This is a genomic window from Nocardiopsis ansamitocini (assembly GCF_030268225.1).
In the GTDB taxonomy this organism is placed as follows: Bacteria; Actinomycetota; Actinomycetes; order Streptosporangiales; family Streptosporangiaceae; genus Nocardiopsis_D; species Nocardiopsis_D ansamitocini.
The window spans coordinates 56,970-113,798 of record NZ_BSQG01000009.1 but is presented as its reverse complement, the minus strand read 5'-3'; the positions used below and the strand labels follow the sequence as shown (position 1 = coordinate 113,798).

General features: G+C 68.9%; 49 protein-coding genes, 1 tRNA gene and 1 pseudogene (2 of these 51 running past the window's edge). 29 read left to right on the top strand and 22 right to left on the bottom strand.

The window, feature by feature from the left end; genetic code table 11:
- Positions 1-77, bottom strand: partial view of an acetaldehyde dehydrogenase ExaC gene (exaC, locus tag QSJ59_RS20605; protein ID WP_285761367.1) — the 5' end (the start) only. 1,447 nt of this gene lie to the left of the window's left edge; only the first 77 of its 1,524 coding nucleotides appear in the window; its start codon is at positions 75-77; its stop codon lies off the left edge, out of view.
- A 223-nt stretch (positions 78-300) separates the two neighbouring features.
- On the opposite strand from exaC, the gene QSJ59_RS20600 reads away from it, so the two are divergent.
- A complete protein-coding gene (locus QSJ59_RS20600) occupies positions 301-1,848 on the top strand; it encodes a helix-turn-helix domain-containing protein (protein WP_285761366.1) in 1,548 nt (515 codons plus the stop codon).
- Positions 1,849-1,885: 37 nt separating this feature from the next.
- Here QSJ59_RS20600 and QSJ59_RS20595 read toward each other — a convergent pair whose 3' ends face one another.
- Positions 1,886-2,701, bottom strand: a complete 816-nt coding sequence (locus QSJ59_RS20595) for a DUF2786 domain-containing protein (protein ID WP_285761428.1) — start codon at positions 2,699-2,701, stop codon at positions 1,886-1,888.
- Between the two features lie 204 nt (positions 2,702-2,905).
- Entirely contained in the window at positions 2,906-3,340 is a 435-nt protein-coding gene (locus tag QSJ59_RS20590) for a hypothetical protein (protein WP_285761365.1), read from the bottom strand.
- A 287-nt stretch (positions 3,341-3,627) separates the two neighbouring features.
- Here QSJ59_RS20590 and QSJ59_RS20585 point away from each other — a divergent pair, with 287 nt between their 5' ends.
- The gene (locus QSJ59_RS20585) at positions 3,628-4,449 is read left to right on the top strand and encodes a PhzF family phenazine biosynthesis protein (protein WP_285761364.1); all 822 of its coding nucleotides are present in this window, start codon (positions 3,628-3,630) and stop codon (positions 4,447-4,449) included.
- Between the two features lie 24 nt (positions 4,450-4,473).
- On the opposite strand, the gene QSJ59_RS20580 is transcribed toward QSJ59_RS20585, so the two are convergent.
- Complete coding sequence (locus QSJ59_RS20580; RefSeq protein WP_285761363.1) at positions 4,474-5,340, bottom strand: NUDIX hydrolase; 867 nt, start codon at positions 5,338-5,340, stop codon at positions 4,474-4,476.
- A 467-nt stretch (positions 5,341-5,807) separates the two neighbouring features.
- Here QSJ59_RS20580 and QSJ59_RS20575 point away from each other — a divergent pair, with 467 nt between their 5' ends.
- The 4 genes from QSJ59_RS20575 to QSJ59_RS20560 all read left to right on the top strand — a co-directional run bounded on the left by QSJ59_RS20575 (position 5,808) and on the right by QSJ59_RS20560 (position 12,214).
- Entirely contained in the window at positions 5,808-6,011 is a 204-nt protein-coding gene (locus tag QSJ59_RS20575) for a hypothetical protein (protein ID WP_285761362.1), read from the top strand.
- A gap of 108 nt (positions 6,012-6,119) precedes the next feature.
- Positions 6,120-9,170: an AfsR/SARP family transcriptional regulator gene (locus tag QSJ59_RS20570; RefSeq protein WP_285761361.1), complete on the top strand. Its 3,051-nt coding sequence runs from the start codon at positions 6,120-6,122 to the stop codon at positions 9,168-9,170.
- 97 nt (positions 9,171-9,267) lie between these two features.
- On the top strand, positions 9,268-11,661 hold the full coding sequence (locus tag QSJ59_RS20565) for a Tex family protein (RefSeq protein WP_285761360.1): 2,394 nt from the start codon (positions 9,268-9,270) through the stop codon (positions 11,659-11,661).
- A gap of 103 nt (positions 11,662-11,764) precedes the next feature.
- Positions 11,765-12,214: a DUF3592 domain-containing protein gene (locus tag QSJ59_RS20560; protein WP_285761359.1), complete on the top strand. Its 450-nt coding sequence runs from the start codon at positions 11,765-11,767 to the stop codon at positions 12,212-12,214.
- A gap of 10 nt (positions 12,215-12,224) precedes the next feature.
- On the opposite strand, the gene QSJ59_RS20555 is transcribed toward QSJ59_RS20560, so the two are convergent.
- Complete coding sequence (locus tag QSJ59_RS20555; protein WP_285761358.1) at positions 12,225-13,718, bottom strand: PucR family transcriptional regulator; 1,494 nt, start codon at positions 13,716-13,718, stop codon at positions 12,225-12,227.
- Between the two features lie 223 nt (positions 13,719-13,941).
- Between QSJ59_RS20555 and speB the strand changes: the two genes are divergently transcribed.
- Positions 13,942-14,889, top strand: a complete 948-nt coding sequence (gene speB, locus QSJ59_RS20550) for an agmatinase (protein ID WP_285761357.1) — start codon at positions 13,942-13,944, stop codon at positions 14,887-14,889.
- A gap of 127 nt (positions 14,890-15,016) precedes the next feature.
- Positions 15,017-15,898 (top strand): phosphorothioated DNA-binding restriction endonuclease, encoded by an 882-nt coding sequence (locus tag QSJ59_RS20545; RefSeq protein WP_285761427.1) that lies wholly within the window; start codon positions 15,017-15,019, stop codon positions 15,896-15,898.
- Between the two features lie 57 nt (positions 15,899-15,955).
- Here QSJ59_RS20545 and QSJ59_RS20540 read toward each other — a convergent pair whose 3' ends face one another.
- A complete protein-coding gene (locus QSJ59_RS20540; protein ID WP_285761356.1) occupies positions 15,956-16,609 on the bottom strand; it encodes a peptidylprolyl isomerase in 654 nt (217 codons plus the stop codon).
- A 129-nt stretch (positions 16,610-16,738) separates the two neighbouring features.
- Complete coding sequence (locus QSJ59_RS20535) at positions 16,739-17,383, bottom strand: DUF4232 domain-containing protein (RefSeq protein WP_285761355.1); 645 nt, start codon at positions 17,381-17,383, stop codon at positions 16,739-16,741.
- A 146-nt stretch (positions 17,384-17,529) separates the two neighbouring features.
- On the opposite strand from QSJ59_RS20535, the gene QSJ59_RS20530 reads away from it, so the two are divergent.
- On the top strand, positions 17,530-18,288 hold the full coding sequence (locus QSJ59_RS20530; protein WP_285761354.1) for a helix-turn-helix domain-containing protein: 759 nt from the start codon (positions 17,530-17,532) through the stop codon (positions 18,286-18,288).
- On the opposite strand, the gene QSJ59_RS20525 is transcribed toward QSJ59_RS20530, so the two are convergent.
- A complete protein-coding gene (locus tag QSJ59_RS20525; protein ID WP_285761353.1) occupies positions 18,225-18,620 on the bottom strand; it encodes a VOC family protein in 396 nt (131 codons plus the stop codon). The two genes, QSJ59_RS20530 and QSJ59_RS20525, sit on opposite strands and share 64 nt — an antisense overlap.
- 146 nt (positions 18,621-18,766) lie before the next feature.
- Between QSJ59_RS20525 and QSJ59_RS20520 the strand changes: the two genes are divergently transcribed.
- Together QSJ59_RS20520 and QSJ59_RS20515 are read left to right on the top strand one after the other, a co-directional pair.
- On the top strand, positions 18,767-20,248 hold the full coding sequence (locus QSJ59_RS20520; RefSeq protein ID WP_285761352.1) for an MFS transporter: 1,482 nt from the start codon (positions 18,767-18,769) through the stop codon (positions 20,246-20,248).
- Positions 20,249-20,569: 321 nt separating this feature from the next.
- Positions 20,570-22,384: a phosphoenolpyruvate carboxykinase (GTP) gene (locus QSJ59_RS20515; protein ID WP_285761351.1), complete on the top strand. Its 1,815-nt coding sequence runs from the start codon at positions 20,570-20,572 to the stop codon at positions 22,382-22,384.
- A gap of 206 nt (positions 22,385-22,590) precedes the next feature.
- On the opposite strand, the gene QSJ59_RS20510 is transcribed toward QSJ59_RS20515, so the two are convergent.
- Positions 22,591-23,370: an AraC family transcriptional regulator gene (locus QSJ59_RS20510; RefSeq protein ID WP_285761350.1), complete on the bottom strand. Its 780-nt coding sequence runs from the start codon at positions 23,368-23,370 to the stop codon at positions 22,591-22,593.
- 89 nt (positions 23,371-23,459) lie between these two features.
- Here QSJ59_RS20510 and QSJ59_RS20505 point away from each other — a divergent pair, with 89 nt between their 5' ends.
- The 10 genes from QSJ59_RS20505 (at position 23,460) to QSJ59_RS20460 (ending at position 35,680) form a co-directional block, all read left to right on the top strand.
- Complete coding sequence (locus tag QSJ59_RS20505; RefSeq protein WP_285761349.1) at positions 23,460-24,269, top strand: sulfite exporter TauE/SafE family protein; 810 nt, start codon at positions 23,460-23,462, stop codon at positions 24,267-24,269.
- Positions 24,270-25,347: 1,078 nt separating this feature from the next.
- Complete coding sequence (locus tag QSJ59_RS20500; protein ID WP_285761348.1) at positions 25,348-26,097, top strand: SDR family oxidoreductase; 750 nt, start codon at positions 25,348-25,350, stop codon at positions 26,095-26,097.
- Between the two features lie 81 nt (positions 26,098-26,178).
- Positions 26,179-27,210: an SGNH/GDSL hydrolase family protein gene (locus QSJ59_RS20495; RefSeq protein WP_285761347.1), complete on the top strand. Its 1,032-nt coding sequence runs from the start codon at positions 26,179-26,181 to the stop codon at positions 27,208-27,210.
- A gap of 228 nt (positions 27,211-27,438) precedes the next feature.
- A complete protein-coding gene (locus tag QSJ59_RS20490) occupies positions 27,439-29,628 on the top strand; it encodes an iron-containing redox enzyme family protein (RefSeq protein ID WP_285761346.1) in 2,190 nt (729 codons plus the stop codon).
- Positions 29,629-29,739: 111 nt separating this feature from the next.
- Complete coding sequence (locus QSJ59_RS20485) at positions 29,740-31,578, top strand: carbamoyltransferase family protein (protein WP_285761345.1); 1,839 nt, start codon at positions 29,740-29,742, stop codon at positions 31,576-31,578.
- A 33-nt stretch (positions 31,579-31,611) separates the two neighbouring features.
- Positions 31,612-31,752 carry a hypothetical protein gene (locus tag QSJ59_RS20480; RefSeq protein ID WP_285761344.1) on the top strand — a complete coding sequence of 47 codons (141 nt, stop codon included), beginning with the start codon at positions 31,612-31,614 and terminating at the stop codon, positions 31,750-31,752.
- Positions 31,753-31,789: 37 nt separating this feature from the next.
- Positions 31,790-32,746 carry a TauD/TfdA family dioxygenase gene (locus tag QSJ59_RS20475; protein WP_285761343.1) on the top strand — a complete coding sequence of 319 codons (957 nt, stop codon included), beginning with the start codon at positions 31,790-31,792 and terminating at the stop codon, positions 32,744-32,746.
- A gap of 62 nt (positions 32,747-32,808) precedes the next feature.
- Positions 32,809-34,065 carry an ATP-grasp domain-containing protein gene (locus tag QSJ59_RS20470; protein WP_285761342.1) on the top strand — a complete coding sequence of 419 codons (1,257 nt, stop codon included), beginning with the start codon at positions 32,809-32,811 and terminating at the stop codon, positions 34,063-34,065.
- 77 nt (positions 34,066-34,142) lie between these two features.
- Positions 34,143-34,424 carry a hypothetical protein gene (locus QSJ59_RS20465; protein WP_285761341.1) on the top strand — a complete coding sequence of 94 codons (282 nt, stop codon included), beginning with the start codon at positions 34,143-34,145 and terminating at the stop codon, positions 34,422-34,424.
- The gene (locus QSJ59_RS20460; protein WP_285761340.1) at positions 34,421-35,680 is read left to right on the top strand and encodes an ATP-grasp domain-containing protein; all 1,260 of its coding nucleotides are present in this window, start codon (positions 34,421-34,423) and stop codon (positions 35,678-35,680) included. The genes QSJ59_RS20465 and QSJ59_RS20460 overlap by 4 nt, the downstream gene beginning before the upstream one ends.
- 96 nt (positions 35,681-35,776) lie before the next feature.
- Here QSJ59_RS20460 and QSJ59_RS20455 read toward each other — a convergent pair whose 3' ends face one another.
- Positions 35,777-37,114 carry an aminotransferase-like domain-containing protein gene (locus tag QSJ59_RS20455; RefSeq protein WP_285761339.1) on the bottom strand — a complete coding sequence of 446 codons (1,338 nt, stop codon included), beginning with the start codon at positions 37,112-37,114 and terminating at the stop codon, positions 35,777-35,779.
- 233 nt (positions 37,115-37,347) lie between these two features.
- Here QSJ59_RS20455 and QSJ59_RS20450 point away from each other — a divergent pair, with 233 nt between their 5' ends.
- The 3 genes and pseudogenes from QSJ59_RS20450 (at position 37,348) to QSJ59_RS20440 (ending at position 39,266) form a co-directional block, all read left to right on the top strand.
- Positions 37,348-37,989, top strand: a complete 642-nt coding sequence (locus QSJ59_RS20450; RefSeq protein ID WP_285761338.1) for a LysE family translocator — start codon at positions 37,348-37,350, stop codon at positions 37,987-37,989.
- A 111-nt stretch (positions 37,990-38,100) separates the two neighbouring features.
- Positions 38,101-38,286 (top strand): annotated as a pseudogene (locus tag QSJ59_RS20445) (response regulator transcription factor); the annotation flags it as partial.
- 128 nt (positions 38,287-38,414) lie between these two features.
- A complete protein-coding gene (locus QSJ59_RS20440; protein ID WP_285761337.1) occupies positions 38,415-39,266 on the top strand; it encodes a CPBP family intramembrane glutamic endopeptidase in 852 nt (283 codons plus the stop codon).
- 57 nt (positions 39,267-39,323) lie between these two features.
- On the opposite strand, the gene QSJ59_RS20435 is transcribed toward QSJ59_RS20440, so the two are convergent.
- From QSJ59_RS20435 to QSJ59_RS20425, 3 genes are all read right to left on the bottom strand, one after another.
- On the bottom strand, positions 39,324-39,983 hold the full coding sequence (locus QSJ59_RS20435) for a response regulator (RefSeq protein ID WP_285761336.1): 660 nt from the start codon (positions 39,981-39,983) through the stop codon (positions 39,324-39,326).
- Positions 39,980-41,437, bottom strand: a complete 1,458-nt coding sequence (locus tag QSJ59_RS20430; protein ID WP_285761335.1) for a sensor histidine kinase — start codon at positions 41,435-41,437, stop codon at positions 39,980-39,982. Before QSJ59_RS20430 ends, QSJ59_RS20435 begins: the two co-directional genes overlap by 4 nt.
- A 101-nt stretch (positions 41,438-41,538) precedes the next feature.
- A complete protein-coding gene (locus QSJ59_RS20425; RefSeq protein WP_285761334.1) occupies positions 41,539-43,566 on the bottom strand; it encodes a serine hydrolase in 2,028 nt (675 codons plus the stop codon).
- 198 nt (positions 43,567-43,764) lie between these two features.
- Here QSJ59_RS20425 and QSJ59_RS20420 point away from each other — a divergent pair, with 198 nt between their 5' ends.
- A complete protein-coding gene (locus QSJ59_RS20420; RefSeq protein ID WP_285761333.1) occupies positions 43,765-43,965 on the top strand; it encodes a DUF1932 domain-containing protein in 201 nt (66 codons plus the stop codon).
- 90 nt (positions 43,966-44,055) lie between these two features.
- On the opposite strand, the gene QSJ59_RS20415 is transcribed toward QSJ59_RS20420, so the two are convergent.
- The 4 genes from QSJ59_RS20415 to QSJ59_RS20400 all read right to left on the bottom strand — a co-directional run bounded on the left by QSJ59_RS20415 (position 44,056) and on the right by QSJ59_RS20400 (position 46,091).
- Positions 44,056-44,469: a nuclear transport factor 2 family protein gene (locus tag QSJ59_RS20415; protein ID WP_285761332.1), complete on the bottom strand. Its 414-nt coding sequence runs from the start codon at positions 44,467-44,469 to the stop codon at positions 44,056-44,058.
- A gap of 135 nt (positions 44,470-44,604) precedes the next feature.
- Positions 44,605-44,886 (bottom strand): (4Fe-4S)-binding protein, encoded by a 282-nt coding sequence (locus QSJ59_RS20410; protein WP_285761331.1) that lies wholly within the window; start codon positions 44,884-44,886, stop codon positions 44,605-44,607.
- Between the two features lie 24 nt (positions 44,887-44,910).
- Positions 44,911-45,219, bottom strand: coding sequence for a GNAT family N-acetyltransferase (locus QSJ59_RS20405; protein ID WP_285761330.1), 309 nt, complete (start codon positions 45,217-45,219; stop codon positions 44,911-44,913).
- Between the two features lie 215 nt (positions 45,220-45,434).
- Positions 45,435-46,091, bottom strand: a complete 657-nt coding sequence (locus QSJ59_RS20400) for a hydrolase (protein WP_285761329.1) — start codon at positions 46,089-46,091, stop codon at positions 45,435-45,437.
- Between the two features lie 414 nt (positions 46,092-46,505).
- Between QSJ59_RS20400 and QSJ59_RS20395 the strand changes: the two genes are divergently transcribed.
- A complete protein-coding gene (locus QSJ59_RS20395; protein ID WP_285761328.1) occupies positions 46,506-46,973 on the top strand; it encodes a MarR family winged helix-turn-helix transcriptional regulator in 468 nt (155 codons plus the stop codon).
- Between the two features lie 202 nt (positions 46,974-47,175).
- Here QSJ59_RS20395 and QSJ59_RS20390 read toward each other — a convergent pair.
- A tRNA-Ser gene (locus QSJ59_RS20390) sits at positions 47,176-47,264 on the bottom strand.
- A gap of 62 nt (positions 47,265-47,326) precedes the next feature.
- Positions 47,327-47,845 carry a SigE family RNA polymerase sigma factor gene (locus QSJ59_RS20385; protein ID WP_285761327.1) on the bottom strand — a complete coding sequence of 173 codons (519 nt, stop codon included), beginning with the start codon at positions 47,843-47,845 and terminating at the stop codon, positions 47,327-47,329.
- A 423-nt stretch (positions 47,846-48,268) separates the two neighbouring features.
- Here QSJ59_RS20385 and QSJ59_RS20380 point away from each other — a divergent pair, with 423 nt between their 5' ends.
- Both QSJ59_RS20380 and QSJ59_RS20375 read left to right on the top strand, forming a co-directional pair.
- A complete protein-coding gene (locus tag QSJ59_RS20380) occupies positions 48,269-49,222 on the top strand; it encodes a hypothetical protein (protein ID WP_285761326.1) in 954 nt (317 codons plus the stop codon).
- A gap of 4 nt (positions 49,223-49,226) precedes the next feature.
- Positions 49,227-50,078: a MauE/DoxX family redox-associated membrane protein gene (locus QSJ59_RS20375; protein WP_285761325.1), complete on the top strand. Its 852-nt coding sequence runs from the start codon at positions 49,227-49,229 to the stop codon at positions 50,076-50,078.
- Positions 50,079-50,133: 55 nt separating this feature from the next.
- Here the strand turns inward: QSJ59_RS20375 and QSJ59_RS20370 are convergent, their stop codons facing one another.
- The 3 genes from QSJ59_RS20370 to QSJ59_RS20360 form a co-directional block, all read right to left on the bottom strand.
- Positions 50,134-51,333: an ATP-binding protein gene (locus QSJ59_RS20370; RefSeq protein WP_285761324.1), complete on the bottom strand. Its 1,200-nt coding sequence runs from the start codon at positions 51,331-51,333 to the stop codon at positions 50,134-50,136.
- A 320-nt stretch (positions 51,334-51,653) separates the two neighbouring features.
- The gene (locus QSJ59_RS20365; protein WP_285761323.1) at positions 51,654-53,243 is read right to left on the bottom strand and encodes a serine hydrolase domain-containing protein; all 1,590 of its coding nucleotides are present in this window, start codon (positions 53,241-53,243) and stop codon (positions 51,654-51,656) included.
- A 90-nt stretch (positions 53,244-53,333) separates the two neighbouring features.
- On the bottom strand, positions 53,334-56,234 hold the full coding sequence (locus QSJ59_RS20360) for an FAD-binding and (Fe-S)-binding domain-containing protein (protein ID WP_285761322.1): 2,901 nt from the start codon (positions 56,232-56,234) through the stop codon (positions 53,334-53,336).
- A gap of 46 nt (positions 56,235-56,280) precedes the next feature.
- On the opposite strand from QSJ59_RS20360, the gene QSJ59_RS20355 reads away from it, so the two are divergent.
- Positions 56,281-56,829, top strand: partial view of a GntR family transcriptional regulator gene (locus QSJ59_RS20355; protein ID WP_285761321.1) — the 5' portion only. 177 nt of this gene lie beyond the right edge of the window; only the first 549 of its 726 coding nucleotides appear in the window; the start codon lies at positions 56,281-56,283; the stop codon falls past the right edge of the window.

Below are 56,829 nucleotides of genomic sequence, written 5' to 3'. Positions count from 1 at the left end.
CCGCCGATGAAGTTGTCGTAGCGGGATTTGTATTCGACGATGCTGCCGGCTGTGCCCGGCGCCGCGTAGACGGTCACTTCGGCGACCTCCTGAAAGCGAGACTGGATGTGTGGTGCGCCACATTAGAAGTCCGGCCGTTGCAATCACGTTGCATGCGGGTGAGGGTGCCCCGATTGGCGTCCCGAGCAGGGGGTAGGCATGTGAACAGCAACGGGGCGCCTCGGCAGTGTCGGGGCTGATGCCTTCCGCAACAGCCGGGCGCGTATGCGACGACCACAGTGTTCGCCGGACGGTGATGAAGTGTCCGCTTCCCCAGAGTCCACATCGTGGCACGGGCGCATGGCGGGGCCCGAGCGCTCCGGCCGCGCACTGCGTCACGATTACGAGGCGGCCTTCGGCGAGGCACGCGTGCAGCCGGGGACCCGGTCCCTGGTCTCGGCCTCCTGGCGGCGCTCGCTGCAGGCCCGTGTCGATCCGGAGACCGCTGACCCGCCGCTGGTCTACGACCGCGACGAACTGTGCGACGTGCGCTCGAACCACCCCCTGGCCGCCGTCATGGCGACCTTGCGCCGGACTCTGGCCAACGTGGTGGACGATTCCGCCCAACTACTGATCGTCACCGATGCCGACAGTCGCATCCTCTGGTGCGAGGGGTCCAGCCAGGTGCGCAGCGAGGCCGACGACGTGCTGCTCACCGAGGGGGCGCAGTGGAGCGAGGACGTGATCGGCACCAATGCCATGGGTACCGCGTTGTTCATGCGCAGCCCCGTCCAGATCTACTCCGCCGAGCACCTGGTGCGCACCTACCATGACTGGACGTGCGCGGCCAGCCCGATCACCGATCCCGACAGCGGCCACGTCCTGGGCACGATCGACGTCAGCGGCCGGCACAGCGGTGTCCACCCGGCAATGGTCCGATTGGTGTCGGCCGCTGCCGAACTCGCCGAGCACGAGCTGCGGTTGCGGGTACGTGCGGACGACGATCGGTTGCGCGAGCAATGCCTGGAGGATCTGCATCGTCTCGGCGCTCAGCCCGGCGCACTCCTCAGCCGGAGCGGCCGGATCGTCGCCGGCCATCGCCGTGCCGACTATCCCGGGGCGCTCCCGGAGCGAGTGGACACCACCGCCGGCAGCGGGCACGTCGATCTCGGGAACGGGCTTCGGGGCACGCTCGAACCGCTGGCCCGCGGTTGGCTGCTCCGATTACCGGCCCGGCACACGCGTCCGGTCCCCGCTCCGCGTACTGGGCGTACGTCACCGGGGCCGAAGCTCTCCCTGCGTTTCCTGGGCCCCGGAACCCCTGATGTGCGGCTCGGGGGGCGTCTGCTCCGGGTCTCTCCGCGGCACGCCGAGATCCTGGCGCTGCTGGCAATGGCCCCGGCAGGCCGTACCGCCGAGCAGCTGGCCCTGGGCCTCTACGGGGAGGACGGCAACCCCACTACGGTTCGGGTCGAGGTGCACCGCCTGCGTTCCCAACTCGCAACGGATGTCCTGTTGACCCGTCCCTACCGGTTGGCCGAGCGGCCCGACTCCGACTTCCTCCAGGTGCGCCAGGCCCTGAACAGGGGTGACGTGCACGCCGCGCTTGCGAAATACCGGGGTGAGTTCCTGGGACGCTCGGAGGCTCCCGAGGTTCGGGTGTTTCGCGATGAACTCGCCGCGACCCTGCGCACCGGTGTTCTGGAACTCGGGGACGCCGAAGCCCTGTGGCACCTCGCCCAGACCGACCTAGGACGAGACGACACCGAAGTCCTGGAAACCCTGGTGGCGGTGCTGCCGCGGACCTCGCCCCGCAGGGTCGGCGCGGCCGGACGGCTCGACGCGCTCCGTGCTTTTGACCGAAGGTAGACCCCGCCCGGTGTCGGCCGTCGGCCCCACGGGGCCTTCAGTCTCCGTCGACCAGGGAATTGGACGTCCCCCGGCTCACCGCTGTTTCCATACCGAGTTCGGCGCGGCGACCGCGGATATAGCCCGCCCGGTAGCCGGCGCGGTGGTGGGTTCGCTCGGGGCGGGTCGGACGCAACTGAGGGAAACGGCGCTCGAAGTCCTCCTGGACACGGTCGACGTCCTCGCGCAGCACGAGTTCGGCGCCGCTCTTGGCGCCGGTGGTGCTGGTGGGATCAGCGGTCGTGTCGGTCCCGGACTGTTCGGGTTCGTCCGCCGCCAGGCGCGCCCGGAACTCGCGGATGCGTTCGGCCACCGCGGAACCGTAGGCGCGGATGAAGGACCGGTAGAAGCGGCTGCGCTCGGAGGCCAGTGTCGAACGCTCGTAGTTGCGCAGCTCACGCAGCCCGGTGACGTGCTCACGGGCGGTGAAGCGGGCGGACGCCTCCATCTGCATGGTGATGGAGGGCAGCAACACGCGCAGCGAGTCCAGTGCGGTGACCGTGCCCACGATGATGAGCATCCGGTCGGTGTTGGCCGAGGAGTTGCCGCGAACCGCCGACTGGCAGCCGTAGGCCGAAGCGATCGCGGCCAGGGCCTTGACGCGTGCCTTGCCGTGGCCGCCCACCCCCGATACCGGGAAATCCAGCCGGGTGACGTCCTCGGCGGCTTCGCCGCGTTGCGCACGGGCCTCGGCCTCGACGATGGCGTGGCGGGTCATCAGTTCCGCGGCCTTGGCGGTGAACGCTTGGCTCTCCGCATCGGTGACCGAGGGATCCTCGGCCATCCGAAGAAGGCCGCGGACCCGTTCGATCATTTTCTGCCGGGCGTCGTCGCCGGAGGGGGTGGAGGGGTCAACTGTCACGGGGCACGCTCCGCTTACACCGTTCAATGGAGGCAATGAAGCCGTTCCGGCGCACAGGGGCGTCCGGAACGGGGTGGCGTGTCGTGTCCGTTATCGATGTCTCGCTATGCAGGGCGCAGTCATCCCCTGTTCACTCAGGCCAGATCTCGCGGCACGTCAGTTCTTGTTCCCGGCGACCATACCGATGATGCCCAGGATCACCCAGATTACGGCGGCCGTGCCGATCCCCGCGGCAAGAGCGCCGAACAGTCCACCGATCAACGACCCGCCGAGGACCGACATGATGAAGGACACGAGTGCGGTACCCGCTCCGCCCAGCATCGCCGGGGCCGCAGCGAAACGCCACGGGTACTGACCAGCGTACCGTCGTGCCCGACGGTCACCCTTGCTGCCCATCAGCGCAACGCCGCCGCCCACCAGCGAGAAGAAGAAAATCGCGGTCGTGAGCGCGCCGCCGATCGGGAAGGCGCCGAGGTTCAACAGGAAGTAGGCGGCACCTGTCACGGTGCCGGCGACCATGGCCGTGCCCCACGGCCAGATCATCGTCGCCGAGGCGACGGGAGTGAATGCGTTGCCGCGCTCCAGCGTCATGTCTGCTCCAAGTCGGTTGTGAGCGACCCGGACCTGGTTGGTCCGGTGATCCCCATCCAGCATGCCCGGGGGACCGTGCCCAGCACATCAGGGCTCTTACCCTGGCTTACCCCTGACTCGCGCTTCCGGCACATCGTTAAGGCCGAAATGCGGCTGTCCGCACGGTGACGGGCCCGCTCTGCACCCGACAACGAACCACGACCGTGCGGAGTGCCCGGGAACGGATAGGGGCCAGTACCGTCGATTGGACCTACCCGCAGGCTCGACGGTTTTCCTAGGCTCGGGGTATGCCTCGCTTCCGCGTCGTCGACGCTTTTGCCGAACGCCCCTTCGAGGGCAACCCCGCTGCCGTCCTGTTGCTCGCCGATCGCTACGACGACGGCTGGGCCCAACGGGTCGCTGCCGAGTTCAACCTCTCCGAGACCGCGTTCGCGCGCCCTGTCGCGTCTCCCGAAGCGGATTACGAACTGCGCTGGTTCACGCCCAAGGTCGAGGTGGATCTTTGCGGGCACGCCACCTTGGCTACCGCGCACGCCCTCGTCGAGGACGGCAGTGCCACCCCGATCCGCTTCAGTACCAGGAGCGGTGTGCTCACCGTGACCCTGCGTGAGGGTCTGCTCTGGCTGGACTTCCCGGCCAACCCGCCCCGCGAGGTCGAGCCGCCCGCCGGTCTGGCCCGGGCATTGGGCGGGAAAGCCGAATGGGTCGGTTACAGCCAGGTGGGCGACTACGTCGTGGTCTACTCCGAGGAAGCGGTGGTCCGCGACCTCGCTCCGGACCTGGCAGCCCTTACCGCCCTGCCCGAGGCACGCGGGGTGATCGTGACGGCGCCCGCTGCCCCCGGCCAGCCCTACGACTTCGTCTCCCGACTGTTCGCGCCGAACGTCGGAGTGCCCGAGGACCCGGTGACCGGGAGCGCGCACACTGCGCTTGCCCCCTATTGGGCGGCACGGCTCGGCCGGGGATCCCTCACCGGGTTCCAATGCTCGACCCGTGGCGGCCGCCTCTCCCTGGAGCTCTCCGCCGATGCTCCGGGGCGGGTGCTCATCGGAGGCACGGCCGTCACGGTCAGCGAGGGAGAACTGCGCGTCCGACCCCCGAAGCCGTGACGGTCGCGGGAGACGATCCGCCGGTCAACGGCCGCCGTCCGATCGGGACGCGCGGTGCAGCCACGACAGGGGAACCGGATGCGTGCCCGCAGCGACGCAGTGAAGACGCAGCGCAGAGTCGTCGGTCACGACCACCGTGCAGGCCGCGTCCGCATGGGAGCGGGCCACTTCCAGGACGGTTGTGCCGGCGGGGCCCGCGGTGCGGACGACCTGTGTGCCGGGGGCCGGTTCCAGGGCGGGCGCGGAGGCGTCGACCACGAACAGCGCGGTGGGGAAGCGCCGGTGCAGTGGGGCCAGGCCGAGATCGGGCGGGAGCACGTCGTCCGGCACGCCTACCCGGACGAGTTCGGCCACCTCGTCGTGGAGCGTGCCGATGGCGTCCCGGGGCGGCGAGGCGTTGGTTGCGTCCACCACGAGGACGAACGGCTGCGACAGTGCATGGTACAGGTCGGGCCACGTCACCCCGAGTGCCGGGAGCAGCGGCAGGTCCGCGACCTCGGCCACCGGTACCCAACGCATGATCGTGCTCTCGTGGTTGCCCGGGAAGAAGGGGCGACGCTCCCTGGTGCTGGCAAGCACCGTGTCGAAGACCCACACGCCCAGGTCCTGGCGGTGGACGCCTTCGAGGTCGACCGGTCCCAGGTCGCCTGCCACCTCCTCGCCGAACTCGCGCAGCGCAGCGGTGATCGAGGTCTCCCCACTGTTTCTGGCACCTCCGGGCAGGCCCCAGGTGTTGCCCTGGTGGGTCCACCCCGACCGGTACTGCATGAGGACATGACCGGGATCCGTTGTGCCTACGGCGTGCAGAAGCAGTCCCGCCGCGCCGTACCGGCCCCACCTGCGTGAGCCGTCGGCGAGAACGACCCAGCCGTCGCCGTCCCCCTTGAGCATGGCGTCCTCCGTCTCACATGCCCCGTGTTCCGGGGCCGATGGTCCCCTGACCAGCATGACCAGTTCGGTGGTTCCCGACCACGTCGCCCCCTGCTTCCTGGTCCCGACCCCTGAAAACGATCGCTTCCCGTCTGTCGGGGGCCGGGAACGTCCGGTTCCAGGACACCCGACAAGGGGTGAAACCGGCCTTCCGGGGCAGGTGGGAAGCAGCGCGCAGTCGGCGCACCCTCCTTGTACGGCCGCGGGCGCGACTGTAAGCGGATTGAAAGCTGTCCGCAAGGCGCGCCGCTTACGGTGGAACCACTCTGCGAGAGCGGTTCCCGTGGGAGGACGGCCCGCGGTTGTCGGTCTGGCGGTGACGGGTGCTTCGCCGCCCGCGACCGGACCCTGTTGCGGCGGGCCCGGTTGCGGTGCGGTGAGTCGCTCCTGCCGCGATCTCGCGTCACATCGTCACGAGGGGAAAGTGCATGCTCCAGGCACCCGCTTTGGATCCGGCTACGGTTGAGGTCCGATTTCGGGGAATCATCGAGGGGTGGGAATCCCCCGCAGCGAAAATGCGGCCCACCAAGCACGAACCCGACCCCGAGCTTCCCGAGCCCGGCACGGTCGAGCCCGACGAGCCGGTCCGGACCCCCGATGAAGAGGACGGCGCTGAGAAGCAGGCGGGCTGACCTTGAGTAAATACCATCGCACCCGCACTTGCCTGGGAGGGGAGTGCGGGTGCGACGGCTCACATGTTTATCCAATAAGCCGTAAATGGCCTTGCTAGAGTTCCAATTGTGGAATTTGGCGTCCTGGGTCCGATTTCGGCCTGGCATAACGGGGAGCCGGTCTCTGTCGGCGGGCCCAGACAGCGTTGTGTCCTCGGCGCTCTCCTGATTGACCTCGGAAAAGAGGTCACCGTTGATCGGCTGATCGGTTTTCTGTGGGAAACGGAGCCGCCGCGTACCGCCCGATCCGTTATTCAGGTCCAGGTCTCCCACCTGCGTAGGGCCTTTCCCGGCCTTATTCGGACCACCGCCGGCGGCTATCTCGCCGAGACCGATCCCGACCGCGTCGACCTGCACCGTTTCAGAGCGCTCACGGCCCGTGCCCGTGAAGCCGGTTCGAGCACCGATGCCGCCTCCTTGTGGGACCGTGCTCTCCAGTGCTGGCGCGGCGACCCCTTCTCCGGGACCGGGTCGGCCCGGCTCTGGTACACCGTGGGGCAGCCCCTGCTGGAAGAGCGCTGGGCGGCCGTCACCGCCTGGGCGGAGACCAGTCTCGCCCTGGGGGACCATCTCGCGATCGTCAACCGGCTCGCCCCGATGGTTCGAGAGGAACCGCTGCGCGAGCGCCTGCACCATCTGCTGATCCTCGCGCTGCACCGCAGCGGCCAGCGTGCTGCCGCGCTTGCCGCCTACAACGAGACGCGCCGCTACCTGGCCGAGGAGTTCGGGATCGAACCCGGGCAGGAGACCGCGCAGCTCTACCAGCAGATCCTTTCGGAGGAGGCCGACGAGGCCGCCGCCCGGGGCGCGGACGAATCCCGAACCGGCTCCCTGACAGGTCCGGGAACGCAGGTCGTGCCCACCGACGCCCTGCCCCCGTTCCTCGCCCGCAACGACCTCCCTCGTGACATCCCCGACTTCACCGGCCGCTCCGCCGACCTCCAACGCGTTCTCGACGTGGGGACCGGCGGCCGTTCCCGAGCCGAGGTCTGTGTCATCACCGGTCCCGGAGGGGCGGGCAAAACCACCCTGTCCATCCACGCCGCGCACCGTATCGCCGACCACTACCCCGACGGTCAACTCTTCGTCGACCTCTACGGACATACCGTCGACCAGGAGCCGGCCGATCCGGCCCTCGCGCTGGGCAGCCTGTTGCGCGCGGTAGGGGTGGAGCCCGACGCCGTCCCCGACTCCGCTCAGGAACGAGCCGCACTCTGGCGGTCCATCCTCGTGGACAAGCGGATCATGATCGTCTTGGACAACGCGGTCAACCAGGCCCAGGTGAGCCCGCTCCTCGCGGCCGGTCCAGGCTCCTTCACCCTTGTCACCAGCCGCAACGATCTCGCGGGGCTGAGCGGGGCCCGGCACGTCTCGCTGGGAATGTTGCAGGTGGCAGAAGCGAAGGAACTGCTCAGCACGGTGCTGGGGACGGAGCGAACCACCGCCGACCCCGAGTCCACCTACCGGGTGATCCGCCTGTGCGGTGGGCTCCCCTTGGCGCTGCGCATCGTCGCCGGCCGTATGACCACCCGGCCTCGCTGGACCTTCGCCCACGTCGCACAGCGGCTCGGCGCGCAGGACCGCAGGTTTCGCGAGCTGCGCACCGAGGGGCACAGCGTCGAGGCGATCTTCGAACTCTCCTATCAGAGCCTCAACGCCGAGCAGAAGAGTGCCTTCTTGCGCATGGGACTGATGATCGGCACCAGCGTCGACCTGCACGGCGCGGCAGCACTGCTCGACCAGGACCTTCCCGACACCGACGACCTCCTCCAGGAGTTGGTCAGCGTCTGTCTGTTGGAGGAGTCCGATGTCGACCGTTACCGTTTCCACGACCTGATCGGTGAGTACGCCCGCGATCAGGCGGTGTCCCGGTTGGCCGTCGACGACGTCGAGGAGAGCCGGCTGCGTCTGAGCGAGCACTACCTGCGCAGCGCCAGTCAGGCGGCCGAACTTTTGGGGCCGCGCGGGCACGAGTACGAGGTAGACGCAGTCCCCTCCTCGCGGTACCGCTCCAGCTGGTCCACCTGGTCCGAGGCCGTGCACTGGTTCGAGTTCCATCGGGAGAACCTGGCGGCGGTCGTGGACCACTTCGCCGCGTGCAAGCGCAGTACGCAGGCATGGCAGCTGGCCAACGCGCTGTGGCGTTTCTACGCCGCACACGGCCAGACGGAGCTGTGGCTCAGCACCCACGAGCAGGCCCTGGAGGCCAGTCGTGCCGACCGTGACGACATGGGCAGCGCGGTCACCCTCATCGGACTGGGGATCGCGCACTGCCTTTCGGGACGGTTCGACCTCTCGTTGTCCCTGCTCACCGAGGCCCGGGACATCTTCACCGTGTTGGGCGACGCCAACGGGGAGGCCCGGGCCAGGGCGAACATGGCGATGGTGCTGGAGCGGATGGGCCGGTTCCGTGAGTGCTTGGAGTGCCTGGAACTGGTGTTGGCCCACACGGCCTCCTCCCAGGACCTGGAACAGGAGGTCCGTCAGCGCACCAACATCGCCCTGGTCCACCTCCAGTTGGGCGATCTCGACGAGGCCAGGGAATGCTGTGACGCGGTTCTGGCCGGCGAGCACGGCCCCCGTCTGGACGACTGCCGGGCGGCTGCGCTGCGGATCCTCGGCGAGATCGATGTGCGGCAAGGGGCCCCTACCAGCGCGTTGGACCGTTTCCGGCAGGCGCTGGACCTGTTTTTGACTCTTGAGGACACCGCAGGGGAGACCTACACCCGCAACGGTATCGGGATCGCGCTGCGCGAGACCGGCCGGCTCGACGAAGCGGTCGCCGCGCACCTGCACGCTCTTGCGTTGGGCGAGCAGACCGCCCAGCACAGCGCGGACGCCGAGGTGGGCAACGACCTCGGCGTCACCTACGCTCGCGGCAAGCGCTACGCGGAAGCACGGGTCTCCCACGAGCGGGCGCTGCGGCTGGCCCGCGACCGGCACGAGCGTTTCGCCGAGGCCCAGGCGCTGTACGGTCTGGGACGGCTGCCGGCCGATACGGTCGAACCGGATGCGGCCGCGTCGATGCTCGTCGAGGCCACCGAGATCTTCACGGAACTCGGGGTGCCCGAGGCCGTCGAAGCCCGTGCCGAACTGCGCCGGGTCACGAGCGGTCGCTGAGCCGACGGTCGGCCCCGGTCCGGTGGACGCGGGGACAAGCAGCCGCCGACAGCGAAACAATGCAACCTGTACCCCAGGCAGAGAGCGGATCAGGATTGTGACGACTTCTATTCACCAGCGCATCGCCGAAGAGCTCGGAGTGCGGGATCGCCAGGTCAAGGCAGCGGTTGACCTCCTCGATGGCGGTTCGACCGTGCCCTTCATCGCGCGCTACCGCAAGGAAGCCACCGAGATGCTCGACGACGCGCAACTGCGCGCGCTTGAGGAGCGGTTGCGCTACCTGCGGGAACTTGAGGACAGGCGCACGGCTGTCCTCGAATCCGTGCGCAGCCAGGGCAAACTCGACGAGGCGCTGGAAGCGCAGATCATGGCGGCCGACTCCAAGGCCCGACTCGAGGACGTCTATCTGCCCTACAAGCCCAAGCGTCGTACCAAGGCGCAGATCGCCCGGGAGGCCGGGCTGGAGCCGCTGGCCGACCTGCTCATCGGCGACCCCGGCCGTGATCCCCGGGCCGAGGCGGTCGGCTATGCGGACCCGGAGCGGGGCGTCGCCGATGCGGCCGCTGCTCTGGAGGGGGCCCGATCCATCCTGGTGGAGCGCTTCACCGAGGACGCCGACCTGATCGGGGTCCTGCGCGAGCGGATGTGGGAGCAGGGGCGTCTGTCGTCGCGGGTGCGCGAGGGCAAGGAGGAGGCCGGCGCGAAGTTCGCCGACTACTTCGAGTTCGCCGAGCCTTTCGCGAAACTGCCCTCGCACCGGGTCCTGGCGATGTTCCGGGGGGAGAAGGAGGAGGTCCTCGACCTCACTCTGGAGCCCGAAGAGGCGCCTGCCGGTGAGGGGGAGCGTCCGGGACCCAGCGGTTACGAGGTGCGCATCGCCAACCACTTCGGCATCGCCGACCGTGGCCGCCCGGGCGACCGTTGGCTGCTGGACACCGTCCGCTGGGCCTGGCGCACCAGGGTGTTGGTCCGGTTGGACATCGACCTGCGGATGCGGTTGTGGCAGGCAGCCGAGGAGGAAGCGGTCGGTGTCTTCGCCGCGAACCTCCGTGACCTGCTCCTGGCCGCGCCGGCCGGCACCCGGCCCACCATGGGGCTGGATCCGGGCCTGCGCACCGGTGTGAAGGTCGCGGTCCTGGACGCCACCGGCAAGGTCCTGGACACCGCCACCATCTACCCGCACGAGCCCCGCAGGCGCTGGGACGAGTCCATTTCCGTGCTGGCCGGACTGGCCCGCAAACACGACGTCCAACTGATCGCCATCGGCAACGGGACCGCCTCGCGCGAGACCGACCGGCTTGCCGCCGATCTGATCAAACTCCACTCCGACCTCACCCTCACCAAGGTCGTGGTCTCGGAGGCCGGTGCCTCGGTGTACTCGGCCTCGGCCTATGCCTCCGCGGAACTGCCCGATCTCGACGTCTCGCTGCGCGGAGCGGTCTCCATCGCCCGGCGTCTCCAGGACCCGTTGGCCGAGCTGGTCAAGATCGACCCCAAGTCGATCGGTGTCGGCCAGTACCAGCACGACCTGTCCGAACTGAAGTTGTCGCGCTCGCTGGACGCGGTCGTGGAGGACTGCGTCAACGGCGTGGGAGTGGACGTCAACACGGCGTCGCCGCCGTTGTTGAGCCGGGTCTCGGGCATCAGCGCGGGATTGGCGCAGGGCATCGTCGCACACCGCGACTCCAACGGCCCGTTCCGGTCCCGCACGGCGCTCAAGGCCGTGCCGCGTCTGGGGCCCAAGGCATTCGAGCAGTGCGCGGGCTTCCTGCGCATCCCCGGCGGGGACGACCCGCTGGACTCCTCCAGCGTGCACCCTGAGGCGTACCCGGTGGTGCGCCGGATCCTGAGTTCCACGGGCGATGACCTCACCCAGCTGATCGGTGCGGGCACGAAACTGCGTGCGCTGCGTCCCGAGGACTTCGTGGACGAGACCTTCGGCCTGCCCACGGTGACCGACATCCTCGCCGAGCTGGAGAAGCCGGGGCGCGACCCACGACCGGCCTTCAAGACCGCCGCTTTCAAGGAAGGGGTGGAGAAGCTTTCCGACCTGGAGCCCGGAATGCTGCTGGAGGGCGTGGTCACCAATGTGGCCGCCTTCGGCGCGTTCGTGGACGTGGGCGTGCACCAGGACGGACTGGTGCACGTGTCGGCCATGTCCACGACCTTCGTCAAGGACCCCCGCGAGGTGGTCAAGCCCGGCGACATCGTGCGGGTGAAGGTGCTGGACGTCGACGTTCCGCGCAAGCGCGTCTCGCTCAGCCTTCGTCTGGACGACGAGGTCGAGAAGCGCACCTCCGGTACGGGCGGTTCCGGGGGCGGGGAACGGCGCGGTGGCGAACGGTCCGGCGGACGTCAGCGTGGCGGAGGAGGTGGAGGCAACGGCCGTGAGCGGCGTGGTGGCCGCAACGAGCCGGCTCCGACCGGCGCGCTGGCTGATGCCTTGCGCAGGGCCGGGTTGGACAAGGGGTTGGGCGGCACGGGCCGCTAGGCCGGCGGACGTGTCCGGTGCCGGCCACCGGCACCGGACACGTTCCGGCGCTCTGTCCGACGCGGTCGGCGCGGTGGTAAATTCGCCCCAATCGAGGGGTGCCATGGTTCTATTGCTGATCGGTGGAGTGTTCGCACTAGTGGGAATGGCCCTCGCGGTCGTCGGCACAGTGGTGCGCCGACGCGAGAAGCATTTCGCGCGCGTGGGGATCGCGGTCCCCGGCCGGGTGATCGACATCGTGCGCAGCACCAGTACCCGAAGAGACTCCGACGGCCATCGCCGTACGCACGTGTACTTCCACCCTGTCGTGGCCTACCGGGCGGCCAACGGCTGGGAGTACCGGGAGCGCTCGGCGGGCGGCACCGCCACGCCGAACTACGGCATCGGGCAGCCGGTCCAGGTCCTCCACCTGCCCGACGACCCCGCAAAGTTCCGGATCGCCGGGGACAGGTCGGGCGTACTGGTGGTGTGGATCCTGTGCGGAATGGGTGTGCTCTTCGCGCTCCTGGGGTGCGGGCTGCTCATCGGCGGTCTGCTGTCCCGGCTGGGCTGACCCCGGCCGGTCAGCCGCTCGGGAAACGGGACAGCGCGAACCACAGGCGCATCCGTTGTTCGGGGTCGGCCAGGTCCACGCCCAGATCGCGTTCGATACGGCCGATCCGGTAGCGAACGCTGTTGCGATGCGCCCCGAGCACCGCGGCGGTGCGGTCCCATCCGCCGTGATTGGCCAGCCAGACCCGTAGCGTCGTGCGCAGGGTCCGCGCGGACTCGCCTTCTTCGGCCAACGGCCCCAACAGCGCGCGGGCCGCAGATCTGGCCTGGTCGGTCCCCAACACGTCGCCCATCGGGTCGGGGGCTTCGTCGGGCAGTTGCGGGCGTCGGGCCGCCTCGGCGCGGATCAGGAGTGCTGACGCCTGCCGGTCGGCGTGGGGCAGGTCCTCGATTCCCACCGGTCCGCTGAGGCCGGCCAGCCATCCGGCGGCGCGCAGTTCGCGCAGCAGGGTGAGGTTCCTGGAGCGGGTACCGCGGTCGGCGAGAACTGCGCAGACCACAGGTAGGCCCCGGTCGTCCTCCCGGACGTCCACCAACCGGGTGTGCAGGAGCGCGGGATGGTCGGGCAGGCCGCGGCCTGCCCACCGTGCGCGCACCACCCGGAAAGCGTCCGCGCCGCTTTCACCCGTCAGCTCGCGCAGCAGGGGAAGCAGGGGAACGTCCCCGACAGGTTGCAACAGAAGTCGCACCGCCAGTCGGCCGATATCGGCGGAGTCGGCCTGCTCAGGGTGGGCGAGCAGGCCCAGCAGCGCCACGGCCGTTCCCAGGACAGCCCGATCGGTCGGGTCCAGCGGGCGGGCCCGGCCCACCACCAGGACCCGGCGAATTCCGGGGCCCTCCCCGACCACGTGCAGGAACAGTTCGTCGGGGGGCATGCGCAGTTTGGCGCTGCGAGGTCCGCGGGCAGGACGCAGCCGGCCGATCAGCCGGGTGGCTTCTTCGGACAGCGGCGGCACGGAGCCGGTATGGCCCAGCAGCCGGTCGCCGATGAGCGCCCCCCAACAGCCGAGGCTCTGTCCGAGGGTTGTCAGGATCGTGTCGACCGCGTCGACCCCGATGGCAGCCGTCGTCAGAGCACGATGGGCGTTGTCGAGCCGGCGCAGGCCGGTGAGGTGCACCTCCTCCAACGCCGCGCCGACCGCCTGACTGATCGCTACGAACGGTGTTTCACGTGGAACCTCGACCAGCGGCATCCCTCGTGCTCGACAGCATTCGACGAGCCGGGTGGGAACACGGTCATGGACCGGTGTCACACCGAAGCCGACAGCAGCGACTCCTGCTCCGACCAGCCCCGACACGTACCGGTCGACTTCGTCGACGTCCGTGGCCAGGTTGACCCCTGCGGTCAACAGCAACTCACCGCCGAGAAGGTAGGGCACCGGGTCGGAAATCTCGCTGACCACCGACCAGCGGATTCCCGTCTCGTCGTCGAATCCGGGCACAAGGACCCGCAGGGCCAGATCGCGCCGCCCGATGATGGACCGCAACGGAATGGTGTGTGGCACGTGGTCACTTCCACGTGCGAGAAAACGCGAACTCACTGGGCGTTCGATCCAGACTCGATCAGCTGTTGGTACGGATCATCCACTTAATTGCTGCCTGTTGAGACTCTACGGTGCACATAGTCGTCTTTGACCTGGAGATTTGTGGTTTTTTCGCATGGTCGACAACGGTTGTGCCGGTCCGGCCCATGATGATCACCGGCCGGTCGAGAACACGAGGGGGAGTATGAACAGCCCGATCGGTCCCATCGACTCCAGCCGGACGCCGCGTTTCGCGGGCCCGGCCACGTTCGCGCGGCTCCCGCGTCTGGACCAGGTCGAGCGCGCCGATATCGCCGTGGTGGGGGTGCCCTTCGACACCGGGGTCTCCTACCGGCCCGGGGCACGTTTCGGACCCGCGGCGATTCGGGAGGCGAGTCGGCTGCTGCGGCCCTATCACCCCGGCCTGGACGTTTCGCCCTTCGACCGGGTACAGGTGGCCGACGGAGGGGACATCGCCGTCAACCCCTTCTCGATCGGGGACGCCGTGGAGGCCATCGATGCCGCGGCCTCGGGGCTGGTCACGACGGGAACCCGCCTGGTGACCCTGGGCGGTGACCACACGATCGCGCTTCCTCTGCTGCGTGCGCTGCATCGCGTGCACGGTCCCGTCGCGATGCTGCACTTCGACGCGCACCTGGACACCTGGGACACCTACTTCGGCGAGCCCTACACCCATGGCACGCCGTTCCGGCGTGCCATCGAGGAGGGGATCCTCGACACCGAGGCCATCGCGCACGTGGGAATCCGCGGCCCCCTCTACGGAAAACGGGATCTGGAGGAAGACCGCCGGTTCGGGTTCGGCATCGTCACGTCCGCCGACGTGATGCGGCGCGGTGTCGACGAGATCACGGACGCGCTGCGCCAGCGCATCGGTGACCGTCCTCTCTACGTCTCGGTGGACATCGACGTGCTCGATCCCGCCCATGCCCCCGGTACCGGGACACCCGAGGCGGGTGGGCTGACCAGCCGCGAACTTCTGGAGATCCTGCGCGGACTGGCCGCATGCAATCTGGTGGGCGGCGACGTCGTCGAGGTCGCACCCGCCTACGACCACGCTCAGATCACCGCGACCGCGGCCTCGCACGTGGCCTACGACCTCGTCTCCGTCCTGGCGTTGAACACCGGAAGGTGACGCGGCGGTGCCCGGCCGGCACCGTGTCAGGACACCACCGCTGTCAGGGGTACCAGTCGGCAGAGCGGATCGTCACCGACGAGTCGTGCGGCGTCAGGGCCATCGGCGGTCTTCTACGCTGGTGGCCGTGGATGTCCTGGAGCGGGTTCTGCGGGTGCGGATGGGGCGCAGCAACGGCCGGCGAGCCCCCCACAAGCCGTTACTGCTGCTCTACGCGCTGGCGCATTTCCAACGTCTGGGAGGTGCGGCTCCGATCGGGTACTCGGCCGCCGAGGCCGAACTCCAGGCGCTGATCAGCGAGTTCGCCGCCCCGGGCGCGGGCGGTCCCCACTATCCCTTTCACCATTTGAGCACCGACGACGGTGTGTGGATCGTGCGTACTGTCGACGGTGGTGGCAGCCCCGGTCCGTCCCCCGTCAAACTGCGCGACAGTGGGGCGAGCGGCCGCCTCGGCCCGGAGTTGGCCGCCGAGCTACTGGACCGTCCCGAGGCGCTGTCGACTCTTGCCCAGGCGATTCTGGACGACAATTTCGCCCCTTCCCTCCATGACGACATCTGTCGCATGGCAGGGCTCGACCTCGACACCGCACGACTGGCCGCGGTCGTCTCCCGTTCGGGGCGGCGCCGCGACCCGCGGTTTCGTCAACAGGTACTGACCGCCTACCGGCATACCTGCGCCTTCTGCGGTTTCGCCGGTCGGTTCGGTGCCGCTGCCTCGGTCGGGCTGGACGCGGCGCACGTGCGCTGGTGGGCCTTCGACGGCCCCGACGACCTCGACAACGGGCTGTGCCTGTGTGCACTGCACCACAAGCTCTTCGACAAGGGGGTGCTGGGGCTGACCGCCCGGTTGCAGGTCGTGGTCTCCCCGGCCTTCGCCGGGAACGCTTCCGCGGCGCACACCCAGGTGGGTGCCCTGCACGGCCGTTTGCTCCTCACCCCGACCGGTACCGCCGGGGTACACGCCGACCACGTGTCATGGCACGAGCAGCAGGTGTTCAGGGCCGCTTGAAGGAGCCCCGGCCTTTGCGGGGGTGAGCACCTGGTGGGTACTCACCCCCCCCCGCGATCAGTCCCCGGAACGGTGGATGGTCACCGAATCCAGCACCACGTCCTCGGTGGGCCGGTCGGAAGGGTCGGTCTGTACTGCGGAGATGGCGGCCACCACATCCTGGCCGGCCTCGTCGGCGAGCTCGCCGAAGATGGTGTGCTTGCCGTCCAGGTGCGGGGTCGCCGCCGAAGTGATGAAGAACTGCGACCCGTTGGTGCCGGGCCCGGCGTTGGCCATCGCCAGTTTGCCGGGCGCGTCGAAGGTGAGTTCCGGGTCGATCTCGTCACCGAAGGTGTATCCGGGCCCTCCGGTGCCGGTCCCCGTTGGGTCGCCGCCCTGGATCATGAAGTCCGGGATGATCCGGTGGAACACCGTGCCGTCGTAGAACCGCTCGTCGCCGGTCTCGGGGTTGGCTGTAGTAGCACCCTCGGCCAGCCCCACGAAGTTGCCCACTGTCTGCGGTGCCTGCTCGGGGAACAGCACCACCTCGATGTCGCCTTCGCTGGTGCTCAGCGTCGCGCCGGTGACGGTGGAGTCCACCGCGGCTGGCCCGACCGCCTCGCCGTTGTCGTTCTGGGACTCCGGCTCGGGGGACTCGGCCTGGCACGCGGCCGAGGCGAACAGGGCTGCGCCCGCGAGGCTGGCCGCTGCGGTCCTGGCAAAACGGTTCATCGAGGTCTTCTCCGGCTGGGTCGGCGCACGTTGGCACCCACAGGCTAGCGTCACGGGTCGGGCGGCCCCGACCTGCCCGGGACCGTTGTTCCCGGGGCGGATCCCCCGTCGTCGTCTCGGACCGTTCCTCTAGCCCGCGACGAAGGGGCGGACCTGTGGTGCGCCCACGTCGCCGGCGCACGCCGTGGCGTCGTCGACCCGGACGAAGAACGGCTCGTCGGTCTCGGGGAGGATGACCTGCAACCCTGCCGCGTCGGTGGGGTCGCACTCCTCCTTGGGGAAGTTCAGCGGATTGGCCTGCCGGTAGGAAGCCGTGGCCGAGTCTCCGGGGGAGAGCGTGACGACCGAGTGGTCGGAACCGTCCCGCTCGGCGGACCCGCCGATCTGGTTGCCGTCGGCGTCCACCCACGCCAGTCCCGGGTACCCGTTCAGGGTGCAGTCGGTTGCCCCGGTGTCGGTCACCACGATGTCGCGGTTGACCGATCCCGCCCCGGCGTCGCCACCGCCCAGCTCGATCGCCACGTCCGCTGAGGTACAGGCGGAGGCCGCGGCATCCTCCTGCCCGGGCTCGCTGCTCGCCGGAGTGCCGTCCTGCTGTCCGGTCGGCGTCGTCGCGGTGGAGGGGGCCGCGGCGGCGGTGCTCTGGGCGGCGCCTTCTTCGGGCATCGTGGTGCCGCACGCACCGACCAGCACGAGGACGGGGACAGCGAGTCCGACCGCCCAACGGTGCCGCCCCCCGGTGGGCGATGGGTTCGTCTCGGTGGTCACGGTCATGTCAACAGTCCCTTCGTTTGTGTCCGCTGTGTCCGCTGTGTCCGCGCACCAGATATCGCGTCATCCCCGCTGGCCAGCGGTGTAAACGCCGAGTATTCGCTGCGGGCGGCCAACCGTTTTGCGGTGCCGGGTGCGAGACTTGGAGCATGTATCGGGAAAGGCCGTCCGCCCTGCCCGGGGCGGTCCTCTGGTGGAGTCGGGACCTGGCCGGGGACACCGAGCGCCGGGTGTTGCCAGACGGATGCGTGGACCTGATCTGGGTGGACGGAGCACTGTTGGTCGCGGGCCCCGACACCGTGGCGAAGCTCTACCCGGGCAGACCCGACGCGTCCTACAACGGGGTACGGTTCACCCCCGGTGCCGGGCCCGTGCTGCTCGGAGTGCGCGCCGCCGACCTGCGCGACCTCCGGGTACCGCTCACGGATCTGTGGCCGAGTGCGCGGGTGCGCCGGTTGGAGGAGCAGATCGCGGAGGCTACCGAACAGGGGGCGGCACTGGAAACGCTGACGGTCGAACTGTGGCGAACCCGGGGAGCACCCGATCCGCGTACCCGTTCCGTCCTTGCGTTGTTGGCGTCGGGGACCCCGGTTGCCACGACCGCCGAGGAAGTAGGGCTGGGGGCGCGTCAGTTGCACCGGCACTGCCTGGACGTCTTCGGCTACGGTCCCAAGACACTGGCCCGGATTCTGCGGATGAACCGTGCGCTCGACCTCGGCCGCTCCGGGACGCCCGCCGCAGAGGCGGCCGCTGTCACGGGCTACGCGGACCAGGCCCACCTCTCCCGCGAGGTGCGGGCCCTGGCCGGCGCTCCCCTGGGCGTGCTTCTCAGGGGGCGCCCTGATCAGTCGGGCAGTGTCGCGAACAGGTCGACCACGGTGCCGTCGGGGTCGAGCACCACCGCGTAGCGCTGCCCCCAGAACGCGTCCCATGGTTCCTTGTGTCCGCGGTAGCCCGCCCCCACCAGGTCGGTGTAGGCCGCGTCCACTTCGGCCGCGCTTGTGCACGCGAACGCCAGACTCATGCCGTGCCCGCCCGAGGGCGCGACCCAGTCGGGGTCGAAGGAGCGGATGACTTCTGCGGTGTCCCAGGCCAACCGCAGCCCACTGGGCAATGCCACCTCGACGTGCGGTTCCTTGTCCGCCTCGGCCGGGAGGTCCAGCCCGAGCCGTCGGTAGAACGCCAGTGATGCGCCCATGTCGGCCACGACCAGGCCGACCAGATCGAATGTGATTGCCATACCGGCCACGCTATGCGTACTGCCCGCCGGTTTTCTTGAACGAATCGGACGCGCTGTCCCGGCCGCCACCGGGTAGGAGGGTTACGCTGTGGCCGTCGGGAGAAGGCGTCGGATTCGGTGGCCCTGGTCGAGCGAAGGCGGATGCCATGTCCGAGTCGGGAAGTCTCTCGGAGGCCGCGGTCGAGTACCGCAGCCCGCAAGGGCGGTGGATCCTGCTGGCCACCGTCCTGGGGTCGGCCCTGGCCGCCATTGACTCCACGGTGGTGGGAATCGCGCTTCCCACCATCGGCCGTGAGTTCGACACCGGCCTGGCGGACCTCCAATGGGTTGTGACCGCCTACATGATGACCCTGGCCGGTCTTCTGCTGGTGGCAGGCGCGCTCGGCGACCGCTACGGCCGGCGCAGGGTCTTCGTCGCCGGGGTGGTGTGGTTCGCTCTGGCCTCGTTGCTGTGCGCGATGGCCCCCAGCGCGTTCCTGCTGATCGTCGGCCGAGCGCTCCAAGGGGTGGGTGCCGCGCTGCTCATCCCGGGCAGCCTGGCGATCCTGCAGGGGTCCTTCACCGCCCAGGACCGGGGTAAGGCCATCGGAGCCTGGTCGGGGCTCGGTGGAGTCGCCACCGCACTGGGCCCCTTCCTGGGGGGATGGCTGGTCGAGGCGTACTCGTGGCGGTTGATCTTCCTCATCAACCTGCCGCTGGCCGCTGTCGTGGTGCTGATCAGCCTGCGCCACGTCCCCGAATCCCGGGATCGTGCCGCGGTCGGCAACGTTGACGTCATCGGGGGTGTGCTGATCACCGGCGGGTTGATCGGGTTGACCTACGCACTCATCGAGGGCCCCGTCCGCGGTTGGGATGCGCCCTTGGTCCTGCTGGGTGTCGCTGCCGCACTGCTGTGCCTGCCCGGCTTCTTCGTCTGGGAGCGGCGCACCCCGCACCCGATTCTGCCGTTGGGGCTGCTCGCCTCCGCACAGTTCCGGGCGGCCAACGCGGTGACCTTCATCGTCTATGGCGCGCTGGGTGCCGCGCTGTTCCTGCTGCCCATCCAGCTTCAGCAGGTCAGCGGGTACTCGGTTCTTGCCTCCGGGATCGCGTTGCTGCCGCTCACGGCGATCATGCTGGCCTTCTCGGCGAGTTCGGGCGCGCTGGCCACCCGGATCGGCCCCCGGCTGCAAATGGCAGTGGGGCCGGTGATCGTCGGTGCGGGACTGGCTCTGATGTCGCGTGCGGGTGCCGATGCCGGCTATTTGGTCGACGTCTTGCCGGCCGTCCTCGTCCTCGGTGCGGGGCTCGCCACGGTGGTGGCCCCGTTGACCACGACCGCGCTGGAGGCGGCGCCCCGGGAACACGCAGGAGTCGCCTCCGCCGTGAACAACGACGTCTCCCGGGCCGCCGGCCTGATCGCCGTGGCGGTGCTTCCCGCGGCGGTCGGCATCACCGGAGGCGCCTACCTCGATCCCGCCGTTTTCGACACGGGTTTTCGTTCGGCGGTCTGGTTGTGCGGCGGACTGTGCATCGTGGGCGGCGTGCTGGCCGCCTTCACCATCCGCAACCCGCTCCGGCGGCCGAACCGTGCCGCTACGTCCCATTGCGCCTTGGAAGGGCCGCCCCTGCACCGCTGTGCCGACTGACCAGCGCCGCTGCGGTGTCGTCCCGGTGGCCATGGACGGCCGATGACTCGCCCGTTTTTGGTGGACCACCTGCGGTGCTGGGGGACGTATCGATCCCGTAATCGCTGTTGAACGGGCTCTTTTATGAGGCGGAAGGGGGAGCAAGGAAAATCAAGTATGTCGATCCATGAGACCGCTCCCACGGGTATTTTTCGAGCATATATGCAGCTCAAAGCATGTTTTGGGAGAGATAAATTGGTCTAGTCCAAGGTCTAGGCCAACTGGCCGGGAGGGGAGTCCGTCGTTCATGATGCGGTCGTGACCCCACAAGGAGGAGAAACCGTGTCTGTTACGGCAGCCCACGCCGGTGTGTCCCCGACCAGCCATCAAGAGTTGGTCGACTGGGTGCGTGACATCGCGGATCTGACCCGGCCCGACGAGATCGTCTGGTGCGACGGCTCCGACGCTGAGTGGGAGCGGCTCACCACCCTGCTCGTCGAGCAGGGAACCCTGACCCGCCTCAACCCCGAACTGCGTCCGGACAGTTTCTACTGCCGCTCCGACCCCGGCGATGTCGCCCGGGTCGAGGACCGCACGTTCATCTGCTCGGAGAAGGAGGAGGACGCCGGTCCCACCAACAACTGGGTCGATCCCGCTGAGATGCGCGCGACGTTCTCCACCGTCTTCGCGGGCTGTATGCGCGGACGCACCATGTACGTCGTCCCGTTCTGCATGGGGCCGCTGGGAGGGGACATTTCCCAGCTCGGGGTGGAGATCACCGACTCCGCCTATGTCGCGGTGTCGATGCGCATCATGACCCGTATGGGAGCCCCGGCCCTGCGGCTCATCGAGGAGCGCGGCTCCTTCGTCAGGGCGGTCCACTCCGTGGGCGCACCGCTGGAGCCCGGCCAGGAGGACGTCGCCTGGCCCTGCAACCCGGACAAGTACATCTCGCACTTTCCCGAGAGCCGGGAGATCTGGTCCTACGGCTCCGGATACGGCGGCAACGCCCTACTGGGCAAGAAGTGCTACGCCCTGCGGATCGCCTCGGTGATGGCCCGCGACGAGGGCTGGCTGGCCGAACACATGCTCATCGTCAAGCTGACCCCGCCGGTGGGCGAGCCCCGTTACGTCGCGGCGGCCTTCCCCAGCGCGTGTGGCAAGACCAACCTGGCCATGCTCAGCCCGACCATTCCCGGCTGGAAGGTCGAGACGGTCGGCGACGATATCGCCTGGATGCGCTTCGGCGACGACGGGCGGCTGCACGCCATCAACCCAGAGGCCGGGTTCTTCGGTGTCGCTCCCGGGACCGGCCAGGAAACCAACGCCAACGCGGTCCAGGCGCTGTGGGGCCACAGCATCTTCACCAATGTGGCGCTCACCGACGACGGCGACGTCTGGTGGGAGGGGCTCACCGACGAGCCGCCCGCGCACCTGACCGACTGGAAGGGGCGCGACTGGACCCCTGACTCCACCGAGCCCGCGGCCCATCCCAACTCGCGGTTCACCACGCCCGCCGCTCAGGCTCCGACCATCGCCCCCGAGTGGGAGGACCCCCGGGGGGTGCCGATCTCGGCGATTCTGTTCGGTGGCCGACGCGCCAGCGCCGTCCCCCTGGTCACGGAGTCCTTCACCTGGCGCCACGGCGTCTTCCTCGGCGCCAACGTCGCGTCGGAGAAGACCGCGGCGGCCGAGGGCACGGTGGGGGAGCTGCGTCGCGATCCTTTCGCAATGCTGCCTTTCTGCGGGTACAACATGGGCGATTACTTCGCGCACTGGCTCGCGGTCGGGGAGCGCGCCGATGCCTCCCTGCTGCCGCGCGTCTTCTACGTCAACTGGTTCCGCAAGGACGGCGAGGGCCGCTTCGTGTGGCCGGGGTTCGGCGAGAACAGCCGGGTGCTCAAGTGGATCGTGGAACGGCTCGACGGCCGGGCCGACGCGGTGGAGTCCCCGATCGGGCTGTTGCCGGCCTCCGGCGCACTCGACACCGATGGGCTCGACCTCGGTCAGGACGACCTCGACCTGCTGCTCACCGTCGATCGTGACGTCTGGCGTCAGGAAGCCGACCTGATCCCGGAGTTCTTCAAGAAGTTCGGCGACCACCTGCCCGGTGGGCTTTGGGAGGAGTACGAGGCGCTGCGTGCCCGGTTGGGCTAGCGGCTCCCGGGCTTCGCCGTCGTCGCACGGCACCGGTGAAGCGTGCGGTGTGGACCGGACCCGGGCCACACCGCACGCTCGCGTACGGGGAAAAGCGCAGCACGGTCCGGATGTGCGGGAGATCCCCGCACGGGGCCGAGCCGTGACGGCAACCACCCCATGGACGGTTCGTCAACCGTCACTCACGGCTTCCCCGAGGAAAGGGCTCATCGATTGCGCTCTGCCGAGGACCGGTAGTCCCTGGGGGACGAGCCCAGAACCCTGAGGAACATCGTCGAGAACGCGGCCGGGCTCTCGTAACCGAGGCTCGCCGCTATGGAGGCGATGCTCTGTTCGCCGGCGAGCAGTGGCAGGGAGTGCAGGACGCAGGCACGTTGGCGCCACCGGGTGAAGCTCATCCCGGTTTCCGCGGAAAAGAGCCGGGTGAGTGTCCGTTCGCTCACGTGCAGGTCTGCCGCCCACCGGGCCGGGGAGTCGTGGATCTGCGGGGCGCCGAGAAAACGCTCGCAGAGCCTGCGCAGGCGGTCGTCGTTCGGCAACGGCAATTCAAATGGCAAAGGGGCGAACCTGCTGATCTCGTGCAGGATCAACGCGACGACGGCCGCGTCGCGACCGCGACGCGGATACATCGGTTCGATGTCCACCGCCTCCAGCAGGAGTTCGCGCAGCAGCGACGAGACGTCCACGACTTGGCACCGCTTCGGGAACCATGGCACGGCAGCCGGTTCGATGTAGAGGCTCCTGGTGCTGACATTCACCATGGTGACCTGATGATCGGTACCCGCCGGCACCAGGACCGCGCGCTGGGTCGGCACGGTCCACGTGCCCTCGGCCGTCTCGACCCGCATGACCCCCGTCGCCCCGTAGAGGAACTGGGCACGACGGTGCCGGTGGGTGCGCAGGAGATGGTCCGGAGGGTAATCCGTGCCGATGGCCAGCACCGCACGGTCGAGGTGGTCCACTACGTCGATCGGGGTGTTGCGCACGCGACCAGGCTAGTCGGGTTGTCCGAAACTCGAAAGGACCTGACGTTGTATCGAATGCGGGACACGGTGCGCGTCTCTACCGTCGAAGAGTGCTGAGTTCTTTTCCGGCTTTCTTCGCCTTCGGTTGCCTGAGCGGTGCAACCACCGTTCTGTTCGGCTTCGGTGGCGGGTTCGTCGTCGTCCCGGTCGTCTACGGATTCGCGTTCGTGAACTCCACACCGGCCGATGACGCGATGCATGTCGCCGTCGCCACGTCCACGGCGGTCATGATGGTGAACTCCCTTACCGCCACGGCTGCCCACTGGCGTTCCGGGCTGTTGCAAAAGGAGTACGTGTGGCCGCTCGCGTTGTTCGTCGGGATCGGGGGCGGGATCGGCGCGCTCGCCGCAACGCTGGTCGACGAAGGCGTACTTCGGGCGCTGTTCATCGCCTATCTTGCCGTCACCATCATCGACAGCCTCGTCAGGAAAGGCTTTCTCGCCCACGGCACCGAAGCCGTGCCTCGGCCGCTCGGGCCTTTCACAGCGACCACGGGGGGAATCGGTATCGGCGCGGTGGCCGGTTTTCTCGGTGTGGGAGGCAGCGTGATGACCGTGCCACTGCTGCGCCGCAAGGGTCTGGCCATGGCCGGTGCCGCTGCTATGGCCAACCCGCTCAGCGCACCCGTCGCGGCCGTCGGCACGATCGTCTACGCGTTCGCCTCCACCGGGGCCGCCGACGCATTGGGCGGGGGTTACCTCGGCTTCATCGATCTGACCGCGGCAGCGGCGCTGCTCGCCGGCTCCCTGCCCACGATCGCCGTCGTGCGACGCGTCGCCGGCCCGATTCCCGATCGGGCCCACGCGATCGCCTACATCGGACTGCTGACCGTCGTGCTCGTCGTCATGCTCCTGGGATGACGCGGCGCGGTGTCGTCCGGGCCGATCGTCGGGCACGCCGGTTCCCCGTGGCAGGAACATGAACGGTCCTCTGCCCGAAGAACAGGTGATGTGATCATCGGTCGGACGCGGCGCCATCGACAGGGTCCCGGGAATGCCCCGAGGCGGGCGTTCGAGGAGTAATTCGGGAGAAACGAACAGGTCAGTGGCCGGGCAGGTGAAGCACGGGTCGGCCTCTATACCCCGCTCGCCCCAGTGGCCCATTGTCTGTACTGTCCGGATTCGGCCACTCCGGCCAGGCGCAAACCGACCAAGCGGTACGGGTCCGGTCCTTCACTTCACCCCTGAAATGGGCATATTCCGACCCCCGGTTCTGAAAAGGATCTTCGCGGCCCTGCTGTGAGGATATGGGAAAGGGCTGGTAATCCTTAAGAAACTGCGGGTCAACCGCCCTGAAGAACTTTTGGACGAGTTATGTGCCCGCTTTCCCCGGAGTGGAAGTGCAGTCTTGACGGGCCTTATTCGGACAACTAGCTTGGCGCTGTAAGAAAACGCTCGTCCCTGCCGTTCGGTCGTTGACAGGGCGGCGGCGCGGATCGCTGGTCTTGCTATGGGAGTGCAATCACGGGCTGCTTGCATTCATTCACGTAAAGACAGGCGTTGGGGCTGGATCGTGCCGTTGCCATCGGTTTCGGTTGCGTCCACAGTGCGGTGGGCCGTTGTCGGGTTTCATGATCAGGGACTCCTCTGTCATGCGCTTGAAGTGGGGGAATGGCGGTCTGTGGGGCGACGGTGTCCATCTGTGGTCATTTTGTTCACAGTTTCGGATTCCCCTAATCAGTGGTGCCGTTTCGAGTGGTGCGCCGATCGGTCGTTGATTCTCTCCGAAGTGTGTGCGGAGAGTGCTCCTTAACATTTCGATTTTTGTTAACAATAAAAACTTCTTCTGGTGTTCGACTTTCTGTGCCCTGGGCGGCGAAGGCGAAGTGCGCTCTCTCGACGGGATTTTTCGGGCTGCCCTCAGGATGAATGCCTGAAGAATTACCGCTCTCCTTGGCCGAACGGTCGGCAGAACCGACTACATAGATGGTGGTACCAGTTGGCTCCCAAAGCAGTGGTGACCGGCGCGAGCAGCGGTATCGGTGCGGCGACCGTTCGCCGCCTGGTGAAGGACGGGTTCGACGTCGTAGGAGTGGCCAGACGCGCAGATCGGCTGCGCGCGCTCGAAGAAGAGACCGGAGCCCGGGGGGTGTCCGTGGACATCACCGACGAGCACGCGGTTCGGCGCTTCGCGGCAGAACTGGATACCTGTGACGTGCTGGTCAACAACGCCGGCGGGGCCCTTGGCGCGGACCCGGTAGCCGCCGCGTCCCCCGAGGACTGGCAGCGGATGTTCGCGGTCAACGTGCTCGGCACCCTGCGGGTGACCCAGGCATTGCTGCCCCTTCTCCGCGCCGGCGGCGGCGGAACGATCGTGACGGTCACCTCCACCGCCGCGTTCACCAATTACGACGGGGGAGGCGGATACAGCGCGGCCAAACATGCCGAACACGCGCTCGCCGAAACGCTGAGGCTGGAGCTCAACGGGGAGCCGGTCCGCGTCATCGAGGTCGCCCCGGGGATGGTGCGCACCGAGGAGTTCGCCGTCAACCGTCTGCGGGGCGACCGGGAGAAAGCCGCCGCCGTGTACGAGGGAGTCGATCGCCCACTGGGCGCCGAGGACGTCGCCGAGTGCGTCGCCCTGGTCGTCGGGCTACCAGCACACGTCAACGTCGACCACCTGGTGGTTAGGCCGTTGGCGCAGGCAGCCCAGCACAAACTGCACCGAGGCCCGCTGTTCGAGCCGTGACCGATCCCCTGCCCGGCGCCTCCCGGCAACGCCGGCGGGGACCCCGCCAACCGACCTTTGAGAATCGAGGGACGACCACCCGTGGCACTCCATCGCGACGAACTGACCCCCCAGATGCGGGAATACGACAGATTTGAAGATCCGAGCCAACGGAACTATCAGCCGTACCTGATGTACTTCCATCGGGCGAACTACTCCTCGCCGACGGTCAACACCGACCGGTCGGGGTTCCGGATCTCCGTGGGCCCCAACGGCGAACAGGCCTCTGCCAGCGGGAACGTGCCACCGGGACCGGTGCGTGTGCTGACCGGAAGCTCGACCGCGATGGGCTTCGGAACCACGAGCGACGCGCACACCCTGACCTCCCGGCTGTGGAGCCGTTACGCACCGTCCGCGCCCTGGCTCAACTTCGCGGGGCGCTGTTACAACTCCACGCAGGAGATGCTGCTCTTCACGCTGTATCGCCATCAGTTGCCGGAGATCGACGAAGTCGTCCTCTTCTCCGGACTGAACGACCTGACCGTCGGCCGGCTTCCCGAATGGCAGCAGGGCGACAACGGCGCGTTCTTTTTCTGTGGCGAGTACTTCGAGCAGATGGATGATCTGCGCAAACGCAACCGTAAGAGCTCCAAGATCTTCGGTCGCCGCTCGGAGCAGACGCAGACCATCGCCACCCACGACGAGGTACAGCGCGACATTTCCAAGGTCGTCGACGCCGCGGCCGAACTGACGCTGAGGCACCTCGACACATGGCGTCGAGTGGCCGGACCGCAGACGCGAATCTCCTACGTCTTCCAGCCGATGTCCCTGTGGATGCGCAACGTCCACGCACCAGAGGAGCAACTCCTCTTCGACGAGATCGATCGCATCTCCAAGATGGGCACCTGGGAAGAGCTCTACGGCGACATCTCCACCAAGGAGGTCTCGCGCGCGTTCGCCGACGCGGTCCGGGTCGGCTGCGAGAAGAAGGACGTCCGGTTCTTCGACCTCAACCCCGTCGTCGCCGAGGCGATGGGCGAGAAGGACTGGATCTTCGTGGACCGGGCGCACTACACGGACAAGGGCAATGACCTGGTCGCCCGCATCCTCGCCGAAGAGCTCGGGCTCTCCTGACCCAACCTTCGCCCCACCCTGCACCCCCCAACACCCCGGAAAGGGGACTTCGGTATGGCCTTCCTACGAAAAATCGCGGACAAGTTGTTCCGGCGCAAGAAGAACCGGCGGAGGAAGAACCGCAGGAAGAACGACGCGTCGATCTACCCCATGTTCTAGAGCGGTTGCGACAGTCGGGGCTTCGTCCGACACAGGTCGGTCCACGGCGTGAGGTGAGGAAGGATGCAAGTGAACTCGGCAGTCAGCACGGCGACGGAGACCACTCCGAAGCCGGAGTGGTCGGATGACGACGGGTCGGCCATACGCACGCTGTACGCCTATTCCGCCGACCCGGAGGCGCGCTTCCCCGGTGGCAGGCTTGTGCGCGAAGTCCACGGCGAACTCCGTCGTCGGATTGTCGACGACCGTCCGCCTCTCGACGACCTCGTGCAGCAGACCGCCGACTGGGCGCTGGACGAGGGAGAGCGGTTTCGTGCGCTCGGCAGCCAGGTCGACGAGGACGGTGCCCGTCGGGTACTCATCCGCAGGGCGGTCCTGGGGTGCGCGCCGTTGTCCCTGGCCTCGGGGGCATGGCTGCAGTGGTTGAGCGCCCCCGGCAACGCCGACGACCCGCTCGTGCTGCGCATCCTCGCGTTGTACGCGTCCGATGTCGGTGTCGGGCACCCGGGGGCATCCAGGGGCAGCGCGTACCTGGAACTGCTGCGCAGGCTCAGGCTCTCCGAGAACGCCGTGCCACTCGCCCGGCTCACCGGGGACCAGCGCATCGCGGACGGCTGCTACCTGCTCCCGGCGCTGTTGATGGTCATGAGCCGGCGCCCGGACGACTTCCGCGGCGAGTTGCTGGGGGCGGACCTCTGCCTGCGCGCGGTAGGGCTGCTCCCCCCGCTCACGATGGTCCGGCAGACGCTGCCGGACGTGGCCGACTGGGCGGCCATCGACCCTTCGGCGATTCGCGGAGAGGACGACTCCTCCCCCTTCGAGGAGTGCCGCGCGGTGGTGGACGAGCTGGTCGAACTGGAGGGGGCAAAGGCGGAGGAAGCGGTCCGCCTCGGCTTCGCCTGGACCTTTGCCACCCTGCGGGACCACGTGAACGAGCTCCACACCGAACTGGAGGCGTCGTTCGATCCGGCCTACGACATGGTCGAACTGATGAGGCTGCGCGCCCGGGAAGGCGCGGTCTACCACCACCAGTTCGCACTCGAAGGACGTCCACTGGCGGCCTGGCTGCACGACGCCCGGACCGATCCGGGGCCGCTGCTGGAGGTCCTTGCCCGGAGCAGGCTGGTCAAGCCAGGGCGCTCCGAGGCGAGTTCGCTGGTCAAGGGATTGGTGAGCGAACGCGGCCCGATGTTTCGGGTGTTCTCGCCGGACGACCTGACCGTGATCCGTCGCTGGATCGACTCGCTCCCGGCAACCCCCGGGTCGAGTCCCGAGGCCGCAACCGGTGCCGCACCGGGCCGCGACCCGGACACATTGGTGTCGATCGCACGCGCGATCAAGGCCGGTCCGCTCTCCGAAGGCAGGGCACCGGCCGACCTGCGCGAGGCCTACCACCTCCTGATGGTCCGCACCGATACCCCGGCATTGCGCGCCTGGTGCCTGGAGTACGTGAACGGATGGTTGGCGCGGTCCCGGTACGGGCTGGACGGCGGGACCATGCCGCTCCCGAAAACCTGGGACCCGGCGGGACTGCGGCCGTGGCTCCAGGCCCAGCACGACCAGCACGGGGCCGAGTTCGAGGAGAACGCGGAGGTTCCGCTCCCCTCCCGCGAGGACGTCGTCGACGACACGGTGCAGACGGCACCGTTGACACTGATCGACGGGAGCTGGCTCCAGGGGTTCAGCGACTACGAACTGGCACCTTCGGAGATCGGCCACTCGCTTTTCGAGACGTACTGGGACGAACTCGGCAACGGCCAGGCCAGGATCAACCACCCGCTCATCTACCGCGAAGTGCTCAAGGAGATGGACGTCGACCTGCCCCCCACGGCCTCACCTGACTTCGGCCGGTGGTCGGGCTTCCGGGACGCGTCCTTCGAACTGCCCGTCTACTGGCTCTGCGTCGGTCGGTTTCCCCGAACGTTCCTGCCGGAAGTCCTGGGCCTGAACCTGGCCATGGAGCTGTCGGGGGTGGGCGGCACCTATCGCAGAGCCCGCCTGGCGCTGAAGAAGTACGGCTTCAACACGCGGTTCGTGGATATCCACAACACCATCGACAACGTCGCCACCGGTCATTCCGCGTGGGCGGCCGACGCGATCGACACCCTGCTCGCCGGCCTGCCCGAGTCCTTGGGGCCGGGAGCCAGACCGGAAATCTGGGAGCGGGTGCGGGTGGGATACCGGTCGCTCAATCCCCCCAGCGGTTTCGGCGCACGCTGGGCCGAGCGCCGGGGGCGGACCGGCCGGAAGCGCTCATGAGAGGCCCCTGGTGCCCGGCACCCCCACCACAACCGTGGGAACGCACGTCGATCCGCATCCCCACACGGCCGCGTGTGAACGCGGTCCCGCGTACGGCAAAGGAGCACGCCAGTGTCTGAGCTGGTTCTCGGCATCTCGGCCTTCTACCACGACAGCGCCGCCGCGCTGGTTTCCGGTGGCGTCCCCGTCGCCGCCGCCCAGGAGGAGCGTTTCAGTCGCAAGCGCCACGACTCCTCCTTTCCCACCCAGGCCGTGGAGTACTGCCTGGACGAGGCCGGCGTGAGTTTTGCCGACATCTCCGCGGTCGCCTACTACGAAGACCCGAGGCTCAAATTCCGCAGGGTGCTGGCCACTTTCGCGGGCGCGGCCCCGACGGCCTTCCCCTCCTTCCGCGACACCTTGCCCAGTTGGGTGTCCGGCAAAGGAAAACGGCACACGGACCAGACCGTGCGCAGGGAACTCCAGGCCCTCGATCGGGGGCGGGTGCCCCAGGTCCTGGTGCGGCGCCACCACGAGTCGCATGCGGCATCGGCGTTCTTTCCGAGTCCCTACGAATCGGCCGCGGTCCTGTGCGTCGACGGGGTCGGGGAGTGGGCGACCACGACCCTGTGGCACGGCCGCGGAACCGACCTGAAAGCTGTGGCGGAACTGCGGTTCCCGCACTCCCTGGGCATGTTGTACTCCGCGTTCACCTATTTCTGCGGGTTCAAGGTCGACTCCGGCGAGTACAAGTTGATGGGGCTGGCACCGTACGGGAAACCCCGGTACGCCGATCTCATCCGGGACACGCTGATCGACATCAAGCCCGACGGGACCTTCCGTCTGGACATGCGCTACTTCGACTACCTGCGCGGTCAGGTGATGACCGGAAAGGGGTTCGAGAAGCTCTTCAAAGGGCCGCGGCGCACTCCCGAGGGCAAGCTCACCGAACGCGAGTTCGATCTGGCAGCCTCCGTGCAGGAGGTCACCGAGGAGGTGATGCTCCGGCTGGCCAGAACGGCGCGCGACCGGACGGGTGAGTCCACGCTCTGTCTGGCCGGTGGAGTGGCGCTCAACTGTGTGGCCAACGGAAAGATCATCGACGCGTCGATCTTCGACGAGGTCTGGGTCCAACCCGCGGCCGGCGACGCCGGAGGCGCGCTGGGGGCGGCCTACGCCGTGACCATGGAACGCGGCGCATCACGCGACCACCTCGGGAGCGGGCACGACGCGATGTCGGGTTCCCTGCTGGGGCCGGCTTTCGACGACGACGAGATCGCCGCGTACCTGGAGGCCAACAGCATTCCGCATCGGCGTCTGGACGGCGGAGAGCTGGTGGAGCAGGCCGCGGCCGCGCTGGCCGAGAGCAAGATCGTCGGCTGGTTCCAAGGACGCATGGAGTTCGGGCCCCGGGCACTCGGTGCTCGCTCGATCCTCGGCGACCCCAGGGATCCCGCGATGCAGTCGGCGATGAACCTCAAGATCAAGTTTCGGGAGTCGTTTCGCCCCTTCGCGCCGGCCGTCCTCGCCGAGGACGCCAAGGACTACTTCGACCTGCGCCAGGAGAGTCCGTACATGCTGGTGGTCGCGCAGGTGGCGGCCGCCCAGCAGCGAGAGGTCGCCGAATCCGACGCCACGGGGCTGGACCTGTTGCGCGTACAGCGTTCCACCATCCCCGCCGTCACCCATGTCGACTCCTCTGCGCGCGTGCAGACCGTCGACGGACGGAGCAACCCCGAGTACCACCGGCTGCTCACCGCGTTCAAAGCGCGTACGGGTTGCCCCGTGCTGGTCAACACCTCGTTCAACGTCCGTGGCGAGCCGATCGTGAAATCCCCGCACGACGCCTACACCTGCTTCATGCGCACCGACATCGACATGCTCGCCATCGGCAGCTTCCTGCTGGACAAGAGCGAGCAGCCCGTCTGGTCGGAGGAGTCCGACTGGCGCGAGGAAATCCCACTCGACTGATTTCTCCCCTCTCCCGACGCAGAACGGAACGCCGTGCGGACCTTCCTGCTCTTCCTCTCCTACTACCTGGTGGTCACGCCCGTCGGCCTGCTCAGCCGGCTGGTCCGCGACCCCCTGTCGCGTCGGGCGAACCCGAACGCGACGACCTACTGGATTTCTTCGGAGAACCGCTGAGCCCGTAACGGCAGGCGACTCCCAATCGGAGGCATCGATGGCCAATTTCCGCCGCATCGGCAGATACCGACTTGAGAACAGCGTTCGGGACCTTCTGGGAAAGGAGATCGCAGAGCGGGTCTCGTTGACCCGGCTCGACTCCGACATCGACGACACCATCCTTGCGGGGATCGGCGCGCACGCGCTGCGCCGTTACCTGCCCGGTGAGGTCCTGCACGGACTCGACGTGTTCACCGCGGCGGGAAGCCACGCGATCGTCCTGGGCAACCTGCCCATGCAGGACGACCTGCCCGCCACGCCGGTGGACGGGTTCGGCGACGAGATCGAGGTCGCCGTGTTGAACGCGGTCCACCTGGGCCTCATCCGGCTGCTGCACACCACCCCGTTCGCGGTCAGCTTCGAGAACGGCGGACGCCTGATCCGCAACGTGGTGCCCAACCCGACCGCTTCGGGGACGACCAGTTCCTGGGGGGCCGATTCGGAGTTCTTCTGGCACTCGGACAATCCCCACCAGCCGTTCGGCCCACCCGGTTCGGACCCACGCCCCTACGTGCCGCAATACCTGACGTTCCTGGCGGTGCGCAACGAGGAACGGGTGCCGACCGAACTCGCAGCGATCGAGGACGTGGTCGCCCGCCTGGACCAGACCACGCTCGACCGGCTGCTGGCCCACGAGTTCCAGGTCGGAGCACCCGACTCCAACGACGGAGACCTGACCCAGCCGCTCAAGGACACCCCGATTCTGGACTTCGACACCGACGGCCGTTACCGGGTGCGTTACGACCGCGGTACGGCAGCCGGAGCCACACCGGCCGCCGCGGAAGCACTCGAACGCTGGTACGAGGTGCTGCGCGGGATACCGGCGGAGGAGCTGGTATTGGAGCCGGGGGTGTTCATGGCGTTCGACAACCACCGGGTCCTGCACCGCAGGCGCGCGTTCACACCCGGCCCGGCTGCGGCCGCACGGTGGCTGCGCCGCTGCTACGCCGCCTGAGAGACAGGCCCCCACCAGGCACGGTCGTTTCATTCGACAACGGATCACCGAAGGAGAGACACATGGCGGGCAAGTACCGGGTGGCGGTCATCGGCGGTAGGCCGGCGCCGGTGACCAATGCCAAGGAGCTGGGTATCGATGTGGTGCTGGTCCACGAGGAGGGGGCCTACGAGGAGTCCGTCCTCAGGCACTGCGAACGAGTCGTGCACGCCCCGATCACCGACGGGCAGGCCGTCCTGGACGTGGTGAAACCGCTGCACGAGGAGCGTCCCTTCGACCGGGTGCTCACCACCACCGAGTTCGCCGGGGAGTCCACGGGGTTCGTGGTGGACGCGCTCGGCCTCCCGGGGGTCACCGAGGCCACGGCGCGTGCGCTCAAGGACAAGGTCCTGACCAGGGAACTGCTCGACCAGCACGGTCTGAGCCCGGTGCGCTACCGGCAGGTGAAGGACGTCGACGACGTCAAGGACTTCCTGGCCGAGGTCGGCGGCCGCATCATCGTCAAACCGGCCGACGGGGTGGCGAGCCTGCACGTTCACCCGGTCGACGGCGATGCCGACGCCGAACACGCATGGCAGGCGCTCCAGGACGCCGAGGTTGCCTCGGTGATCGCCGAGGAGTATCTGGACGGGCCCGTCGTCAGCGTGGACTCCTTCTCCCACGCGGGTCGACACCTGCCGATCGGTTATTCCGAGTACCGGATGAACGACAAGTACGTCGAGTGGGAGGTCAGCACGCCCAGCCGGGTTGCCGTCCCCCACCTCGACGCGCTGTTCGCGTTGACCCCCAAGCTGCTGGACGCGGTCGGGCTGACCGAGGGCCCCTCGCACAGTGAGTTCGTCCTGACCAAGGACGGCCCGCGGGTGTTGGAGTCCCATGCACGGCTTGCGGGCAGTGGCGCGCCCGAGCTGGTGCGCAGGGCGTTCGGAGTCAACCTGGACCGGATGTTCCTCACGGTTCCGCTCGGGATCGACACGCTGCCGGAGACCTCGCCCGCGCCGATCGGCGGTGCGGCGGTCCGGTTCTTCACCCCCGAACCGGGCACGGTCTCGGCCGTGGAGGTGGAGGACGGTGCGGCCGACGTCGTCCGAACGCTCCCCAAGGGCGAGGTCCCGCTTGTCTTCCTGCCGTACCTGCACGAGTTCACCGAGGTCGAGGTAGCCGCGGTGATCAGCAAGAACGTCGGGGACGTGGTGCCGCCGCTGCTGACCGTCGCCGACTGCGTGTCCGGATACGTGATGGCCTCCGGCACCGACGCGGCGGACGCCGTGGCCAAATGCGACCGGGCCAACGACAAGATCCACTTCCGAACGAGCTGAGCACCGGTCGGCCGGCGAGCCGGGGCCGTGAGCAGCGGCTCGCCGCAGACCGTGTCCGAGGAGAGGGACCTCATGAAATGGAACCGTCCGTGACCATGACCGGTACCGCCGTGGCGGTGGACTCCGTCACCCAACTGAAGATCGCCCACGGGCTCGTCTCGGAGCACTTCGACCCGGACGAGCCTCTCACCCGGGCGGCCCTGCACCTGATCGACTGCGCTGCCGACGTGGTCGGTCAGCTGCCGGCCGGTGACCTGGACGCGGCGCGGGAGGCACTCGGATCGGCCAGGGCAGCCGTCATCTCGGCGACCTATGCCGTACGCCGAATCCACGACTTCCCAAGAACGGAACAGGAATGAACCGGCACATCCTGGTCATCCATCGATGGCGCGACCGGCACGCGCTCTACGAGTGCTACATCGATCACGGCTCCCACCAGGTCACCTATGTGACGACCGGACTCGGGCTGGGGTCCGTTCCCGCAGGCGCGACCGCGGTCCGCGTCGTCCCGGCCACCGACGACCTCACCGAAGTGATGCAGGCGGTGGACGGACTGATCACCCGCTTCGGGCGCCCGGACCGGGTGATCGCCCTCAACGAGGGAGACCTCGACACCGCTGCCCTGGTACGGGAGCGGTTGGGGTGTGCGGGACAGGACACCGCCCAACTCGCCCGGTTCCGCGACAAACTGGTGATGGCCGAGACGGTCGCGGCGGCGGGTGTCGCGGTCCCCGGTTTCGCCGACGCTCCCGACGCGGCGACCGTTCACGCGTTCGCCGAGGCCCACGGCTGGCCGCTGATCGTCAAGCCACGGAAAGGGACGGCCAGTCGCGGAGTCCTCCGCCTCGACTCCGAGGCGGATCTGGCCCTGTTGAGGGACCGGCCAGTCGAGCCGCAACTGGTGCAGGAGTTCTGCGGCGAGGCTGTTTTCCACATCGACGGATTGTGGACCGGTGACCGGCTGGGCCCCTGGCGGGCGTCCCGGTACGTCAACACCTGTGTGGATTTCACCCGGGGGGAGGCTCTGGGATCAGTGGAGGTGGACGACGCAGAGCTCCTGCCGGCGCTGGGCGCGTTCACCGCAGCGGTAGCGGGTGCCCTGAGCGATGAGCCGTGGGTTTTTCACCTGGAGGTGTTCGTCGGCACCGCTCCTGACGGCAGCCCCCGGCTGTCCTTCCTGGAGGCCGGCTACCGGGTGGGCGGTGCGGAGATCCCGTTCCTGTGGCGGGAGGTGCACGGCATCGACCTGATGCACGCCGCTTTCGACATCCAGATCGGCCGTCGCCCCGACCTGCCCGTACCTGCCGGTTGGCGTACCGGCGGGTGGTTGCTGGTACCGACGCCGGTATCCGCTCCGTGCCGTGTCGTCGGCTGGGACCTGCCCGAACCGCCTGCCCACGGCGAGGGCCCGTACGCCCACGTGATTCCGGAGGAGGGGAAGGTGATCCCCAGGGTCGGCGGATACGAGTACGTCGGTGCCCGCTTCCGGTTCCAGGGCGATTCCAGCGGCGACGTCGAGAAGGCATTGGTCGGGACGGCTTCGCGGTTTCGCCTCGAATGCGTCGCGCACGAGCCGGTCGGTGCCGCGGGCCCCGGCCGGACGTGTGCGCTGTGAGGGAAGCGTTCACCCTTGCCGCACCGTCGGCCGGCATCGAGCACGGCTCGACCGCGGGCCGGCGGCGCAGTCCGATGGTCTCGCCCTTGTGCAAAATCACTCCGCGATGAGGTCGTCCGGTGCGGAGCGGGCGAGCCCGGCGAGGGTGGCCAGGGCACGCGACAGGGTTTCTGTGGGAGGCGAGGCAAGGCCCAAGCGGATGGCGTTCGGGGCCCGGAACCGGCCGACGGCGAAGGCCGCCGCCGGTGTGACGGCGATGCCGTACCGTGCGGCAGCGGCCACGAAAGTGTCGGCCCGCCACGGAGCGGGGAGTTCCCACCAGCAGTAGTAGGAGCGGGGGTCGCTGCGGACCGAGAAGCCCCCCAGGTGGTGGGCGGCGATTTCCTGACGTACGGCCGCCTCCCGTTGTTTGGCACTGACCACCGACTCCACGGCTCCGTCGGTCAGCCACCGGGTCGCAGCGTCCAGCGCGAAGCGCATCGGTGTCCACCCGCCGGAGTGCACCGCTGCGGCGACGCCCGACACGAGTGATGCGGGGACGACGGCGAACCCGACGGTCAGGCCGGGGGCGAGTCGCTTGGAGAGACTGTCGATGAGGACGGTGTGCTCGGGGGCCACTGCCGCCAGCGGCGGCAGGTCGTCGCGCAGGAACGACCAGATGGTGTCCTCGATCGCGGTGATGTCCAACCGCGTCAGCACGCCCGCGAGTTCGATCCTGCGTTCCAGCGGCATGCTGAGCGACAGAGGGTTGTGCAGTGTCGGTTGCAGGTAGATCGCCTTCAACGGGGCTTTGCGCGCGGCGGCCTCGACGGACGCGGGGACCAGCCCGAAATCGTCGACCTTCAGCGGGACGACGGTGACCCCGAGCCGACCGGCGATTGCTTTGAGGACCGGGTAGGTGAGTTCTTCGACTCCCAGTCGCGCACCCGGGGGGACCAGCGCGGCGATGGCCGCCGCGATCGCCTGGCGGCCGTTGCCGGCGAACAGCACCCGATCCGGGGCCGGGCGCCAGCCGTCGTGTGCGAGGAGGTCGGCCACCGCATCGCGGGCGACGGGGGTTCCGACCGCCCCGATGGGTCGCATGGACGATTCCAGCACGTCGGGGCGCAGCAGCGGGTTGATTCCTGCCGCGAGCAGACCCGACTGCTCGGGCACGACGGGGTAGTTGAGTTCGAGGTCGATCCTGCTGCCCGCGGGTTCGACGAGGGAGGGGCCGGGGCGCTCGGCGGCGGCCCGGACGAAGGTCCCGCGTCCGACCTCGCCGACCGTCAGTCCGCGGCGGGTCAGTTCCTTGTAGACGCGGGCAGCGGTGGAGTTGGCGATACCGCGCTGCCGGGCGAAGTCCCGCTGGGGAGGAAGGCGGTCCCCCGGTCGCAGCCGCCCGGCCGCGACCTCCGCGGCGACCGAATCGGCCACCTGCCGGTAGTCCTCCATCGCCGTCTCCGTCTCCGTGGGACGCCATCCCCTAAGGGGGTAAAAATACGTGCAATGGCAGCCAATCACAAAATTGATCCGAGATCAATATTGCTTATTGCACTTAGATTCGCTCCGGGATAGTTTCGACGAGAGCGGTCCGCCGTGACGTGACATCTCTTTTGCGACGTGACCGCGTATTTGCGCGGTTGTCGGGTCAACTGCAGGTCAATGGCAGAGAGAAGGCGACGGCAATGGTCGAACTGGCCGCGATCCTGGGCGTTGTGTCGGTCGCGCTCGGGATGGTGCTGTCCCCCGGGCCGAACATGATGTACCTCGTGTCGCGGAGCATCAGCCAGGGGCGCCGCGCCGGGATCATCTCGCTGGGCGGAGTCGCGGTCGGGTTCCTCGTCTACCTGGTGGGCACCAACCTCGGCCTGGCCGCGCTGTTCGCAGCGGCACCCCAACTCCTCACCGTCATCAGGATGGTCGGCGCCTTCTACCTGATGTGGCTCGCCTGGAACACCATCAAGCCCGGCGGAGTGTCGGTCTTCACGGTCCAGGACGTGCCCGAGGACCCCCCGCGCCGGCTCTTCATGATGGGCCTGATGACCAACCTGCTCAACCCGAAGATCGCCATCCTCTACATCTCCATCATCCCGCAGTTCATCGACCTGGAGAAAGGCAACGTACTGCTCCAGGGGATCCTCCTCGGCGGCGTCCAGATCCTGGTGGCCGTCTCGGTGAACCTGTCGATCGTGCTCGCCGCGGGCGCGATCGCGGGCTTCCTGGCACGCCGTCCCTCCTGGCTGAGGGTCCAGCGCATCGTCATGGGGAGCGTCCTCGGGGTGTTGGCCGTCATGCTCGCGTTCGACAACAGTGTGACGTCCACCTGACCCGGACCCGTCCGGCCCCGGCCCGCACCGTCCGTACGACGTTTCGGCTGATCTGTCCGCGTGGTCGGAACAGCTGGACGCGCTCATCGGTGGGGTCCGCACGGTCGCGCGCGGGAGCACGAGGTGCTGTTGCTGGTGGGGGAGGGGGTGTCCAACGCCGAGACCGCCACCGAACCCGTGATCGGTTATGAGATCGTCACAACCTACGTGTCGCGCATCCTCATCAAGCTCGACCTGCGCGACCGGGGCCAGGCGGTGGTGTTCGCCCACCGCACGGGCCTGGTCGGGCAGATCTGAGGGGGCGTCTTTCTCTGTAGAGCTACCATCGTCGTCCTCTCCGGAGCGATACGGCGGCACGGATCGGCTCCTATGCTGGCTCCGCCGGCGTGTCTCCGGCGTTTCGCGATCCGGGAAGTGGTTTCGACATGCCCCACGACACGAACAGGGAGCCCGCTCCCCGCCGGTTCAGGGAGGTGGCCGTGCGGCTGCTCCTGCTCCTGGTGGTGTTCGGCCTCCTGACCGCTCTCCTCTCCGGGGGCACGAGTGCGATGGGGGCCTCCGTCTGGGTGCTGCCGGTGGGGACGGCCGCCGCCGCGCTGGGACTGTGGGCCTACGCGGTCGCGGTCCGCCGCGTCGAGAAGAGGACCCCCGACGAGATCGGCCGTTCGGGTGCGGGTCGCGACCTGGTGCGCGGGACGCTGGTCGGGGCGGGGGTGTTCACCGCCGTCATCGCCACCATCGCCGTTTTCGGCGGGTACCGGATAACCGGGTGGGGGTCGTTCGAGGCGTTCCTCGCCGCCTGCGGTCTGATGGCGGTGGTGGCGGTCATGGAAGAACTGCTGTTCCGTGGGATCTTCTTCCGCATCGTCGAAACGGTCACCGGTACATGGGGAGCGCTGGCGGTCAGCGCGGTGTTCTTCGGCGCCCTGCACCTGGTGAACCCCAACGCCACGCTGTGGGGTGCGCTGGCCATCGCCTTGGAGGCAGGACTCATGCTCGGCGCCGCCTACGCGGCCACGCGCACTCTGTGGCTGCCCATCGGTATCCACTTCGGATGGAACGTCACGCAGGCCGGCGTCTTCGGCACGGCCGTCTCCGGGAGCGAGGACGCGTTCTCGGGGCTGTTCTCCTCGGAGAGCACCGGCCCCACCGCGATCACCGGAGGGGCCTTCGGCCCCGAGGCGAGCGTCTTCGCCGTCGTGTTCTGCGGCGCCGTCACCGTCTACCTGCTGCGGTCGGCGCACCGCAAGGGCCGCATCGTTCCGCGCCGGCGCTGACGGTCGGCTGCCGGACGGGGCATCTCCCCGTCCAACCGTCCCGCAACGGGGCAGCCGCTATCCGGGCCGTACGACGCCGTTCTGGTACGCCCAGACCACGGTCTGCACCCGGTCCCTGGTACCGATCTTGGTCATGGCCCGCCCGAGGTGCGACTTCACCGTGCTCGTCTCGATGAACAGTTCCTTGCCGATCTCGGCGTTGGACATGCCCTGCGCGAGGAGGCGGACGATGTCGGCTTCACGGGCGGTCAGCAGATCGAAAGCCTCGGTGGGAGGACGCTCGGGGGATTTGCGACGTGCGAACTCGGCCATCACCCGCCGGGTCACGGCCTGGTCCACCAGTCCGTAGCCGCCGGCGAGCCTGCGCACGGCGTCGATCAACTCGTCGGGGTCGGCGTCCTTCAGAATGAAACCGCTGGCCCCGGCCTCCAACGCGCCGAAGACGTACTCGTCCAGGTCGAAGGTCGTCACGATGAGGACGGCGGGCGGTTCGGCGGAGGCACCCGCGAGGATCCGGCGGGTCGCGGACAGTCCGTCCCCACCCGGCATACGGACGTCCATGCAGATGACGTCGGGTTTCAGGCGTTCGGCGAGTGCCACCGCCGTAGGGCCGTCCCCGCACTCGCCCACGACCTCGATGTCGTCGGAGAGGTTGAGGATGACCCGGAAACCCGCCCTGACGACGGACTGGTCGTCCACGAGGACCACTCTGATCATGTGTCGCCCCCCTCGGACGCGTTCCGGTTCCCGGCCGCGGAGATCTCCCTGTCCACGGGAAGGCTCAACCGCACCCGCCAACCGCCCCGGGTGGTCGCCCCCGCTTCCAGTGTCGCCCCGACCAACTGTGCCCGCTCCTTCATTCCGAGCAACCCCAGGCCTCGCGGTACCCCGGCGGTGTTCTCGGACTGGTTCCCCATGTCGGTCCCGTTCTCGTTGTCGACCCGTAGGACGAACCGCGACTCGCTGTAGCGCAGCAGCAAGCGTACGTCGGCGCCGGCAGCGTGTTCGCGGGCGTTGGAGAGGGCTTCCTGGGCGACCCGGTAGACGGTGATGTCGGCGACCGGGGGCAACGGATAGGACGCACCCTCGCGCAGGAACTCGATCTCCGCGCCCAGCCCGCGTTCCATCTGCACCAGCCTGTCGAGCGCGGCAGCCCCGGGAACCGGGGCTCCCCGCGACCCCGGGTCGCCGCTGTGCATCAGGCCGTCGCCGGTCGAGGCGGGTTCTTCCCCCGGATCGCGCAGTGCCCCCACGACCAGCCGCAGGCTGTCGAGCGTTTCCTTGCCCTGGGAACGGACCCAGGCCACCGCTTCGAGGGCCGCTCGGTCGTCGCGGCCGATCAGCCGCTGTGCGGCACCGGCCTGTACGACCATGCCGGACAGGTGGTGCGCCGCGATGTCGTGCAGTTCCCGTGCCATGCGCGTCCGCTCGTTCCTGACGGCGTTCGCGGCCCGCTCCTGTTGCGTCCTGATCGCGTCGAGGGTGCGGACGCGGACCAGTTCGGCATAGCGCCGCCTGGTCCCCACGTAGGCTCCCACGAGCGCCGAACCCACGTAGACGGCCAGGGCCGATGCCAGCAGCCCGCCGGCCACCAGCGGGTACCCCTCCAGGGACAGCGGGAGCGAGGAGGACAGGGCGTCCGGAACCAGGGCCGGGCCGTACAGCCTTCCCGCTACCAGCGCCCCGATGAGGCCGTGCACGAGGACGACGGGGGTGAGGAGCCCCACCAGCCGGCGCGGTGGCAGCAGGGTGCCGCAGGTGTAGGCGGCGATGAACGACGCGAGCCCTTGAGCCGCCACCCCGGTCGGCATGACGGCCAGGGTCGCCATTTCGGCGAGCGCCACGGTGACGAGGCACAGCACCGGGTGTGTGCGCCGTACGCACAGCATCAACGACTGCCCGCACATCAAGAGGATGAGTGCGGTCGAGACCGTCGGGGAGAGCGTGATTCCCTCGACGCTTCGCGCGAAGCCCAGTACGGACCACAGCAGCATGCCGCACGCCAGTGCCACGACCACCGCCAGGGAACAGTCGCGGGAGAAACCGGAGCGCAGGCCCAGGCGGTTCAGCGTCTCGTCGGCCCACACCGTCGTCCGGGGGAGGCCCGGGTGGGCGTCGGCCGGCTCCCGGCCGCCCCGGACCGTGCCTGTGAAGAGATCGTCGTCGGTCATCGCATCCACCGGTTTCCTGTTCCCTGCGGGGTCGCGGGTCGTGTGCCGCAACGGCGGCAGGGGCCGGCGGGGGCGTTCTCCCGCCGGCCCGGTCCAGTAGATCAGTAGGTCATATCGAACGAGAGCAGCCCGAAGACGGCGGCGAAGTACGCGACTCCCACCAGCGCCAGCAGGACCAGGGCGCTGCCCAGGGACCGCTTCCAACCGGAGCGGTGCCGGACGTCGTCGAACAGGACCAGCGCTGCGGGTGCGATGCCGGCGACACCGAGCCACTGCGCGCCCAGAATCGGGAACAGCACGCCCTCGGGTACGAGCGCAAACCCCATGACCAGAGTGATCGCCACGGCCCAGCCCGCCAGCGCCACCACGGCGCCGGCCACGCACACCCGGGTCAGGACGCGGGCCGTGCGTCCGGTCCGGTTGCGGGCGGGCAGCGACAGGCTGCGGCGCACCACCGCACCGACGGGCCAGGACAGGACCGCGGTCAACAGGATCAGGACGGAGGCGATGACCATCGGGAGCACCACGGACGTCTCGCGCGCGCTGTCGATGCGCAGCAGGGCGAAGGCCGAGGCGAAACCGATCGCCTCCACCTGCTCTCCTTCCACCCGCATCGTCAGGAGGCGCTGTCCCCCGACCTCGCGCCACACCCACGGTTCGATCTCCTCGTAGACCGTGGGGGCCATGGTCTCCGGGCCGGGAGTGACCAGGATCGTGCCGTCCGCGCGCGCCACGACCCGGGTCTGCCCGCCGAACGCGCCCAGGACGGACAGGAAGTTGCTGTCCATCGACCGCGACATTTCGTAGGTCCCCTGGGCCATCGCCGCGTGCTCGGCCGCGGTCGGTTGGACCGAGGCGCCGTCCTCGCCGGACGCGGGGAAGTAGCGGTCGGCGAATCCGTTCAGGATCGCCTCGCGCAGCCGGAGGCTGTCGATCCCTTCGTTGCCGCCGCCGTTGAGGGTCACGAAGATCCCGGTGCCCTCGTCGGGGTAGATCTGCAGGTGGGAGTGGAAGTAGTTGGTGTCCCCGCCGTGCCCGACGATCGTGTGCCCGTTGCGGCTCTCGTCGAAGAAGCCCAGCGTCATCCGGCGCCCGTCCGCCAGGGTTCCCAGCGAGTCCTCTTTTAGCGCCGGTGCGTGCATGAGGTCGAGGGTCTCTGGCGCCAACGGTGCCTGGGCGGTGTCGAGCTCGCCCAGTTGCGCGAGCATGAACCGCGCCATGTCGGTCGCGGACGCGGTGAGCGCGCCGGCAGGCGCACCCCCGATGACCTCGAACGGGCCGGCCGGTCCGGTGTCGGCGGTGTAACCGTTCGCGAAGCGGTCCGCCAGCTCCGGGGGGAGGGGCTGGGCGAAGGTGGAGGAGTCCATGTCCAGCGGGGCCAGGACGTTCTCCTGGACGTACTCTTCGAAGGGCATGCCGCTGACCTGCTCCACGACGTATCCCGCGAGCGCGTTGCCGTAGTTGGAGTAGGCGGGGACCGTGCCCGGCGCGTACACCTGTTCCGGTGGATCGACCGCAAGGTATTCGCGCAGGTCGGTTTCCGCGTCCTCCGGCAGGATCAGCCCGGCGACCCGTTCCTCGAAACCGGGTGTGTGCGTGAGCAGGTGGCGCACGGTCACGGGTTCGTCGAAGGAGGTGTGCAGGGTGAAGTCGATGTACTCGTCGACGTCGGTGTCCAGGTCCACCTCGCCCTGCTCCACCAGTTGCATCACCGCCGTCGCGGTGAACAGCTTGGACACCGATCCCACCCGGAACAGGGTCTCCTCGGCGTCGACCGGTGCGGGGTCCTCCCCGTCCATGCCGGTGGCGGCGTACCCGTAGCCGCGCGCGGTGAGGAGCTCGCCCTCGTGGACGACACTGATCGCGGCACCCGGGATACCGGTCTGGTCCAGGGAAGCGGGGACCAGACCGTCCAGCCAGGCGTCGAGGTCCTCCGCGGCGAGTTCGGCCGTTCCGGGTGGTGGTGTCTCGGGTACGTAGTGCGTTGCGGCCCCGGCTCCGGCGCAGCCGCCGGCCAGCACGGAGACCGCCGCGACGGCGGCCAGCGCCGCCAACGATGCGCGAGGTCCGCGCGACAGCCGGGGGCGGCCGACCGGCGGGGACACGTGGGGTGATTCGGCGGGGTGCACGTACTCTCTCCTGCTCCGTGGACGCACCGGGCGTTCGGTAGTTGTCTCGCCCGGTGCTGCTGGTGTCCAGCGTGCTGGAGCAGGGCCCGTCGGCACATCCGGCCGGGGTCCACATCACTGTTACGACTTTTGGTGGAGGCCACCGGCCCCGAAGTCGTACTCGCGGGCCGGGCGGCCGGTGCAAAGAAGCGGGGCCGTGTGCAGGTGTCCGCCCAGTTCGCCGGGGGCGAGGTGCTCATCGGCCGCTTTCTCGGCGACACCGTCGAGCACGCCGGCAGACGGGGCCACGAAGTGCAGGCCACCGCCGATTTCCCCGACTCCCTCGGCACACCCGACGAGACGACGGAGGCGTCGGAGCAGACGTTGCGCGGGCTGGAGGAGAACGGGCGTCAGGGGTGACGTGCGGGTGGAGTTGAGAGGGGGCGCCCTCTCAACTCCACCCGGGGAACCCCGCCTACTGGCGGCGACGGTTCCGATGACGCCTTGCCGTCACACCATCGGATTGCCGTTCGCGGAGAGTCCCGCGTCGACTTCTTCCTGGACCACGTCCCAGTGCTCGACGATGCGCCCGTCCAGCAGGCGGAAGATATCCGCGATGACGACCGGCTTCTCCGCCCACCCGAGAACGCGGCTGTGCGTGACGACGAGGTCGCCCTGCGCGGCGATCCGTTGCGGCTCCCACACGAACCCGCTCAGCGTGGGTGCCACGGTGCGGAGCGTGTCGAGCCCGTTCGGCATCGACGGATTGTGTTGGATGTAGGGCTCTGCCCAGTATCGGTCCACTGCTGACACGTCACCCTCGACGAAGAGCTCCCGCATCGCCGTGAGTACGGTCTCGGTGTTTCTCCGTTCGAGGTCTCGCGCTCGGTCGGCCTGTGCCTCCGGGTTTTTCGGGGTGTCCATCAGCTGGCCTTCTCGATCGTCCCGGTGAAGTGGTGGGGGTTCCCGTCGGTCGTGACAGTGGGGTGCAGTGTTGCGGCGTCGACGTCCCCCAGGTGTGTCACCGTCGCGCCACCGGCCTCCGGCAGCCGGGTACGGTCAGCTGTCCGGCGCCGCCGCGTGTGATCTGTTCGAGCTGGTCCGGGGCTCAGTCCCGCCGTCCGTGAGCCGGTACCGCAGCGCGCCCGAAGGGCAGCGTCGCACCACTTCGGCCACGCGGTCGGCGGGGGCGCCGTCCGGCCGGATCCACGGACGCCGTGCCGCGTCGAACACCTCGGGCAGCCCGCGGACGCATTCGGCCGCGTGCCGACAGTGCCCGGCCTCGAAGGTGACCGTGATCGACTGCCCTTTGTACGACTTCTTCTCGGCTCCACCGCTCATACCGCCTCCGTCGTGTCCGGCTGTTCAGTCACTGACCCTGCTGCGGGACTGGTACAGCAGGTCCTGGTAATCGGGGTGGCGGGCGATCCACCCCGCGAAGAAGGGGCAGGTCGCCAATACCCGTAGGCCATCGGCCCGTGCCGCGTCGAGAGAGGTGCGGGCCAGCGCGGACCCGACTCCCTTGCCCTCGTGCTCGGGTGGGACCTCGGTGTGCACGAACGCGATGAGTTCCGTCGTACGGATGTACTGCGCGACCCCCGCGACCTCGGAGGCCCCGTCGATGCGGGCCTCGTAGCGTTTGGCCTCGGGCACGTCGCTCACTTCGACCGCCATGTGTCCTCCTCCGGGCCGGTCGATCGGACCGGCACGCTGATCCAATGAAGGTGTCTGAGCAACTTGTTCGCGCGGCGGTCCGCGTCCGCGCCGCTTGCCGTGCCATGCGGACCGCGGCCCCGGTGCAGCCGCCCTCAAGGCCCGAGCGGGGTGGGTGGGACCGCGGTCAACCCTGGCCCCACCCGATGCGGCCAGGAGGCCGTTCCACGGCCGGGTCAGGCGCCGCTTCCGGTGCGGCCCGCAAGTAGTTGCGTCTCCCAGGCGAAGGCGACACCGGTGGCACCGCCGTGCTGTGCCTGGATCTCGGTCAGGCCCGGCACGGTCTCTTCGCGGGCCCAGTCGCGCTGCCATTCACCCATCACGGCCAACCAGGTGATCGGCACGATGCCGGCCTGGACCATGCGTCGCACGGCCATGTCGTGGGCCTCCGCCGAGACACCGCCCGACGCGTCGGTGACGACGAAGACCTCGAAGCCCTCGCCCGCCGCCTGCAGCGCCGGCATGGCCACACAGATCTCCGTCCAGAGACCGGCGATGATCAGCTTCTTTCGGCCGGTCGCCGTGACGGCGTCGACGACACGCTCGTCCTCCCAGGTGTTGATGAACGTACGGTCGATCGGCTTCTGTTCCGGGAACACTTCCTGCACTCCCCGGATGAGGTAGCCGCCGCGGTCCTCCAGCACGGTCGTCAGAATGGTCGGGACATCGAACACCTTGGCGGTCTTGGCGAGGCCGGTGACGTTGTTGACGATCATCGACGGTTCGTGGCTGTTCAGGTTGGCGAACTGGAACGGCTGGTGGTCGATCAGGAGGAGAACGCTTTCCTCGGGCGTCAGCAATGCCTGAAGTCCGGTCTTCTCTCGGGCGCTCATGCGATCCCTTTCCAGGTGTTCGTGCTCTGTGAGTTCAAACGGGACACCGTCGCTCGACGCCGGTGATCCGGTCGCACGTGTCCACGCCGGCGGCTCAGGGGTCGGGGCGGCCGGGTGCTGCGCCGAATCGGTTGACGCGGCTCCGCGAACCGGGATGGCCTCCCTGCCGGTGCCTCATCGCGACCAAGTGGATGATGCGTCATCTACATTAGTACTGATATGTGATGTGTCAACCAAGGGTGGATTCGGGTCCCAAGCCCGATTCGAATGGGGTCCGAAGGATGGGCGGCCCCATTCGGGTGCGGCCCCTGTGGCGTCGCCCTCTGCCTTTGAATGCGGCAGCCGGCCTCGCTGGGGGCGCCGCCACCTCGGCTCGCGTAGATGAACTGTCAACGATTTCGTTACACTACGTCCATGAACGCGACGCCACGCTGGCTCGATCCGGATGAGAAAGCCGCTTGGGACAGCTTCATCAACCTGCAGGAGGCGCTCATCGGACGGCTTTCCCGCCTCCTCCAGGCCGATTCCAAAATGTCCGCCTCCGACTACATCGTGCTCGTCAATCTCACCGAGACGGGCGACGGGCGGATGCGCTACCTGGAATTGTCCAAGCTCGTGAAGTGGGAAAAAAGCCGAATGTCCCACCAGGTCGCGCGGATGATGAAGCGCGGGCTCGTGGCCAGGGAGGAATGCCCCGACGACGCACGCGGAGCATTCATCGTCGCCACTCCGGCGGGATACAAGGCGATCGAAGACGCCGCGCCCATACACGTCGAGCACGTCCGACGGCTGTTCATCGACGCCCTGACCCCGAACCAACTCGACACGTTCGCCCGGCTGTCCAAGCGTGTCTCCGACCACATGGAGAAGCAGCCGGACTGAACGGGCGACGCGGGGGCCTTCGAGAGGCCGGCCCGAAGTGTTGGCTGTCCGGTGCCTAAGCAGCACCCGGCGGGGCCCGGACGGCACCTGGAGGCCGTCCGTTCGGGGGAGACGGCATGGTCTCGCGTGCGATTGAGACTGGAAATGAGACCGAAGCGCAGAAGAGGGCCTGACGCTTGTGCGTCAGGCCCTCTTCCACCTGCGGAGGATCGGGGATTTGAACCCCGGAAGGTGTTGCCACCTAACCGCATTAGCAGTGCGGCGCCATAGACCGGACTAGGCGAATCCTCCTGGCTGGGACAAGCGTACAGAGGAATGGGGTCAAGGTGCAAAACGAAGAGCCGGCGGCGCGTTCAGGAGGTGGTCCTGTCGATGATGAGGTCGGCGTCGTGCCGGAGCTTGGCCACGGCCCGGGACACGGTGCTCTTCACGGTTCCGACGGTCACGCCGAGGGCGTTGGCGATCTCGGCCTCGGACATGTCCTCGTAGTAGCGCAACATAACGGTCGTGCGCTGCCGGTCCGGGAGGCGGCTCACGGCGCGGCCCACGGCGTCGGCCAGGTCGGTACGCCACGTGGTGTCCTCGGTGCGCTGGTCGGGGATCTCGTCCGTGGGGTAGACCTCCAGCCGGTTGCGCCGCCACTCCGAGATCTGGGTGTTGACCATCGCGCGGCGGACGTAACCGTCGCGGGCGTTGGGGTTGATGATCCGGTCCCAGGCGAAGAACGTCTTGACCAGGGCGGCCTGAAGAAGGTCCTCCGCATCGGCGTGGTTGCCGGTCAGCGACTGCGCCATCCGCAGCAGGGCCGGTCCGCGTTGTCGGACATACGCGGAGAACTCCGCGTAGCCGGCCTGCCGTGCTGTCTCACCCACCCGACCACCGACCCGATCTGACGTATCCGCGACCATGGGCCCGACACGTGCTCTCGATCACAATCTCGTGTTTCTCACTCTTGCACGGGCCGTGTAATCGTTCGCTCAGGCCGATGCCATCTTCCGACAAACCGGACTTCAGCTCTCGAATAGAACGCCTGTGTTGTCGTGGTTTCGCCGGTCTGGGGCCGGTTGGATATCCAATGGGTGCGAGAGGTCGGCCGCGCGTTTCGCGGAGTGTGGCGGTCGGGGTTCGGTGCGCTTCGTGGCCGGCGGTGGGGCAGGTCATACGACGCGCTTTCTGGTGTTTTGCGGCTTCGGTGGGTTCCGGCGGTCCGACTGGGGGAAAATGGGGACGATTCCCGTGGCCCGCGGGGAGGACGTGGACGCCTGACGGACCGGGCACACCGACGGGGGAGCGCTATGCCTGCAGGACTCGGCGATCGCCGGCGGTTCACCGCCGCACTGCTGGGCCGCACCGTTGCTCCCGAGCCGTTCGACCCGCCCGCCAGAGTGGTACGCGGTGTCCTGGTGGACATCAGCCCCCATCTGCTCAGCCTGGCCACTCCGCACGGTGACGAACGCTTCGTGCTCACCGAGGCCACTGGTTTCTGGCGCGGAACCGGTTCCGGGTTCAGTGACCTGCGCCCCGGTCAGGACGTCATCGTGCGCTGCGTCCCGGAAGCCGCCTCGGTCGCCGAACGCGTATGGTCCGGTCTCGCGCGCGCCACGGGGGTGATCGCCGAGGTGGACGAAGACATCCTGCGCGTCGACACCGGTCACGACCGCGAGCCGGTGACCGTTGTGATCCCCTACCGGGCTTCGGGGCGGATGCAGGTACGGCATCCACGGCTGGAGCCCGGCTACCTCTTCGACGCCGTCGGGCTCTGGGACGACGGCGTCCTACAGGCGCTGCTGCCCGCGACGTCCCAGCCCCACTACCCCGCGGCCGACGCGCCCAGACGCCCGCCGGTGCGCAGTGCCGCGCACGCCATCGCCGGGATGGTCTCCTGGTACGACCCGGCCCGGGGCGGTTCACCGCACGCGAATCCGATGGGCCTACTGGGCGGCCTGGCCTATCCGGCTCTCGACCGCGCTGCCGACTGCGGTGCGGTGTGCGACCGGGCCACCGGTTGTGCGGCGCTGCCGTTGCTGTCCCTCGGAGCGACGGTGGGCCTGGTCAACCAGTGCACCGGCGAGTCGGCGATCCTTCCCGTCGTGGCCTGCGGTGCGGCGGTGAGTCATTTCTGCGATCGCTGCGTCACCTGCGATTCCCCCGCCCGCGGGCGGATCGCCCAGCTGACGCTGGCGTCCTTCATCGCCTTGGGCGGACGCCCCGAGGCCGGCTGTTTCAACGCGACCCTGACGGTGGGCTGAATCCGTGATCGAGATCCTGCGCGAGACCCAGTTTCCGATCCTGGTGGCAATGCTGCTGCTCGGTGCCGTCGCCAAGGCCGTCGACCGCTCGGCCCAAGGTCCCGCGGCGTTTCTGCCGGTCGGGGTACGACGCTTCTTCGGGCTGGCCAACGCCGGTATCGAGGCGGTTCTCGCGGTGGCGCTGGTGGCCCTGGGCGGTCTGCTGGGCGATCTCGCCAGGGGTGCCACCGCGCTCCTGTTTGTATTGGGCCTTGCGACCCTCTACCAGCTGCGCAAGCGCGATCCGGAGATGGGCTGCGGTTGCTTCGGCGGCCTCAGCACCGAACCGGTGGGCTGGCGGAGTCTGACCAGGTCAGGGCTGCTCGCCCTGGCCGCCGGGGTCACCGTCGGCCTTCCGGGGACGGGAGCGGCGGCGGTCACGGGTTTCACCGCCTGGCACGGCCTCGTGCTGGTCGCGGAACTGGCGGTGTTCGCCGCCCTCTCCCCGGAGCTGGGCGAACTGGTGAAACGCCTCCGCAACCCGGTGCCCTGCGAGTTGCGCGAGGTGCCGTTGAACAGGTCCATCCGTCGGCTGCGGTCCAGCGACGCGTGGGCCGACAGCCGCGCCTTTCTCACCGGCACCGAACCCGTCGACGTGTGGCGACACGGCTGCTGGCGCCTGGTGAGGTTCGCGGGGCAGCGGCGGGAACGTCCAGTGGACGTGGTGTTCGCCGTACCGCTCAACGGGATGCGCAAAGAAGTAAGGGTGACCGTGACCGGTACCCGAGCGGACACGGAGCCGGCGGCCCCGGGGGAGGCCAGTGCGCCGGTATCAAGGAGCCAGGGGACTCCCACGCATTCGTCTCGGTTCGTCTAGCGCTTTTGGGATTTCAACCGGAAACGCCGGGAGAGCGGTTGTCCACAGGACACGCCTACTCCGACCGGCGACGCAAGAACGTGCCGAAGTGCGGGACGGTGAATGCGATCTTGCCGCGCTCGGAACTGTAGACCAGCCCCTTCTTGATCAGGCTGTCCCGCGCCGGGGAGAGACTGGCGGGCCGTCGCCCCAACGAAGCGGCGACCTCGTTGGTCGCGACGGGCTCGTCGCCCAGAGCGGCCATCGCCCGCATGTAGTCGCGCTCGGCGGGGGTGGCGCGGTCGTACCGGCTGCCGAAGAACCCAACGGCCAACTCCTCCTCGGCCTCGGGTGCGGCGACCCGTACGTCCTCGGCGGTGATGGGGCTGCGCAGCGCCAGATCCCAGGTGGCCTTCCCGTATGCCTGCACGAAGAACGGGTAGCCGTCGGACGCCTTGTAAAGGGCTTCCAGGGCCTCGGCTTCGAACACCACGTTCTCGGCCAGCGCCGGGGCGCTGAGGGCGTGGTCGGCTGCCACCCGGTTCAGCCGGTCGATCCGGACGTAGCGGAACAGTCGCTCGGAGTAGCTCTTGCTCGCGGAGAGGACCGCAGGCAGGTGGGGCAGGCCGGCCCCCACCACGATCAGCGGACCGCCGTTCTGGGCCAGCTCGTGGCATGCGGTGCACAGCGCCGAGATGTCCTTGGCGGGGACGTCCTGGAGTTCGTCGATGAAGAGCGCGATGCCCACGCCCAGGTCGGTGGCGACCGAGGCCGCGTCCACGAAGAGTTCCATCAGGTCGATCTCGAGGTCGCCGGAGTCGGCGCGTCCGCGCACCGCCACCGCGTCGATTCCCGGTTGCCAGCGGGGGCCGGTCCTGGTGGCCCGGCCTGTGCGCTCATCGTCCGTTGTGGCCTGCGCGAACGATTTCAGCACGCCCAGCACGTGCTCGATCCGGTCGGGGGCGCGGTGCCGTGGGGCGAGCTCGCGCAACGCCATGTGCATGGCCGCGGAGAGGGACCGGCGGATGGACTGCTCGGGGCGGGCCTCGATCTTGCCGGTGCCCCACAGCCGCTGGATCGCCATGGACCGGAACGTGTTGAGCAGTACCGTCTTTCCGACCCCTCGCAGACCGGTCAGCACCATGCTGCGTTCGGGGCGGCCGCGGGCCACGCGTTCCAGCACGATCTCGAACTGGCGGACCTCCCGCTCGCGTCCGGCGAGCTCGGGCGGCCGCTGCCCGGCACCTGGGGCGTACGGATTGCGTACGGGGTCCATGCGCTCGGACTCTATACGTGTTTCTAGCGCGTTTTCTAGAGAGCGGTAGAAAGCCGCAGACGACCGCGCCTCCCACTCCAGGCTCCGGAAGGCCCGGCGCTCCTCGTGGGCGGGGAGGGGGGAATGGCCTGCCCCACCGGACCGGATCGCCGCTCGGCCCTGTGGCAGCGCTGCCGTGGCCATACTCCCCTCCCCTCCGTCGAACACATGTTCGACAAAAATGACTGTAGTCGATCGGTGGCCGCAGCGCCACCGTCTGTCGACGACACGATGCGGCGGGCGACCCCGTCCTGCCCGTCGCCCGCCGACCCCGCCCCCGGCTAGCCCACGGAGACCGCGACCGCCCAGCCGATGGTGCCGATCAGCGCAAGGGAGACCGTCGTCGACAGGACGAACGCCCCCAGGCGTACCGGCAGCCAGGTCGCGCGCACCGTCGGAACCCGCCGCCAGTGCCATGCGCCGACCACCACCGCGGTGCCCAGCAAACCGACCGCAAGCGCCCACAGCAGGTGCGGGGTGGCCGCCCAACTGCCCCAGCGCAGCGAGGACAGGACCACGGCGAAGGCGCCCAGGGGCATCGACACCAGGCGCAACCGGTCCAGGTGGCGACGGGTGACGAGAGTCTTTCGCCCGGCCATCAGCGCCAGCGCGAGTCCGACGGGAACGACCAGCAGCGGCAGGGTCAGCGCGAGCCCGAGAGCCCGGCTCGGCGCGACCGCTCCGAGGTCGCCGACCGAGTGTCCGGCATCCGGCTCCAGGACGGCCAGTCCCACCATCGGCACCGTCAACGGGGCGCTGTTCGCCAGCACCACCACGCTCCTGTCCTCCTCCACGGCCAGGAACGCCCCCGAGCCGTAGGTCGCGCCGTCGTGCCAGTGCCGCACGGTGCCGTCCGCAAGCTCGCTCACCTGCCAGCCGAGCCCGCTGCGCATCGTCTCCACCGGGCCGTCCCGCAGGGGCTCCAGAGCGGACAGCCCCGGGGCGTCGCCGGCCCGGACCGCCTCCGCGAACCGCACGAAGTCACCGGTGGTCGACCAGGTCCCGACCCCGGCGGGAGCGTAGTGCGACACCCCCCACACCTGGCTGCGGGACCCCGCCTCGTAGTGCGGCATCGCGCCACCTTCGGGAACCCCGCCGGCGGGGATGTCCGCACCCACGATCCCGGTGGCGTCCATGCCCAGCGGATCCAGTACGCGCTCGCGCACCAGTTCGGGGAAGGGCAGCCCCGCGGCCTCGGACAGCGCCGCTCCCAGGGTCGCGAAGCCGAAGTTGGAGTAGTTCCATTCGCCGCGTTGCGGAGTCTCGGCAGCAGCGGCCAGGGACTCGGTGACGGGGGGCAGGCCCGCGAAAGGGTCGGTGAACACCAGTGGGTGGCCCAGGCTCACGAGACCGTAGCCCGCGGGGATGCTCGGCAGACCCGACTGGTGCGTCGCCAGTTCTTCCAGGGTGACGGTGGCGACAGCGGGGTCGGCGAACTCCAGGTCGGAGAAGATCTCGCCGACCGTGTCGTCCAGCTCCACCTCGCCCTTCTCCGCCATGTCGGCCAGCGTCATGGCGGTGAACAGTTTGAAGACCGAGCCGGTCTCGAAGGGGGTGTCGCCGGTGACCGGGGTGTCGCCGTCGGTGGTGCCCGCCGTTGAGGTGGCGACCCCGTTGTCGGTCGCGGAGGCGGCCGAGAGCCCTTGGAAGACGTGCTCGCGTCCGGCCACCGCGCTGTTGACCGCGGCGGCGATCTCGGGATCGCCCTCGGCCGTGAACGTGGTCGGTCCGGTGGTCGGCATCGTCCAGAAGGCCAGGCCGCCGACAACGGCTCCGGCCAGGAGCGCGGCGCCCCAGACCCGTCCGGGTGCTCGTGGCGCGCACACGGCCGTCGGTGGCTGCTGCGCGGGGGTTCGCTGCTGGGTGTCCATAGGCCGAACCTATTCAGTCGGCCCCCGCCGGTGTAGACGCTGCTGTCACCAGCGGACGGTGCGGTTCTCCCGGCCGGGCGATGACGTATGTCATGGCTTCCGACCTGTGGGTGATCGGTCGCGCCCGGTGTTTCCTGCGCCGTCGAGATGCTCTTTTAGCAACTGGGCCAGGTGGACGCCCTTCCGGTCGGTGAGGTCGGACAACTGGGTGCGGCAGGAGAACCCGTCGGCGAGGATCACCGTCTCGGGGGCGGCCGCTTCCACAGCGGGCAGCAGCTGTTGTCCGGCCACCGCCAGCGACACTTCGTAGTGCCCGCGCTCGACACCGAAGTTCCCGGCCAGGCCGCAGCAGCCGCCGAGCCTGCGTATCTCGGCCCCTGCCTCCTGGAGCAGTTCGGCATCGGGGCTCCAGCCCATGACGGCGTGGTGGTGGCAATGGGGCTGTGCGACCACGGACACCCCCTCCAAGCGGGGCGGACGCCAGTCGGGGTCGGCGCCCAGCAACTCGGCGAGGGTGCGCGTCGCGGCGGCCACCTCGGCTGCCGCCCCGCTGGCCAGCAGCTCGACGGCGTCACCGCGCAGCACCCCGGTGCACGACGGTTCGACGCCCACGATCGGCACGCCCTGTCGTGCCGGGCCGGCCAGAGCGTCGACGGCGGTTCCCAGGATGCGCCGTGCGGCCGTGAGCTGACCGGTGGAGATCCAGGTCAGGCCGCAGCAGACCTTTTGGTCGGTGATGGTGGGCGAGTACCCGGCGGCTTCCAGGACCAGGACCGTGGCCCGGCCCGCCTCGGGGGAGAAGTGGTCGGTGAAGCTGTCCACGAAGAGCACCACCGGCTTGCCGCCCTGCACCCGCTGGTCCGCCGTGTCGGCGAACCAGCGCCGGAACGTCCGGGGCGCGAATTCGGGCAGGGACCGTCGGGGATCGACCCCGGCCAGGCGCAGGGCCAGCGGTGCGATCCCCCGAACGCGGATGAGCCTGTTGACCAGGCGGGGGGCGATGCCGGCCAGCCTCGCCCAGCGAGGGAGCCAGCCCAAGGAGTAGTGCGCCGCCGGCCGCAGGCGGCGACGGTAGGACTGGTGCAGCACCTCGGCTTTGTAGGCGGCCATGTCGATCCCGGTGGGGCAGTCCGACGCGCACCCCTTGCAGGACAGGCACAGGTCGAGCGCCTCGTGTACCTCGGGGGAGCGCCAGCCACCGGTCACGGCGTCGCCGTTGACCATCTCCTGGAGGATGCGGGCCCGGCCCCGGGTGGAGTCCTTCTCCTCCCGGGTCGCCAGGTACGAGGGGCACATCACGCCGCCCGAGGCCGTGTTGTCGGCGCGGCACTTGCCCACCCCGGTGCAACGGTGCACGGCCTGCCCGAAATCCCCGCCGTCATGGGCGTAGGCCAACGCCAGCCCCGTACGCAACGGCGGGGCCTGGGCCACCCGAAGCCGGGCGTCAACGGGGTCAGGGTCCACGAGCACGCCGGGATTGAGCAGGTTCGCCGGATCAAGAATGCGTTTGACCTGGGCGAACAGTCCTATTACCTCCGGTGGGTACATGAGCGGGAGGAGTTCGCTCCTCGCCCGGCCGTCGCCGTGCTCCCCGGACAGGGAGCCGCCGTAGCGGGCGACGAGCCGTGCCGCGGCGGTGAGGAACTCCCGGAAACGTGCGGGGCCGCCGGGACGGTCCAGCGGGAAGTCCAGCCGCACGTGCACGCAGCCTTCCCCGAAGTGCCCGAAAGGCATTCCGGTGAGGCCGAAGTCCAGGAGCAGTTCGTCGAAGTCCCGGAGGTAGGCGCCCAGCACGGCCGGGGGGACGGCGGCGTCCTCCCAGCCGGCGTAGGCCGGCTTGCCGCTCTGGGCCCGCCCCGACAGCCCGGCGCCGTCCTCGCGGATGCGCCACAACGCACCCGCTCTGGCCGGATCGGTCACGATCATGTGGTCCAGGCAGTCCATGTCGGCGCGGAGCCGTTCTGCCGCGGACGCGGCCTCCTCGGCGGTGGAGCCGACCAGTTCGACGAAGAGCCATGCCCGCCCGTCGGGCAGCGGGGGAACGGAGCCGGGGCCGCGCCGTTCGCGCACGACGTTGACGATCCGCGAGTCGATCCCCTCACAGGCGGTCGGACGGTGCCCCAGCACGGCGGGCGCGGCCTCGCCCGCACTGGAGATGTCGGGGTAGCCCAGGACGACCATCACGCGGTGGGCGGGGTCGCGCACCAGACCGACGGTGGCCTCGGTGACGATCCCCAGGGTGCCCTCGCTGCCGACCAGCGCCCGCCCCAGGTCGAAACGGTTCTCGGGCAGCAGATGCTCCAGTGCGTACCCCGACACCTGGCGCCCGAAGGTCGCGAACGAGGTGCGGATCACGGCCAGGTTGTCACCGGTCAGCCTCCTGAGTGCCTCGACGGCCTGCTTCGCGCCCGTGGTCGTCGGGCGTCCGCCGGAGGGTGCCGTGGTCCGCAGGGTCTCGCCCGTGCCGGTGAGGAACCGCAGGCCCACCACGCTGTCGGAGGTGCGACCGTAGCCCAGGGTGCGCGCGCCGCAGGCGTTGTTGCCGATCATCCCGCCGATCGTGCACCGCGTGTGCGTGGAGGGGTCCGGGCCGAAGCGGAGTCCGACCCCGGTGGCCCGGCGTTGCAGGTCGGCGTGGATGGCTCCCGGCTCGACGCGGGCGGTGCGGGCTTCCGGATCGAGGTCGAGGACGCGGTTCATGTGCCGGCTGAAGTCCAGTACCACGCCCGGCCCCACGGCGTTGCCGGCCACGGAGGTTCCCGCGCCGCGAGAGGTGAGGGGGACTCCGAGTTCGGCGCAGGCGTGCAGAGTCGCGGCGACCTCGTCGGCGTCACGGGGCATGACCACCGCGGAGGGGAGGATCCGGTACAGCGAGGCGTCTGAGGAGTACGCCCCCAGCGTCAGGGAGTCGGTGCGTACCTCGCCGACTCCTAGGCGGCGCAGGGCCGACTCGATCTCCCGCGACCGGGGGGCGTGCTCTCTACTGGACATAAGTAGCATGTTACATGCGATGTGTCAGGGAGGATAGATTGACACGGTGACGTCTCCAGCGGACCGGCACCGCGCGATCCCCCGAAGAGCCTCGCTCACCGACGAGGTGGTCGCCGCCGTGCGTGAGGGTGTCCGTACCGGCGCCTACCTGCCCGGGGAGCTCTACTCCGTCTACCAGCTCGCCGAGCAGTTGGAGGTCTCGCGCAGCCCGGTCCGCGAGGCCCTGCTCCGGCTCGCGGAAGCCGGACTCGTCGCCTTCGAACGCAACCGCGGCTTTCGTATCGTGCTGCCCGACCCGCGCGACATAGCGGAGATCTTCGGGGTCCGACTCGCCCTCGAACTTCCCGCGGTGCGCAGGATCGCCGACCGACGCGACCCCGCTGTCCTGGCCGAGATCGACCACTGCGCGGCGGCCATGCGCGAGGCGGCCCGTTCCGGGGACCGGGCCGGGTTCTTCCGCGACGACCAGCGCCTGCACGAACTGATCCTGCGGGGTTCCGGCAACGCCCGGGCCGCTGCCATCGTGGGCTCGCTCCGCGACACCGTGCGACTGCTGGGTGCCTCCACCGCCGGACGATCGCGCACGCTCCAGGAG

What these genes read in the sequence shown, in the direction of transcription:
- QSJ59_RS20435 (WP_285761336.1), bottom strand. Translation starts at nt 39,983, where the DNA reads ATGATCAGAGTGGTCCTCGTGGACGACCAGTCCGTCGTCAGGGCGGGT.
- QSJ59_RS20535 (WP_285761355.1), bottom strand. Translation starts at nt 17,383, where the DNA reads ATGACCGTGACCACCGAGACGAACCCATCGCCCACCGGGGGGCGGCAC.
- QSJ59_RS20380 (WP_285761326.1), top strand. Translation starts at nt 48,269, where the DNA reads ATGCCTGCAGGACTCGGCGATCGCCGGCGGTTCACCGCCGCACTGCTG.
- QSJ59_RS20475 (WP_285761343.1), top strand. Translation starts at nt 31,790, where the DNA reads ATGGCCAATTTCCGCCGCATCGGCAGATACCGACTTGAGAACAGCGTT.
- QSJ59_RS20465 (WP_285761341.1), top strand. Translation starts at nt 34,143, where the DNA reads ATGGAACCGTCCGTGACCATGACCGGTACCGCCGTGGCGGTGGACTCC.
- QSJ59_RS20360 (WP_285761322.1), bottom strand. Translation starts at nt 56,234, where the DNA reads ATGTCCAGTAGAGAGCACGCCCCCCGGTCGCGGGAGATCGAGTCGGCC.
- QSJ59_RS20370 (WP_285761324.1), bottom strand. Translation starts at nt 51,333, where the DNA reads ATGGACCCCGTACGCAATCCGTACGCCCCAGGTGCCGGGCAGCGGCCG.
- QSJ59_RS20395 (WP_285761328.1), top strand. Translation starts at nt 46,506, where the DNA reads ATGAACGCGACGCCACGCTGGCTCGATCCGGATGAGAAAGCCGCTTGG.
- QSJ59_RS20585 (WP_285761364.1), top strand. Translation starts at nt 3,628, where the DNA reads ATGCCTCGCTTCCGCGTCGTCGACGCTTTTGCCGAACGCCCCTTCGAG.
- QSJ59_RS20595 (WP_285761428.1), bottom strand. Translation starts at nt 2,701, where the DNA reads ATGATCGAACGGGTCCGCGGCCTTCTTCGGATGGCCGAGGATCCCTCG.
- QSJ59_RS20400 (WP_285761329.1), bottom strand. Translation starts at nt 46,091, where the DNA reads ATGAGCGCCCGAGAGAAGACCGGACTTCAGGCATTGCTGACGCCCGAG.
- QSJ59_RS20560 (WP_285761359.1), top strand. Translation starts at nt 11,765, where the DNA reads ATGGTTCTATTGCTGATCGGTGGAGTGTTCGCACTAGTGGGAATGGCC.
- QSJ59_RS20410 (WP_285761331.1), bottom strand. Translation starts at nt 44,886, where the DNA reads ATGAGCGGTGGAGCCGAGAAGAAGTCGTACAAAGGGCAGTCGATCACG.
- QSJ59_RS20365 (WP_285761323.1), bottom strand. Translation starts at nt 53,243, where the DNA reads ATGGACACCCAGCAGCGAACCCCCGCGCAGCAGCCACCGACGGCCGTG.
- QSJ59_RS20590 (WP_285761365.1), bottom strand. Translation starts at nt 3,340, where the DNA reads ATGACGCTGGAGCGCGGCAACGCATTCACTCCCGTCGCCTCGGCGACG.
- QSJ59_RS20415 (WP_285761332.1), bottom strand. Translation starts at nt 44,469, where the DNA reads ATGGACACCCCGAAAAACCCGGAGGCACAGGCCGACCGAGCGCGAGAC.
- QSJ59_RS20530 (WP_285761354.1), top strand. Translation starts at nt 17,530, where the DNA reads ATGTATCGGGAAAGGCCGTCCGCCCTGCCCGGGGCGGTCCTCTGGTGG.
- QSJ59_RS20455 (WP_285761339.1), bottom strand. Translation starts at nt 37,114, where the DNA reads ATGGAGGACTACCGGCAGGTGGCCGATTCGGTCGCCGCGGAGGTCGCG.
- QSJ59_RS20460 (WP_285761340.1), top strand. Translation starts at nt 34,421, where the DNA reads ATGAACCGGCACATCCTGGTCATCCATCGATGGCGCGACCGGCACGCG.
- QSJ59_RS20430 (WP_285761335.1), bottom strand. Translation starts at nt 41,437, where the DNA reads ATGACCGACGACGATCTCTTCACAGGCACGGTCCGGGGCGGCCGGGAG.
- QSJ59_RS20440 (WP_285761337.1), top strand. Translation starts at nt 38,415, where the DNA reads ATGCCCCACGACACGAACAGGGAGCCCGCTCCCCGCCGGTTCAGGGAG.
- QSJ59_RS20470 (WP_285761342.1), top strand. Translation starts at nt 32,809, where the DNA reads ATGGCGGGCAAGTACCGGGTGGCGGTCATCGGCGGTAGGCCGGCGCCG.
- QSJ59_RS20575 (WP_285761362.1), top strand. Translation starts at nt 5,808, where the DNA reads ATGCTCCAGGCACCCGCTTTGGATCCGGCTACGGTTGAGGTCCGATTT.
- QSJ59_RS20520 (WP_285761352.1), top strand. Translation starts at nt 18,767, where the DNA reads ATGTCCGAGTCGGGAAGTCTCTCGGAGGCCGCGGTCGAGTACCGCAGC.
- QSJ59_RS20405 (WP_285761330.1), bottom strand. Translation starts at nt 45,219, where the DNA reads ATGGCGGTCGAAGTGAGCGACGTGCCCGAGGCCAAACGCTACGAGGCC.
- QSJ59_RS20450 (WP_285761338.1), top strand. Translation starts at nt 37,348, where the DNA reads ATGGTCGAACTGGCCGCGATCCTGGGCGTTGTGTCGGTCGCGCTCGGG.
- QSJ59_RS20580 (WP_285761363.1), bottom strand. Translation starts at nt 5,340, where the DNA reads ATGCTCAAGGGGGACGGCGACGGCTGGGTCGTTCTCGCCGACGGCTCA.
- QSJ59_RS20525 (WP_285761353.1), bottom strand. Translation starts at nt 18,620, where the DNA reads ATGGCAATCACATTCGATCTGGTCGGCCTGGTCGTGGCCGACATGGGC.
- speB (WP_285761357.1), top strand. Translation starts at nt 13,942, where the DNA reads ATGAACAGCCCGATCGGTCCCATCGACTCCAGCCGGACGCCGCGTTTC.
- QSJ59_RS20540 (WP_285761356.1), bottom strand. Translation starts at nt 16,609, where the DNA reads ATGAACCGTTTTGCCAGGACCGCAGCGGCCAGCCTCGCGGGCGCAGCC.